This window comes from Brevibacillus sp. HB2.2, assembly GCF_013284275.1.
Lineage (GTDB): Bacteria > Bacillota > Bacilli > Brevibacillales > Brevibacillaceae > Brevibacillus > Brevibacillus brevis_D.
Genome location: NZ_JABSUV010000016.1, coordinates 1 through 57,671 on the forward strand (window position 1 = coordinate 1; position 57,671 = coordinate 57,671).

General features: G+C 46.3%; 56 protein-coding genes and 1 pseudogene (1 of these 57 running past the window's edge). 37 read left to right on the plus strand and 20 right to left on the minus strand.

Annotated features, from left to right (window positions below; all coding sequences use genetic code 11):
* On the plus strand, positions 1-1,344 hold a 1,344-nt coding region (locus tag HP401_RS13470), incomplete at its 5' end, for a HAMP domain-containing sensor histidine kinase (RefSeq protein WP_254457075.1).
* Between the two features lie 172 nt (positions 1,345-1,516).
* On the opposite strand, the gene HP401_RS13475 is transcribed toward HP401_RS13470, so the two are convergent.
* Positions 1,517-2,290, minus strand: a complete 774-nt coding sequence (locus HP401_RS13475; protein ID WP_173605346.1) for an S-layer homology domain-containing protein — start codon at positions 2,288-2,290, stop codon at positions 1,517-1,519.
* 206 nt (positions 2,291-2,496) lie between these two features.
* Between HP401_RS13475 and catA the strand changes: the two genes are divergently transcribed.
* The 3 genes from catA (at position 2,497) to htpG (ending at position 6,520) form a co-directional block, all read left to right on the plus strand.
* A complete protein-coding gene (gene catA, locus HP401_RS13480) occupies positions 2,497-3,156 on the plus strand; it encodes a type A chloramphenicol O-acetyltransferase (RefSeq protein ID WP_173605347.1) in 660 nt (219 codons plus the stop codon).
* A gap of 81 nt (positions 3,157-3,237) precedes the next feature.
* Complete coding sequence (locus tag HP401_RS13485; protein ID WP_173605348.1) at positions 3,238-4,401, plus strand: PstS family phosphate ABC transporter substrate-binding protein; 1,164 nt, start codon at positions 3,238-3,240, stop codon at positions 4,399-4,401.
* A gap of 238 nt (positions 4,402-4,639) precedes the next feature.
* Positions 4,640-6,520, plus strand: coding sequence for a molecular chaperone HtpG (gene htpG, locus HP401_RS13490; protein WP_173605349.1), 1,881 nt, complete (start codon positions 4,640-4,642; stop codon positions 6,518-6,520).
* A gap of 68 nt (positions 6,521-6,588) precedes the next feature.
* Here the strand turns inward: htpG and HP401_RS13495 are convergent, their stop codons facing one another.
* A complete protein-coding gene (locus tag HP401_RS13495; RefSeq protein ID WP_173605350.1) occupies positions 6,589-7,350 on the minus strand; it encodes an SDR family NAD(P)-dependent oxidoreductase in 762 nt (253 codons plus the stop codon).
* 114 nt (positions 7,351-7,464) lie between these two features.
* Between HP401_RS13495 and HP401_RS13500 the strand changes: the two genes are divergently transcribed.
* The 4 genes from HP401_RS13500 (at position 7,465) to HP401_RS13515 (ending at position 12,165) form a co-directional block, all read left to right on the plus strand.
* Positions 7,465-7,827 (plus strand): MerR family transcriptional regulator, encoded by a 363-nt coding sequence (locus tag HP401_RS13500; RefSeq protein WP_173605351.1) that lies wholly within the window; start codon positions 7,465-7,467, stop codon positions 7,825-7,827.
* A gap of 151 nt (positions 7,828-7,978) precedes the next feature.
* Positions 7,979-8,719: a LytR/AlgR family response regulator transcription factor gene (locus tag HP401_RS13505; RefSeq protein WP_173605352.1), complete on the plus strand. Its 741-nt coding sequence runs from the start codon at positions 7,979-7,981 to the stop codon at positions 8,717-8,719.
* A 1-nt stretch (position 8,720) separates the two neighbouring features.
* Positions 8,721-9,989, plus strand: coding sequence for an ATP-binding protein (locus tag HP401_RS13510; protein ID WP_173605353.1), 1,269 nt, complete (start codon positions 8,721-8,723; stop codon positions 9,987-9,989).
* 121 nt (positions 9,990-10,110) lie between these two features.
* A complete protein-coding gene (locus HP401_RS13515; protein ID WP_173605354.1) occupies positions 10,111-12,165 on the plus strand; it encodes a serine hydrolase domain-containing protein in 2,055 nt (684 codons plus the stop codon).
* 131 nt (positions 12,166-12,296) lie between these two features.
* Here the strand turns inward: HP401_RS13515 and HP401_RS13520 are convergent, their stop codons facing one another.
* Positions 12,297-12,932, minus strand: a complete 636-nt coding sequence (locus HP401_RS13520) for a DUF5701 family protein (RefSeq protein WP_173605355.1) — start codon at positions 12,930-12,932, stop codon at positions 12,297-12,299.
* Between the two features lie 162 nt (positions 12,933-13,094).
* Between HP401_RS13520 and HP401_RS13525 the strand changes: the two genes are divergently transcribed.
* On the plus strand, positions 13,095-13,802 hold the full coding sequence (locus tag HP401_RS13525) for a MerR family DNA-binding transcriptional regulator (protein WP_173605445.1): 708 nt from the start codon (positions 13,095-13,097) through the stop codon (positions 13,800-13,802).
* Between the two features lie 56 nt (positions 13,803-13,858).
* Here HP401_RS13525 and HP401_RS13530 read toward each other — a convergent pair whose 3' ends face one another.
* The gene (locus tag HP401_RS13530) at positions 13,859-15,688 is read right to left on the minus strand and encodes an adenine deaminase (RefSeq protein ID WP_173605356.1); all 1,830 of its coding nucleotides are present in this window, start codon (positions 15,686-15,688) and stop codon (positions 13,859-13,861) included.
* A gap of 108 nt (positions 15,689-15,796) precedes the next feature.
* Here HP401_RS13530 and HP401_RS13535 point away from each other — a divergent pair, with 108 nt between their 5' ends.
* A complete protein-coding gene (locus HP401_RS13535; protein WP_173605357.1) occupies positions 15,797-16,138 on the plus strand; it encodes a hypothetical protein in 342 nt (113 codons plus the stop codon).
* A 49-nt stretch (positions 16,139-16,187) separates the two neighbouring features.
* Here HP401_RS13535 and HP401_RS13540 read toward each other — a convergent pair whose 3' ends face one another.
* Positions 16,188-17,558 (minus strand): amino acid permease, encoded by a 1,371-nt coding sequence (locus tag HP401_RS13540; protein WP_041749305.1) that lies wholly within the window; start codon positions 17,556-17,558, stop codon positions 16,188-16,190.
* A 414-nt stretch (positions 17,559-17,972) separates the two neighbouring features.
* Between HP401_RS13540 and HP401_RS13545 the strand changes: the two genes are divergently transcribed.
* The 4 genes from HP401_RS13545 (at position 17,973) to HP401_RS13560 (ending at position 21,416) form a co-directional block, all read left to right on the plus strand.
* Positions 17,973-18,716 carry a metal ABC transporter ATP-binding protein gene (locus tag HP401_RS13545; RefSeq protein WP_012685204.1) on the plus strand — a complete coding sequence of 248 codons (744 nt, stop codon included), beginning with the start codon at positions 17,973-17,975 and terminating at the stop codon, positions 18,714-18,716.
* Entirely contained in the window at positions 18,716-19,576 is an 861-nt protein-coding gene (locus tag HP401_RS13550; RefSeq protein ID WP_012685205.1) for a metal ABC transporter permease, read from the plus strand. The genes HP401_RS13545 and HP401_RS13550 overlap by 1 nt, the downstream gene beginning before the upstream one ends.
* A gap of 15 nt (positions 19,577-19,591) precedes the next feature.
* Positions 19,592-20,536, plus strand: coding sequence for a metal ABC transporter substrate-binding protein (locus HP401_RS13555; RefSeq protein WP_173605358.1), 945 nt, complete (start codon positions 19,592-19,594; stop codon positions 20,534-20,536).
* 160 nt (positions 20,537-20,696) lie between these two features.
* Positions 20,697-21,416: a YebC/PmpR family DNA-binding transcriptional regulator gene (locus HP401_RS13560; RefSeq protein WP_087344937.1), complete on the plus strand. Its 720-nt coding sequence runs from the start codon at positions 20,697-20,699 to the stop codon at positions 21,414-21,416.
* Positions 21,417-22,243: 827 nt separating this feature from the next.
* On the opposite strand, the gene HP401_RS13565 is transcribed toward HP401_RS13560, so the two are convergent.
* Entirely contained in the window at positions 22,244-23,182 is a 939-nt protein-coding gene (locus tag HP401_RS13565) for an ABC transporter substrate-binding protein (protein WP_173605359.1), read from the minus strand.
* Positions 23,183-23,400: 218 nt separating this feature from the next.
* Between HP401_RS13565 and HP401_RS13570 the strand changes: the two genes are divergently transcribed.
* Together HP401_RS13570 and HP401_RS13575 are read left to right on the plus strand one after the other, a co-directional pair.
* Entirely contained in the window at positions 23,401-23,943 is a 543-nt protein-coding gene (locus HP401_RS13570) for an RNA polymerase sigma factor (protein WP_173605360.1), read from the plus strand.
* Entirely contained in the window at positions 23,927-25,309 is a 1,383-nt protein-coding gene (locus tag HP401_RS13575; RefSeq protein WP_173605361.1) for a hypothetical protein, read from the plus strand. Before HP401_RS13570 ends, HP401_RS13575 begins: the two co-directional genes overlap by 17 nt.
* A gap of 58 nt (positions 25,310-25,367) precedes the next feature.
* Here the strand turns inward: HP401_RS13575 and HP401_RS13580 are convergent, their stop codons facing one another.
* On the minus strand, positions 25,368-25,850 hold the full coding sequence (locus HP401_RS13580; protein ID WP_173605362.1) for a GyrI-like domain-containing protein: 483 nt from the start codon (positions 25,848-25,850) through the stop codon (positions 25,368-25,370).
* A gap of 51 nt (positions 25,851-25,901) precedes the next feature.
* Positions 25,902-27,161 carry a hypothetical protein gene (locus tag HP401_RS13585; RefSeq protein ID WP_173605363.1) on the minus strand — a complete coding sequence of 420 codons (1,260 nt, stop codon included), beginning with the start codon at positions 27,159-27,161 and terminating at the stop codon, positions 25,902-25,904.
* Between the two features lie 166 nt (positions 27,162-27,327).
* Between HP401_RS13585 and HP401_RS13590 the strand changes: the two genes are divergently transcribed.
* The 4 genes from HP401_RS13590 (at position 27,328) to HP401_RS13600 (ending at position 29,461) form a co-directional block, all read left to right on the plus strand.
* Positions 27,328-27,660: a PadR family transcriptional regulator gene (locus HP401_RS13590; protein ID WP_173605364.1), complete on the plus strand. Its 333-nt coding sequence runs from the start codon at positions 27,328-27,330 to the stop codon at positions 27,658-27,660.
* A complete protein-coding gene (locus tag HP401_RS29890) occupies positions 27,657-27,968 on the plus strand; it encodes a permease prefix domain 1-containing protein (protein ID WP_254457077.1) in 312 nt (103 codons plus the stop codon). Before HP401_RS13590 ends, HP401_RS29890 begins: the two co-directional genes overlap by 4 nt.
* Before the next feature lie 48 nt (positions 27,969-28,016).
* A complete protein-coding gene (locus tag HP401_RS13595; RefSeq protein ID WP_256435371.1) occupies positions 28,017-28,964 on the plus strand; it encodes an FtsW/RodA/SpoVE family cell cycle protein in 948 nt (315 codons plus the stop codon).
* A gap of 80 nt (positions 28,965-29,044) precedes the next feature.
* The gene (locus tag HP401_RS13600; protein WP_173605365.1) at positions 29,045-29,461 is read left to right on the plus strand and encodes a VOC family protein; all 417 of its coding nucleotides are present in this window, start codon (positions 29,045-29,047) and stop codon (positions 29,459-29,461) included.
* A gap of 115 nt (positions 29,462-29,576) precedes the next feature.
* On the opposite strand, the pseudogene HP401_RS13605 reads toward HP401_RS13600, so the two are convergent.
* Positions 29,577-29,684 (minus strand): annotated as a pseudogene (locus tag HP401_RS13605) (VOC family protein); the annotation flags it as partial.
* Between the two features lie 158 nt (positions 29,685-29,842).
* Between HP401_RS13605 and HP401_RS13610 the strand changes: the two are divergent.
* Positions 29,843-31,573 carry an ABC transporter ATP-binding protein gene (locus HP401_RS13610; protein WP_173605366.1) on the plus strand — a complete coding sequence of 577 codons (1,731 nt, stop codon included), beginning with the start codon at positions 29,843-29,845 and terminating at the stop codon, positions 31,571-31,573.
* A gap of 1 nt (position 31,574) precedes the next feature.
* The gene (locus HP401_RS13615; protein WP_173605367.1) at positions 31,575-33,419 is read left to right on the plus strand and encodes an ABC transporter ATP-binding protein; all 1,845 of its coding nucleotides are present in this window, start codon (positions 31,575-31,577) and stop codon (positions 33,417-33,419) included.
* Positions 33,420-33,476: 57 nt separating this feature from the next.
* On the opposite strand, the gene HP401_RS13620 is transcribed toward HP401_RS13615, so the two are convergent.
* From HP401_RS13620 to HP401_RS13630, 3 genes are all read right to left on the minus strand, one after another.
* The gene (locus HP401_RS13620; RefSeq protein WP_173605368.1) at positions 33,477-34,214 is read right to left on the minus strand and encodes a class I SAM-dependent methyltransferase; all 738 of its coding nucleotides are present in this window, start codon (positions 34,212-34,214) and stop codon (positions 33,477-33,479) included.
* A complete protein-coding gene (locus HP401_RS13625) occupies positions 34,211-34,969 on the minus strand; it encodes an MBL fold metallo-hydrolase (protein ID WP_173605369.1) in 759 nt (252 codons plus the stop codon). Before HP401_RS13625 ends, HP401_RS13620 begins: the two co-directional genes overlap by 4 nt.
* A gap of 83 nt (positions 34,970-35,052) precedes the next feature.
* Positions 35,053-35,319: a CD3324 family protein gene (locus HP401_RS13630; protein ID WP_173605370.1), complete on the minus strand. Its 267-nt coding sequence runs from the start codon at positions 35,317-35,319 to the stop codon at positions 35,053-35,055.
* A 284-nt stretch (positions 35,320-35,603) separates the two neighbouring features.
* Between HP401_RS13630 and HP401_RS13635 the strand changes: the two genes are divergently transcribed.
* Both HP401_RS13635 and HP401_RS13640 read left to right on the plus strand, forming a co-directional pair.
* Complete coding sequence (locus HP401_RS13635) at positions 35,604-35,819, plus strand: hypothetical protein (RefSeq protein WP_173605371.1); 216 nt, start codon at positions 35,604-35,606, stop codon at positions 35,817-35,819.
* Positions 35,820-35,905: 86 nt separating this feature from the next.
* A complete protein-coding gene (locus tag HP401_RS13640) occupies positions 35,906-36,736 on the plus strand; it encodes a prohibitin family protein (protein ID WP_012685219.1) in 831 nt (276 codons plus the stop codon).
* Positions 36,737-36,784: 48 nt separating this feature from the next.
* On the opposite strand, the gene ahpF is transcribed toward HP401_RS13640, so the two are convergent.
* Positions 36,785-38,314: an alkyl hydroperoxide reductase subunit F gene (gene ahpF, locus HP401_RS13645; RefSeq protein WP_012685220.1), complete on the minus strand. Its 1,530-nt coding sequence runs from the start codon at positions 38,312-38,314 to the stop codon at positions 36,785-36,787.
* 13 nt (positions 38,315-38,327) lie between these two features.
* Positions 38,328-38,891 carry an alkyl hydroperoxide reductase subunit C gene (gene ahpC, locus HP401_RS13650; protein WP_016741021.1) on the minus strand — a complete coding sequence of 188 codons (564 nt, stop codon included), beginning with the start codon at positions 38,889-38,891 and terminating at the stop codon, positions 38,328-38,330.
* Between the two features lie 308 nt (positions 38,892-39,199).
* Between ahpC and HP401_RS13655 the strand changes: the two genes are divergently transcribed.
* Both HP401_RS13655 and HP401_RS13660 read left to right on the plus strand, forming a co-directional pair.
* The gene (locus HP401_RS13655) at positions 39,200-39,691 is read left to right on the plus strand and encodes a PH domain-containing protein (RefSeq protein WP_173605372.1); all 492 of its coding nucleotides are present in this window, start codon (positions 39,200-39,202) and stop codon (positions 39,689-39,691) included.
* On the plus strand, positions 39,691-41,202 hold the full coding sequence (locus HP401_RS13660) for a PH domain-containing protein (RefSeq protein ID WP_173605373.1): 1,512 nt from the start codon (positions 39,691-39,693) through the stop codon (positions 41,200-41,202). Before HP401_RS13655 ends, HP401_RS13660 begins: the two co-directional genes overlap by 1 nt.
* 38 nt (positions 41,203-41,240) lie before the next feature.
* Here the strand turns inward: HP401_RS13660 and HP401_RS13665 are convergent, their stop codons facing one another.
* The gene (locus tag HP401_RS13665) at positions 41,241-41,633 is read right to left on the minus strand and encodes a VOC family protein (RefSeq protein ID WP_173605374.1); all 393 of its coding nucleotides are present in this window, start codon (positions 41,631-41,633) and stop codon (positions 41,241-41,243) included.
* 156 nt (positions 41,634-41,789) lie between these two features.
* Here HP401_RS13665 and HP401_RS13670 point away from each other — a divergent pair, with 156 nt between their 5' ends.
* A complete protein-coding gene (locus tag HP401_RS13670; protein ID WP_064201249.1) occupies positions 41,790-42,500 on the plus strand; it encodes a DUF421 domain-containing protein in 711 nt (236 codons plus the stop codon).
* Positions 42,501-42,534: 34 nt separating this feature from the next.
* Here HP401_RS13670 and HP401_RS13675 read toward each other — a convergent pair whose 3' ends face one another.
* Positions 42,535-43,395 (minus strand): S-layer homology domain-containing protein, encoded by an 861-nt coding sequence (locus HP401_RS13675; protein ID WP_173605375.1) that lies wholly within the window; start codon positions 43,393-43,395, stop codon positions 42,535-42,537.
* 35 nt (positions 43,396-43,430) lie between these two features.
* Positions 43,431-44,261: an MBL fold metallo-hydrolase gene (locus HP401_RS13680; RefSeq protein WP_173605376.1), complete on the minus strand. Its 831-nt coding sequence runs from the start codon at positions 44,259-44,261 to the stop codon at positions 43,431-43,433.
* A 138-nt stretch (positions 44,262-44,399) separates the two neighbouring features.
* Here HP401_RS13680 and hrpB point away from each other — a divergent pair, with 138 nt between their 5' ends.
* Positions 44,400-46,904, plus strand: coding sequence for an ATP-dependent helicase HrpB (hrpB, locus tag HP401_RS13685; protein ID WP_173605377.1), 2,505 nt, complete (start codon positions 44,400-44,402; stop codon positions 46,902-46,904).
* A gap of 252 nt (positions 46,905-47,156) precedes the next feature.
* Here hrpB and bluB read toward each other — a convergent pair whose 3' ends face one another.
* A complete protein-coding gene (gene bluB, locus HP401_RS13690; RefSeq protein WP_173605378.1) occupies positions 47,157-47,810 on the minus strand; it encodes a 5,6-dimethylbenzimidazole synthase in 654 nt (217 codons plus the stop codon).
* Positions 47,811-47,945: 135 nt separating this feature from the next.
* Here bluB and HP401_RS13695 point away from each other — a divergent pair, with 135 nt between their 5' ends.
* The 6 genes from HP401_RS13695 to HP401_RS13720 all read left to right on the plus strand — a co-directional run bounded on the left by HP401_RS13695 (position 47,946) and on the right by HP401_RS13720 (position 53,974).
* Entirely contained in the window at positions 47,946-48,629 is a 684-nt protein-coding gene (locus tag HP401_RS13695) for a response regulator transcription factor (RefSeq protein ID WP_064201245.1), read from the plus strand.
* On the plus strand, positions 48,595-50,028 hold the full coding sequence (locus HP401_RS13700) for a HAMP domain-containing sensor histidine kinase (RefSeq protein WP_173605379.1): 1,434 nt from the start codon (positions 48,595-48,597) through the stop codon (positions 50,026-50,028). Before HP401_RS13695 ends, HP401_RS13700 begins: the two co-directional genes overlap by 35 nt.
* A gap of 147 nt (positions 50,029-50,175) precedes the next feature.
* On the plus strand, positions 50,176-51,771 hold the full coding sequence (locus tag HP401_RS13705) for an efflux RND transporter periplasmic adaptor subunit (protein ID WP_173605380.1): 1,596 nt from the start codon (positions 50,176-50,178) through the stop codon (positions 51,769-51,771).
* A 4-nt stretch (positions 51,772-51,775) separates the two neighbouring features.
* A complete protein-coding gene (locus HP401_RS13710; protein WP_016741035.1) occupies positions 51,776-52,507 on the plus strand; it encodes an ABC transporter ATP-binding protein in 732 nt (243 codons plus the stop codon).
* Entirely contained in the window at positions 52,494-53,705 is a 1,212-nt protein-coding gene (locus tag HP401_RS13715) for an ABC transporter permease (RefSeq protein ID WP_173605381.1), read from the plus strand. The genes HP401_RS13710 and HP401_RS13715 overlap by 14 nt, the downstream gene beginning before the upstream one ends.
* A gap of 53 nt (positions 53,706-53,758) precedes the next feature.
* Positions 53,759-53,974 carry a hypothetical protein gene (locus HP401_RS13720; RefSeq protein WP_012685235.1) on the plus strand — a complete coding sequence of 72 codons (216 nt, stop codon included), beginning with the start codon at positions 53,759-53,761 and terminating at the stop codon, positions 53,972-53,974.
* A gap of 336 nt (positions 53,975-54,310) precedes the next feature.
* Here HP401_RS13720 and HP401_RS13725 read toward each other — a convergent pair whose 3' ends face one another.
* Complete coding sequence (locus tag HP401_RS13725; protein WP_173605382.1) at positions 54,311-54,652, minus strand: hypothetical protein; 342 nt, start codon at positions 54,650-54,652, stop codon at positions 54,311-54,313.
* A 216-nt stretch (positions 54,653-54,868) separates the two neighbouring features.
* Here HP401_RS13725 and HP401_RS13730 point away from each other — a divergent pair, with 216 nt between their 5' ends.
* The 3 genes from HP401_RS13730 to mscL are packed head-to-tail and all read left to right on the plus strand — an operon-like array spanning position 54,869 to position 57,132.
* Positions 54,869-55,717 (plus strand): nucleoside hydrolase, encoded by an 849-nt coding sequence (locus tag HP401_RS13730; RefSeq protein ID WP_173605383.1) that lies wholly within the window; start codon positions 54,869-54,871, stop codon positions 55,715-55,717.
* Between the two features lie 4 nt (positions 55,718-55,721).
* The gene (locus HP401_RS13735) at positions 55,722-56,654 is read left to right on the plus strand and encodes a nucleoside hydrolase (protein ID WP_173605384.1); all 933 of its coding nucleotides are present in this window, start codon (positions 55,722-55,724) and stop codon (positions 56,652-56,654) included.
* A 13-nt stretch (positions 56,655-56,667) separates the two neighbouring features.
* Positions 56,668-57,132 (plus strand): large conductance mechanosensitive channel protein MscL, encoded by a 465-nt coding sequence (mscL, locus tag HP401_RS13740; protein WP_064201238.1) that lies wholly within the window; start codon positions 56,668-56,670, stop codon positions 57,130-57,132.
* A gap of 36 nt (positions 57,133-57,168) precedes the next feature.
* Here mscL and HP401_RS13745 read toward each other — a convergent pair whose 3' ends face one another.
* Positions 57,169-57,671: the 3' portion of a YheC/YheD family protein gene (locus HP401_RS13745; RefSeq protein WP_309145126.1), read on the minus strand. It continues 280 nt past the right edge of the window; only the last 503 of its 783 coding nucleotides appear in the window; its start codon lies beyond the right edge, outside the window; the stop codon is at positions 57,169-57,171.

A 57,671-nucleotide genomic window follows, 5' to 3' on the forward strand; every position in this document is an offset into this window, starting at 1 on the left:
TTAAAACAACTGTTTTTTCGGCATTATGTTGTGATAAGCGGTTTGTTCTCATGTGTGATTATGGTTGCTCTTTTGGGGACAGACCTGTTGATGGACAACTTTTTTAATAAAACGCCCGATTTGACCCAAGTGGATGTCAGTAAAATATACCAGTACCCTTTTGAAAAGATTGATGGTCGGTTGTTAGACGAGTACGGCGGCTGGTTCGAGATCGTGGATGAATCGGGGACAGTCATCTATGTAAAAGGCAACAAGGAAGACAATATCATGACATATAGCGATGGAATGCTGTACGCTAAAGTGGACATACTGCGAAATGATGATTCAATTTTCTACCATGCCTTTCAAGTGCAAGGGCCAGAGGGTGAGACCTATGTTCTGTTATGGAAATTTCCTGAGCGGTCGGAAATTATATCATTGACGTTTGTAATCTTAATAGCGCTGTTTGTCGTTCTGTTGTTCATCGCCCTTTATTTCTACACCCGGTACTCCGTCTTGAAGATGAAGAAGCCTCTCCGGCAAATTGTAGAGGGCATTAAAGAGATGGAAGGCTTCAATTATCAGAAGAGGCTTACATTTTCGGCTGAAATGGAATTTGCAGAAATCCGAGAAGCATTTAACGGAATGGCAGAACGACTACAACAGACCTCTGCAGAGAAAGAAGCGGTAGCGAACAACAAAAGAAACATGCTGTTGCATTTGTCTCATGATCTGAAAACACCGATTACCTCTGTATTCGGGTATTCTCAGTTGTTGCTGGATAGGCCGGAGCTAGAAGAAGAGCAAAGGCGTCAGTATGTTCAATATATTAACGACAAATCGTCTTATATGGCCCATTTGATTCAAAATTTGTTCGAACTGGCAAAGTTAGAAGACCAGCACGTGAGACTGGATCAAGAAAAGGTCAATATTAGTAAGTGGTTTATGCAGCTTGTTGCGGAATTTTATCCGGAAATAGAAGATAGGGGATTTCAGTTGGAAGTGAAAATTCCAGAGGAGCCGCTGTTTGTCATGTTCGACAAAATGCATATGAACCGCGTTATTACGAATTTGATCGGTAACTCGCTAAAACATAATCCGCCGGGAACGCAGCTATTCGTTTCATGCGAGAAAATAGAGACCGGCGTTGTTCTGTGGTTGGGTGATAACGGTACAGGTGTTCAAAAGGATGTTAGGGAACACATTTTTGAAGAGTTCATAAAAGGGAGCAATCCTGTGAAAGATAGCACCGGACTCGGTCTAGCCATTTGTAAAAAAATTATAACGTTACATCAGGGGACCATTCATTTGGAAAGAAATCAACGGTATACGACTCTATTTAAAATAACTTTGCCTCTTGAATGAGCGGTACTGTCCGGGAATGTATGGAGTGGGTTCGCTGATTTGGATGGTCTTCGCTGAAATCTGCTTGTATATGGATATGAGCAAAATGCAGATGGAGTAAAAGTGCAATTGCTGAAAAAGGAGCCTTCCAAATAGGAGGACTCCTTTTTCAAAATGAGAGTGTGGGCGCAGATTATTTACTCGTATAAGTTGAGAGAGAACCGTTCGCTACTAAGACGTTGTAAGTACGGTGCAGCATCACCACTGCCTCCGCACGTGTGAGTGGATCGTGTATTTCCAATTGGTTTTCCCACGTACTCATAATGTCGTTGCCCACCAACCATGCAAGCGAATGAGCTTTTATTCCGTCGATGTTGCCATCGGGAAAAGTTATTTCACCAGTGTCCTGGTGACCATAGTAAATCGAGTAATCATCATAATCATCTGCTTCAAAAGGTTGTACGGTAATGTCGTCAATTTTAGTTAGTGTTAAAAAGATTTGATCGTCAGACATTTTATTCATTTCTTGTTCGAAAAATGTATAAAAGATGTATATCACTTCCCAACGTGTTACCTTTTTTTCGGGATAGATGAATAATATATCCTCTTTCTCTTGTACAACCCCATAGGAGTCTCTATCGTACATTTCCATCAATGGTTGATAGGCCCAATGGTTTTCTGGGACATCTTTAAACCTGAGTACTTTCAGTTCTGGGTTAAGATTCGGACGAAGCTTATTAAACAGCTTATGAACCATAACAGTGAGCTCAGCTCTATCAATCGCCTCATTCGGCCTGAAGGCCCCATTGGAATAACCACTTAATACACCTTTTTTCACCATAAAATCAACTGATTCCCGAGCCCAATGTCCATTCGGGATATCGCTGAACTGACTGGCTTGTACAGGAGCGAGAGTTGAAAAAAGAATAGAAACGAAAAGAGCTACGCATAAAATCATATTTTTCATCATGTTCCTCCTTTACCATCCCTTTCCTTTTCCCTACCCTATTTCTACATAAACATTTCGGCTATACACAGGCTGATGTCAGGAAGAGATACAAATGGTATGCTGGAAGGGTAAGGCAGGATTGGAGAAGGGGATGGTGTTATGAAAAGGACACGCAAAATCACCTCCTAAAATCATAATGTTTTCGATTTTAGGAGGGATATCCAATGAAGTTTCAGCGAATCGATCTAGATAATTGGAGCAGAAGGTCTTATTTCGAGCATTATCTAAACCGAGTGAATTGCACCTTCAGCATGACTGCCAACATGGATATAACGGAATTGCTGCCCGCTCTACGGCAAAAGGGGATGAAGCTGTACCCGGCTTTTCTGTATATGGTCACAAACGTTGTCAATGCACACCGTGAATTTCGGACTTCCTTTCATGCGGATGGCGAGTTGGGCTATTGGGAGAGCATGATACCCAGCTATACTTTTTTTCACCAGGACGATCAAACTTTTTCTACGATGTGGACGGAATTCGCAGACGAGTTCCCTGTGTTTTATCAAAATTATGTAGCGGATATGAAACAGTACGGGGACAACAAAGGTCTTGTGGCAAAAGAGTTGGAACCGCCTTATACGTTCCCTGTCTCGTGTATTCCCTGGGTTAGCTTTAGTGGGTTTAATCTGAATATTTCGGGAGATGGGCGATATTTGCTGCCGATCATTACGAGCGGAAAGTATTTCGAGCAAGAAGGCAAAACGTTATTGCCTGTTTCTTTGCAGGTCCATCATGCAGTTTGTGATGGCTATCACGCCAGTCTGTTCATTAATGATTTGCAAAAATGGGCAACAAACTATAAGGAATGGTTAGGTGTCGAGTGAATTGGCTCGTTTGGTATGCTTCTCCTTCCTAATCTCTTCCAATCATTTATAATAACGGTAGGAGAACTGGGAGGAGAAGGAATGAATAAAGAAATGGTAGGAAAAGTCTTCGGCTGTATCGTTTTGGGTGCGATCATTACTGTGATCGGAGTCGTGGCGATGGTAATGACTGCCTTGAACGCACAGGGAAGAGTTTATTCCCTACTTGTCGCTGTCACGACAGTCGTTTTTATCATTTACATCATCGGGCAAATGTTCGCCCCGCAAAAGAGTCGGTTATGGAACAGAGCCCTCTTTGTCTATTTTCTCTTTTGTACGCTGCCAGTTGCAGGATATGAGATCAGCAGCTATTACCATAATAGCATTCCTATTGTCAGTGAGGCCGAGGTCGATCTGGAACAATATAAACCGTTTCGTACAGGCTCCAAAATTAAAAAGCTTGATCAACCTGCGACACTGTCATTACAGTCTGATTTGCCCAAAATAGATGGGGCGACCGCCTTGTATCCTCTTTACGCTTCCTTTGTGCAGGCTGTTTATCCCAAGAAGGATTACGACCTTGCCGACAGCGAAGTCATGGTAAGCAAAACGCCAAAAGCGTACGAAAATTTACTGGATGGCAAAGTCGATGTCATCTTTGCGGCAGCTCCTTCCGAGGAACAGCTCCTAGCAGCCAAAGAAAAAGGCGTAGAGCTTAAGCTGACTCCGATTGGAAAGGAAGCTTTTGTCTTTTTTGTCCATGCAGAGAATTCTGTTCAGGGACTCACTACCCAGCAGATTCAGGACATTTATGCGGGAGACATCAATTCCTGGGATCAAGTCGGGGGCGGGTATGAGTTTATTCGATCCTTTCAGCGTCCTGAAAATAGCGGAAGTCAGACGATGCTCAAGAAGATCATGGGGGGTAAAGAGCTCATGAAAGCACCACAAGAAGACGTGGTAACAGGAATGGGTGAAATCATCGAGCAAACAGCCAACTACAAAAATTATTCGAATGCCATCGGTTACTCGTTCTTGTTTTATGCCACGGAGATGGTGCAAAACGGAAACATTCGTCTACTCGCAATTGATGGGGTTAAGCCTAATAAGGAAACGATAAAAAACAGAGCGTATCCGTTTGCGGCGGAGTTTTACGCAGTGACAGCAGGGACGGACAATCCGAATGCAGAGAAACTGATCGAATGGATTTTGTCTCCGCAGGGACAAGAATTAGTAGAAAAAACGGGCTATATTCCAGTGAAATAACTAAGTAGCAAGTAAAGGAGACCCTTGGGCAATTGACCCGAGGGTTTCTTCTTCGCTTTTGTGGTTCGTAACGGTAGGAGGGGCGGCACCTCGTCACAGATGGACGCACAGACTGGCAGGTTCATATTGACAGAAAAATCTAAGGCTGTTATAAAAATAGTAAATAGCACTCACGAGGTGAGAGTGCTAATATTGAAAAAGGAATACATAAGAAGTCCGGAAGGGTGGGTATTTTTTCATGGAAAAAAAGCAGTTTCAAGCAGAATCTACACGTCTGTTGGAAATGATGATCCATTCAATTTACACACAAAAGGAAATCTTTTTGCGCGAATTGATCTCTAATTCCAGTGACGCGATTGACAAAATTTACTACAAATCGCTCGTCGATGATCAATTGGTGTTTGATAAAGAGAACTATTTTATCAAAATAGCGGTTAACAAAGATACCAGAACGTTGACCCTGACAGATACCGGGATCGGCATGACGCAGGATGAACTGGAAAATAATCTGGGTGTCATTGCGAAGAGCGGTTCGTTGGCGTTCAAAAAAGAAAACGACGCAAAGGATGGCTACAACATTATCGGTCAATTCGGCGTAGGCTTCTACTCGGCCTTCATGGTTGCCGACAAGGTTACGGTCATCAGTAAAGCACTGGGCAGCGACACGGGGTACAAATGGGAGTCCAGCGGTGCGGATGGCTACACGATCGAGCCTTATCACAAAGATTTGGTCGGGACCGAAATCATTCTCGAAATCAAGGAGAATACAGAAGAAGAGAACTACGACGAGTTTTTGGAAGAGTACCGTTTAAAAGCGATTATCAAAAAGTACTCCGACTTCATTCGTTACCCGATCAAAATGGACATTACCCAGCATAAGCCAAAAGAGGGCAGCGAAAACGAGTACGAACAAGTGACGGAAGAACAAATCGTGAACAGCATGGTTCCGATTTGGCGCAAAAATAAAAGCGAGCTGACGACAGAGGATTACGAGCAATTCTATGCGAGCAAGCATTACGGCTTCGACAAGCCGCTAGGACACATCCACATTAATGCAGATGGAGCCGTTGTTTATCAGGCGATTTTGTACATCCCGGAGAGCATGCCATTTGATTACTACTCGAAGGAGTACGAAAAAGGTTTGGAGCTGTATGCGAACGGCGTACTGATCATGAACAAATGCGCGGACCTGCTTCCAGACTACTTCAGCTTTGTTAAAGGGATGGTTGACTCCGAAAGCCTGTCTCTCAACATTTCTCGTGAGATGCTCCAGCATGACCGTCAATTGAAGCTGATTGCGAAAAACATCACGAGCAAAATCAAAAGCCAGCTCCAAAGCTTGCTGAAAACAGAGCGGGAAAAATACGAGCTGTTCTACAAGTCATTTGGCAGACAGTTGAAGTACGGCATGTACAGCGACTACGGAACGCATAAAGAAACATTGCAAGACCTGCTGATGTTCTACTCTTCCAAAGAGAAAAAGCTGGTGACGCTACAAGAGTATGTAGAGAGAATGCCAGAAGATCAAAAGTACATCTACTACGCGTCCGGCGAGTCGATCGAGCGAATCGAGAAACTGCCGCAAACAGAGCTCGTATCCGAGAAAGGCTACGAAATCCTGTACTTCACAGATGACGTCGATGAGTTCGCAATCAAAATGATGATGAACTACAAGGAAAAGGAATTCAAATCCGTATCGAGCGGGGATTTGGGAATCGAACCGGGCGAAGAAGAAAAAGCAGCCGAAGCCGAAAACGAGAACAACAAAGAGCTGTTCGACTATATGGCATCGCTGCTCGAAGGAAAAGTCAAAGCTGTAAAAGCTTCCAAGCGCTTGAAGTCACACCCTGTCTGCTTGTCGACAGAGGGTGAAGTGACGATTGAAATGGAAAAAATCCTGAATGCGATGCCAAACAATCCGAGTGTGAAGGCAGATAAGGTACTGGAGATTAATGTGAACCATGCGGTGTTCCAGTCATTGAAGGGTGCATTTGACACAGACAAGGAAAAGGTCAATTTGTATACGGCACTTCTGTACAATCAGGCTCTCTTGATCGAAGGCTTGCCGATTCAAGACCCGGTTGAGTTTACGAACGATATTTGCAAAGTGATGGTGTAATCACAAAAAAGAGGATGAGACTTGCTCATCCTCTTTTTTATGCAAAAAACGTCTCGGAGTGACAAAAACTAATTGCTTGGCCTCGGTACATACGTGAAGATTGGATCTCTTAGCTCGAACTCATATGTTGCTCCATTCACGATTCCAACGACCTTCTCACTGTCATATAAATCGAGCAAGAAACCGGCCATTTGTTTAGCTGTATGGAACTTAGGAACTACACCAGCATATTCAAAGTGATCCATATCAAGGGAACGCTTCGCAAACTCGGTCTCTGTTGCAGCAGGTGCCAATACTTTTGCTTGCATGGCTGCTCCGTTCTCCCTCAATTCTTGTGCCAGACCTTCCGTAAAGGCACTAACATAGAACTTCGTCGCGCAATAGGTCACGGCGTTAGCGATGATTCTGTAACCTCCGCCTGAAGAAATATTGATGATTTGCGTTCCATTCACATGTGCATAGTCACGAGCATAACGAGAAGATAGAATCGTTAGTGCTTCAATATTCAAGTGAAGCATGGACTCAATTTTATTCAAATCTTGTTCCCCGACAGAAGCAAAGTTTCCAAACCCTGCATTGTTAATCCAGGTCTCAATCTCATAATCCTTTAGACTGTCGTAAAAGTCATGAACATTTGCGCGCACACTTAAGTCAACTGTCCGAATGATTACATCCAATTTTGCGTTGATTTCAGCCACTTTTGATTGGAGCTTTTCTAATTCCTCCGTTCGACGAGCTGCTAAAATTAAGTTTTTTCCACGAGCAGCAAATGCCAGAGCGGTTTCAAAACCAATTCCTGAACTTGCTCCCGTAATGACCGTATAATTCATGTATATCCCTCCTGAATTTATTCAATAGCTTCCATTGAGATGGAATGTTTCATTGAGTATACAGATTAGAGTAAACTCTAAGTCAAGGGTGTAAAAACTATTCGGAGGTTTCTCATGCGCAAGATTGGTGAAGTGGCACATCTATTAGGGATAAGCACACATACGCTGCGGTATTATGAAAAGGAAAAAATAATGATTCCGGATCGCGATGAAAGCGGTGACAGGCGATATAGCGATTCGCATATTCAATGGCTGCAATTTGTGATCAAGTTAAAAGAAACGCAAATGCCTATCTCGAAAATCAAGAAGTACGCTTCCCTATTTTTAGAGGGAGAACATACTGCCTCAGCTCGATTGAGTCTTTTAGAAGATCATAAACACTATATTGAGCAACAAATAAAAACTTTAATCGATGTGGATGGTATGCTAGAACGTAAAATTGTTGGTTACAAAGACTACATCAGCAACAGACATTGATTTTCCATTCACAAGTGCCATGTGCGTAATTGTGATTTAAGGGATTCAAATTTGCGTTTCATCCAAAAGCTATCTAGATAAAGTCCAAAGGTTGTATCATGTTTATGAGAGAACTTTAAAATAAAGGTAATGGAACGAGGGTACAACATTTATGTATAGAGTGGCTATTTGCGATGATGAGGAGAAACACAGAGAGTTTGTTAAAAGCATTCTACTAACATTGTCGATAAAGACAAATATTGAATTTGTAATCGAATCATTCGTCTCGGGAGAGCAGTTGGTATCTTATTATGAGCGCCAAGAAACTCCATTCCATATTTTAATTTTGGACATTGAAATGGGTGGAATGAACGGAATTCAAACAGCCCGAACAATAAGAGGGTTAAATAACCTGGATGAACAAATTATTTTTCTGACAAGTTACCCAAAATATATGGTGGAAAGTTTTGACGTCATGACATATCAGTACTTGATAAAACCCATTTCACCTTCGATCTTGGAGGAGAAAATCATCAAGCTACACCAATACTTTCAAGCACTTGATAAAAAGTATATGGTCATCAAGTCAGGCTATGAAGAAGTCGTATTAAAATACGATGAACTTATTAGTATTGAAGCTGCCAAAAGCTTAACCATAAAAAGCAAGCTGCATTTTACGACCACGAATCAAACCTATGAAAGCAAAGGCATCATTTCTGATTATGCTCTGGCCTTAAAGGACTGTAACTTCATACAAATCCATCGTTCCATTATTATTAATCTGCTTCATGTGAAGAAATTTGCTAGCGGAGTGGTTCTCATGTCCAATGGGAAGGAATTGCCTATAGGGCGTTCTAAAATGAAAGAGGTCAAAGATACTTACACCAAATTTATGATTATGAAGGTCGATTGATATGATTCAAAATAATTTGATTGTCTTTTGCATTATACTTCTGATGGGTGTGCAAGTTAATTTTTTCTTCAATTCGGTATTTGATAAATCAGCTAAAAAACGAAACCGATTTATTTACTTCATTATCTTTGGGTTGCTCGATTACCTATATCTAGTTATACCAACCTCTCTTATTTTATCTTCGATGCTATCTCTTCTTGTGATATTTAGTTTTGCGCAATCTTATACAGTAGAATTTAAAACGAAGTTTACTTTTTCTATACTTTACTGTGTTTTAGTATCTCTCTCTAATTTTATATCGCTATATTTATTTTATTCCCTAGATTCAGTAGACTTTAGCGTTAACTCTATAAATGAACAAGATCAAATAGCCAATACGAAAGTTATTTTACTCAGTTCCATGATCATGTTTGCGATCATTCAGATCATACGACTATTTGCAAAACGTAGAAGTTTCTCTTTGGATAATCGTTACTACGCATTATTCTTGGTTATTCCTGTCGTAAGTATATACCAGCTGAGTATTCTAACTTATAAGGACGTTTATTCTTTCATTTCCGTCATTGGATTTCTTCTCTTAAACGTTATTCTTTTCTATATTTTTGATAATATCGTTGATAAATTTCAATTTATGCATGAGAATTCGCAATTGCAACACCAAATGGACTATCAAGATGCGAATTACGAAAAAACAGTTCACAGCTTCAAATCGATTAAACGAATCATTCATGATACGAACCAACAGCTTTTGTACATCGAAGAATGTATTAAGCGAAATGAGTTAGAAGCGGCAATGGAACATATCAAGACTACATTAAATAAAGTCGAAGGAGCCTATCATCGCGTTAATACGGGGAATTTGGTTATAGATGCCCTTGTCACAAACACGCTTAATATTGGACAAGCCAATGGCATAAGAATAGATACGAAGATCAACTTATATTCACAGGAAGTTAATATTGACCGTTATGACTTATGTGTAGCTCTAGGAAATATGCTAGATAACGCAATGGAAGCTTCTAAACGAGTAAAAATCGCAGAAGATAGGTACATTCTAATCAAAATATATTCTACCGAGTCTACCCTTCTCATTCACATCTTGAATCATATGGAGAATGAAGTTGCCTATTTGCACAGCCAAAAATCAAACGCGGAATTTCATGGTATCGGATTAACAAACATAACTAGAATCTGTGAAAAGTACGGTGGTCATATGACCATTGAAACGAAACATAAAGAATTTAATAATATGGTCGTACTTCCATATTAAATCAACAATCCTTAGACAACATGTTGTTTAGGGATTGTTTTTTTCGTTTCAGGGTCATTTTTATTCTAGCAGACTTTTTCCTTGTATGATCATTTCAGCCAATCACGAGGAGGAATTAACAATGAAGAAGGTGGTTTCTGTATTCATGACCGCTATTCTTATTGCAATACCGGTCACCCCTGCTTTTGCTCTAACGAATCCTGATACTGTTAAAGAAAAGGCACAGGAGCAGGCTTCGAAGATCGTATCCGAATATGGTGCTAGTGGATTGCAGTATGCAATTAGGGATCATGGATCCATTGTTTTATCAGGCAGTGCTGGTGTATACGATAAAGAGACCAAGAGTCCGATCACCGAAGACACAATGTTTGGAATCGGCTCGGTAAGTAAAATGTACGTGACTGCTGCAACGATGATGCTGGCTGATTCTAAAAAAATTGATATTGATAAGCCGCTAACCACGTATATCAAGGACTTCAAAATGGCAGATAAACGATATAAAGAGATTACGCCACGTATGTTGATGAATCATTCTTCAGGAATTTACGGTAGTCAATATGGGAATAGTTTCTTATTTGAAGATAATGATACGAAAAATCATGATGAATTATTGGTAAGATTACAATCAGAAAGCTTAAAGTCAACCCCCGGCGAGTTTTCGGTATATTGCAATGATGGTTTTCAGCTGCTTGAAATATTGATTGAACGAGTGAGCGGTTTACGTTATAGCGAATTTCTTGAAACCTATATTTCTGATCCTCTTCAATTGACCTCTACCAAAACACCACTTGATTCATTTGATAGAGATAGGCTCGCAAAAACTTATTTTTCTGGGTTGGATCGAGCTTTACCCGTTGAGAATACCAATCTCTTAGGGACAGGAGGCCTTTACTCCACGGCTGAAGAAGTAACTGAATTCGTTGAAGTATTAATCGGGAATCGAACGGATATTTTATCTGAGAAGTCAGTAAAGGCTATGCAAAGTCATGAGTATAGAAAAGGCGTGTGGGTTCCTGAAGAGACAAACTCGATTAACTATGGTCTTGGTTGGGATGCTGTCCGTTTAGCACCATTTAGTGATTACGGAATAACAGCATTATTTAAAGGTGGAGATACGATTATGTATCACGCTGCTTTGGTGACCTTACCCGAACATGATATTACGATTGCTGTGCTTTCATCGGGAGGCAGTAGTAACTATAATAGTTTAGCTGCATCAAATATTTTATTGGAATATCTAAGAGCCAAAGGCACCATTAAAGAAATTCTACCTGAAAGAACATTTGAACCTCCAGTGAAAGTGGACATGCCATCCGATATGCTTGCATACTCTGGGTTATACGGTAGTGTAGGTAAAACGGTAAAACTGGAGATAAAGAACGGGGAGATTCATTCACCTGATCTAGCATTTGAAGGGTTACCGCCGCAAAAATATGTATATACCGGCAATGGACAGTTCATAAACAACGATGGAAATGCAACGATAAGCTTTGACCGAGCGAAGAATGGAAAAACCTATTTAAAACTTAACGCTTATATCAATAATCCAGGATTAAGTCAATCGTTTTCGGTATCCTATGAATTTCAAAAGTTAGCTTCCAATCCACTAAAACAGTCAATGAAAACGGTATGGGAAAATAGGGATGGAAAAAAATACTACGCTTTAGATGAAAAGATCACTTCAGTGATGTATCTAAACAATGCGCTTGTGACCAAAACGATATCCGTTGATATCAGCCATGGATACGCTTCAGGCACTAAAATTGTTGACAAGAATAATGCAGTAAATGTAATTCAGATTCCTGCTTTTGCCGGAAGAGACGCTTTTGATTTGAATTTCTATCATAAGAATCAAAAAGAGTATGTAAAGATCAATGGATTATCCTATATCAGTGAAGATGCTATTCCAACCTTTAATGATGGGAAAGATTCATTATGCATCATACCATCGGATGGTCAGGCTAGATGGTATAAAATCGATGCAAAATCAGCCAACCGAGTCATGAACGTTGAGACTCCGGAAAGCGGCGGATTCGCCGTTTATGACAAGAATGGAATGACTGTGAACTTTTCAAAGGCAAGTAACAAGCATTCGGTAGTACTGCCTGAAAGCGGGATGATGGTTTTTGGTGGGAATGCGGGTGATGTATTTAAAATTAATTTGAAGAATAAATAGATGTAAGCATAAAAGCTCGCATTACTGATAGTATCCTCTTTGAGTAGAAAGTGTAAAAAGCCCGCCCACCTAATGGTGGGGGGTACACTTTACTTGGAGGGGATTTTTCCATGGCTAAAAAAGGCCAAGCTTCAAGGTTTTTTTTCGTCCAAACGAGCTAGGCAGGAAGCTGAACCGAGCCACGTATGTGGATTGCCGGCCCAACACCAGCCTAGCTTCGGTTTATTTTCGCTGATCCACATGGCTGTTACACGTCGGTCGCCACAACGAGAGCCGAGCAGAGAAAAGCCGTTGTTTTTCTTTACCTGATCCGGGAAGTGAGTGATCAGGGCAATCCCTTCCTCCAGCGTGAGTGGAGAACGCTGCTGCTCCAAGAGGATGGGCATTGCGTCATTCGGATTGACGTTCAGCGTTTCTTTTCCAGTATCAATTCCGGTCATTAAGTAAGCCATCCCTGTAGGAATCTCAATGCCCTCGATGGGTGTAAACCGCCGGATTTCTTCTGCATCCATGACACTGAAGCCAGCTTTCTTTTTCCGCTCGATGGCTTGCATCGCTTTTTCTCCGTCGAACCAATCCCCTTTTACCACGAGAACAAAGGGTACAAGGCCCTCCTGCTGTTCGTCTTCTTGAATGGGAAGAGCTTCTGCCAGTGGTTGCAGCGGGTCCAGACTTTTCCTGAACGCTTCTGCTGTCATGCCCGCCATTTCAGGATAGCCCTTTTGAATGAGTGTTGTTACTTGCCGTTCGAATTCTGCTCTGTGCATGGGTTAATGAGCCTCCCTCCACTTTTCACATTCATCTTACAACATTCGTGCTAATTCGAAGGTTTCACCAAAATAAAAGGAATAAAGCAGATTTGGGTTGAAGTAACTTTATAACTAAGCTTTAATCTTTGTGGAAGAAAATCGGGAAGGGGGCTGTCTGCCATACGCCCTATTGATATTGCACGTAAGCTGAAGCTGAGCACGAGCGCCTTGCGAAATTATGAAGCACATGGGCTGGTTCCGCCTGTAGAGCGGTCAGCGAGCGGCTACCGGAAGTATACGGAGGAACACGTCGCTTATTTTACTTGTATTCAAGCCATGTCTCCTGGCTTTGGGATGGATGTGACGGCGCAGGTGATGCGGTTGATCCAGGATAGACAGTTGCAGGCTGCTCTGTGGCGTGTGAATGAGGTACAGGCTAATTTGCAGAGGGATAAGCAGTTAGCGGAACGAAATTTGGCGATGCTTGAAGACGGCCGAGCAGGTAAGGTGGAGGAAGCTGGAATCAGCGAATGGATGACGATTGGAGAAGTAGCAACCATGACTTCTTTGCCTAGCTCAACCATCCGCCACTGGGAAAAGGTTGGACTCATTACAACTTCCCGCGATGAGAAAAATGGCTATCGTCTTTTCAATCGCTCGCAAATCCGCAAAATCATGCTGCTTCGTACGCTGCGACCTGCTGTTTATTCTTTATCGGTTGTGGAGTTAAAGGAAGCCATTGCGAGTATGAATGAAGGGGATGTAAAAGAGGCGCGAAACATCGCTTTGGAAACGCTGTGCTATCTGGATCAGATGAATCTCGTACAAATGCGTGGGGTTTTCTATTTCTATCAATTATGCAAAGTGGTTCAGTTGGTCGAAGAATAGGGTAGCGAAAAGAGAAAACCCTCTCCTGCACATTTGCAAAAGAGGGGATGTCATCGTTATTCCACAAACAGTGATACTCGCTCAAATCCCGCATCTGAAATGCGAATCAAGCCTGTATCCGATATGTGCAACGTCGGTATGACGACCAGAGCAAGCAAAGACAATGTCATAAAGGCGTAGTTCATCGTGCAGCCCGCCTTCACCAAGGCTTGGCTAATCTCCATGGACTGCTGCACAACTGTTTCATAAGGCTCGGTCGACATCAGTCCAGCTAAACGCAGCGGAAGCTCCACCATTTCGCCGTCTCCAGTCACGACAGCGATACCACCTCGCATGCTGATCACAGCATTGGCTGCTTGTGCCATCCGCTCATCGTCGTTTCCGATGACAAGCACGTTATGGCAGTCATGGGCGACAGTCATGGCAATCGCTGCTGGTTGGTTAAATCCGACATTGCCGACAATCCCGATGCCGGAGCCGCCTGTTTTCCCATGGCGTTCGAAAACAGCCATTTTGCACAGCGTGCTCTCAGGCGTAATCTGTAGCTCGCCATTTGCGACAGCCACATCGACAAACACTTCGTCCGTCTCTACGTGATTTTCCCGGACAACTGCGACGCGCGTCTTGATCGTCCCGGACGGAACGGGGGTCTTGATGATGAAGTCAGAGGGAGTGAGCTCAGCCTTGATTTTCACAGAGTTGATGGCAAACTCAGGGTAAGGGAACGGAGAAAGTTTGAGCGTTATTTCACCGTTTTCCGCTACTACTTCACCACGCGCGATCGTCATCACGACATTCACATCAGCCAGATTCCCATCGAGCAAAATGATATCGGCGATGATACCCGGTGCGATCGAGCCTACATCTCGTGCGACACCGAATCGTTCTGCTGTATTAATGGTCGCCATCTGAAAGGCAGTCACAGGCTTGACTCCTTGCGAGATCGCATGTCTGACGATGAAGTTCATATGTCCTTCTTCTTTCAACGAATCACAGATGCGGTCATCGGACACGAGCATCATCCGGCGGGAGTCAATGCCCTGTTCGGTGTGTGCCTTGATCGTTGCTGCAACATCGTGCCAGGCTGAGCCGCGGCGCATTTTGGCATACATGCCAAGGCGTACCCGCTGTGCGACATCTTCGCTGGTCACACACTCATGGTCGCCGGTTACACCCGCAGCTGCATAAGCAGCCAGACGTGGATCACTTGACGGCCATGTATAGTGACCATCCACTACTTTTCCTGCCCGCAGTGTCGCTTGAATCTCTCCAATCATTTTCGGGTCTCCGTACACGACCCCAGGGAAATTCATGACTTCGCCGAGCGCGATCATATCGGGTCCCCAGCTCAATGCTTCCGCGACCTCCGCTGGTCCGAATTCTGCCCCAGCCGTTTCAAAAGAAGCATCCGTTGAAGGGACGCAGGAAGCAACCTGCATGTAAGCAGCCATCGGGGTTTGTCTCGCCTCATCCAGCATGATCCGCAAACCAGGTAGACCGAGAACATTCGAGATCTCATGTGCGTCGAAAAAGCCGCCTGTCGTTCCGAGGGGCAGTACCGCATTGGCGAATTGCGTCACGGATAGCATGCTGCTTTCGATATGACAGTGCCCGTCCAACAGTCCTGGTGCCATATACTTTCCTTTTGCATCGATGATCCTGGTGGATTCATCCGTCATCCCTTCTACAAAAGGACCGACATAGGCGATACGGGTACCAACAACAGCGATGGACATATTCGGCAAGATTTCACCGGAGAGAACATTGACGAGAGTGCCGTTATGGATGAAGAGGGTCGCTTTTTTCTCCCCTCTGGAAAAGGCAACGAGATCAGGAATGCAATCTGCGAGTGGAGGTCTTGCAAAGGACGGATTCTGCTGTGTCATGTTTACTATCACCTCATGCTGGATTTGGTTTTTTACATATAGTACACATCGAAGAGGAAGGAAGCTAGTTTTCTTTTAGAAAAAATTTTAAAAAAGAGGGTGTAGTGGATGACGAGAGTAAAAGTCAAATACCTCAAAATATCGTCCTACCTAAAGCTGTGCGTGGGCGCTGGGGTTTCGATCGGGGTTTTGGATGGGGTCATCCGTTTTCTATTATTGCTCGTAATGGGACAGTTTAGCGCTTCGGAAGCTTTGATTTTTAGTATGCAGGTGAAGGGATGGACAGCGGGAATCTTGCACGTGTTTTCCGTACCGCTGCTGTATGGCTTGGGTGCATTACTGTTTGGTTTTGTCTCCTATTTTCCGTTTATGTACTATCTCAAATGCAAAAAGGGGCTTGTGATCGAAGGGGTATTTGAAGGGGAGCATCACGAGGACATACCAAAATAAAGCACCTCCCATTTTCACCGTTGTTTAAAGTGAAAACAGGAGGCGCTGCTTAGTGTTCTGCTACCTCTATTTCATTTGTCTTTGTTTTCCGCAGTTTGTAAATCGCGACGAGTAAAATAAACCACACAGGTGTGATGAATAAGGCGACTCGTGTATCTTCCGCGAGTGCCAGCACGACCAGAATGAAGGCCAGGAATGCCAGGATCAGGTAGTTGGCGAACGGATAGAGCGGCATTTTAAACGAATTCGCTTTTGCTAAATCTGGTCTCGTTTTGCGATATTTCAAATGACAGATGACGGTAATTCCCCAAATAAAGATAAAGCAAACGGTCGAAACGCTAGTGATCAGTGTAAATACGCCTTCTGGCATGACGTAATTCAAGACAACGGCGATAAGGATAACAATCGTCGAAAAGAGGAGTGCATTTGCCGGAACCTTGTTGGCTGTCAGCTTGGTAAGGGGCACAGGTGCATTCTTTTCTTTGGCAAGGGAGTAGACCATACGGCTTGTACTGAAAATGGCGCTATTACATGCGGAAGCGGCAGATGTCAGTACGACAAAGTTGACGATACCGGCAGCGGCTGCAATGCCAATCGCTGCGAAGACCTGCACAAACGGACTCTCCAACGGGTTGATCGCGTTCCAAGGATAAATGCTCATGATGACGATGAGTGCGCCAACGTAGAAAATCAAAATCCGAATCGGGATTTGGTTAATCGCTTTTGGTATGACTCGTTTTGGGTCTTCTGTTTCACCGGCTGTCAGACCGACGAGCTCGATTCCAACAAATGCGAACACGACCATCTGGAAGGAGAGAAGGAACCCATTGAAGCCGTTCGGGAACATACCGCCATGACTCCAGAGATTCGTGAAGCTGGACGCACCAGCATTCGTAGAAAAGCCCTTGATGATCATGAAAATGCCGACAAAAATCAAGGCGAGAATCGCAATGACCTTAACCAGCGCGAACCAAAATTCCATTTCTCCAAAAAGCTTCACGGTCGCCAAGTTCATGATTAACAAAATCACGAGGGCGATTAAGCCTGGCATCCACTGCGGTATTTCTGGAAACCAAAATTGCGTATAAAGACCAACAGCTGTCAGGTCGGCCATGGCGATGGAAATCCAGCAAAACCAGTAAGTCCAGCCCGTGACAAATGCGGCCATATTCCCCAAATAGTCTTTGACGAAATCCACAAAAGAATGGTAGTTCAAATTGCTCAACAGGAGCTCCCCAAGTGAGCGCATGATTAAAAAGCAGATGATGCCTGTAATCAAGTAAGCAAATAAGATGGATGGGCCGGCCAAATGAATCGATTTTCCTGCGCCCAAAAATAATCCTGTTCCGATTGCTCCGCCGATCGCGATAAGTTGTACGTGTCTGTTTTTCAGACCTCTCTCCAATTTTTGATCCTGCATACGATCCACCTCTCTATTTTTAGTTAGTTTTTAATTTTTAGATTTTTACCAAACAGATAATTTTCATATTAACATAACTATTGTTGTTTCACATATGTTTATTTATTTTTATAGAAAAAAAGCTTTTAATTATGAACGAAATAGGAACGTTTTGGAAGTGTTGGCTCTTTTAAACAAAGGCCGCACTTTTTTTGTATTTCAGAAAAAAGAAGATATTGACATGAGAATGGAAATCATTTAATTTTGCATTAGGGAAACTTTTTTATACACAACCACATTAGTTTTCTTGAGCGAATATTATTGGTACAAGACTACATTGTTGTGTGTAGGCATATATGCATAGAGGAATTACCCGTACCACCATCGTTTTTTGGACGGGATCATACAACGGGCTATGATTTGGAGGGAAGAAGCATGGAATCGGCTATCGCGGTAAGGGACTTGCATGTCTCCTACTTTGGGAACGAAGTTGTTCGGGATGTCTCGTTTGACGTTGAGCTAGGGAGTATGGTTGGAATCATCGGTCCAAACGGGGCAGGGAAGTCAACCCTGATCAAAGCGCTCTTGGACCTCATTCCAAGAGACAAGGGGAATGTGCGGATTTTTGGGAAAGAGACAAATGAATTCCGGAAGAAAATCGCCTATGTACCACAGCGGAGCATGATTGATTGGACGTTTCCGATCACCGTCATGGATACCGTACTGATCGGAACCTATCCAAGTGTCGGACTGTTCAAATTTCCGAAAAAAAAGGAAAAAGCGTGGGCGTTGGAATGCTTGAGAAGAGTAGGGCTGGAGGATTTTCGCGACAGGCAGATTGGGGAGCTCTCCGGCGGACAGCAACAGCGTGTCTTCCTGGCAAGGGCACTTGCACAAAAACCGGAGCTACTGCTTCTGGACGAGCCGTTTGTGGGGATTGATGTAGCGAGTGAGGACACCATCATCCGTATTTTGAAAGAGCTGCAATTTCAGGATAAAACAATCGTGGTCGTCCATCATGACTTGTCCAAAGCATATGCGTATTTTGATCAGCTTCTTCTCATGAACAAAGAATTGATCAAGTTCGGTACGGTCGATGAAGTGCTGAATCGAGAAGTCATGTCGAGAGCATATTCCTATCAACTCCCATTTCTCGAAAAGACCGAGGTGCTTGCATAATGGATTTCTTGATGGCAATTGGACAGTATGAGTTTTTGCAAAAAGCATTGTTTACATCTGTTGTGGTTGGGTTAATCTGCGGCGTCATCGGTAGCTTTATCATCTTGCGCGGAATGTCCTTGATGGGGGATGCCATCTCACACGCTGTTTTGCCTGGGGTGGCCCTCTCCTATGCTTTTGGGATCAATTTCTTCGTGGGCGCTGTTTTAACGGGTGTACTCACCGCAGTTGGAATTGGCTACGTGAGCCAAAATAGCCGCATCAAGAACGACACGGCGATTGGAATTTTGTTCACATCCGCCTTTGCAATCGGAATCATCATGGTTACGATGCTGAAAAGCAGTACCGATTTGTATCACATTTTGTTCGGGAATGTATTGGCTGTGCGCTCGTCAGACATGTGGGTGACAGTGGGTATCGGGGTTATCGTCATCGTGACAGTCTACGCTTTTTTCAAAGAACTGTTACTGACTTCGTTCGATCCGACCATTGCTGCTGCCTACGGCTTGCGTAACAACCTCATTCATTACTTGCTGATGACCTTGCTGACGATGGTAACTGTCGCTTCCTTGCAAACCGTAGGAATCGTGCTCGTCGTCGCCATGTTGATTACACCGGCTGCTACCGCTTATCTTTTGACGGACCGTTTGTCGATCATGATCTTCTTGGCTGGCGGTTTTGGGATGCTGTCTTCGGTTATCGGCCTTTATTTTAGCTTTACCTATAATTTGGCCTCTGGTGCCACGATTGTCGTGGTTGCAACTGTGCTCTTCTTCCTGGCCTTTCTCTTCTCCCGAAAACACGGGGTGGTATGGAAATCAATCCGAGCTCGGCAAAAACGAATCGAGCTCTTAAAGTAAAGGAGAATTATCGTCATGAAGAAGTGGAATCTGCTTTTCGTTTTCCTACTAGCAACCGTATTAATGGCAGCGTGTGGTGCTCCGCAAAGTGCGAACGAGCCCACGAAATCAGAGAGTGACAAGCTACAGGTCGTAACCACGTATTCGATTCTGTATGACATCGTGAAAAATGTTGGGGGAGATCGAGTAGAGATCCATAGTCTCGCTCCGATTGGCTCCAATCCGCATGAATATGACCCACTACCTGCTGACGTGCAAAAAACGACGGATGCGGACGCGGTTTTCTACAACGGACTGAATTTGGAAGCAGGTAACTCCTGGTTCGATAAGCTAATGACCACAGCAGGCAAAACAGGTCCGGATGCACCCGTGTTCCGTCTCAGTGAGGGCGTAGCAGCCAAGCACTTGACGACCAAAGGCAAGGAGAGCGAAGAAGACCCCCACGCTTGGCTAGATGTACGCAATGGCATCAAGTATGCGGAGAATGCAAAAAATGCCTTGATCAAGGTGGACCCAGCGCACAAGGAAACGTATGAGCAAAACGCCAAGAAGTACATCGAACAGCTGACTGCGCTGCACGAGGAAGCCGAGAAGCAGTACAACCAGATTCCGAAAGAACAGCGTTTGCTTGTGACGAGCGAGGGAGCGTTCAAATATTTCAGCGAAGCGTACGATTTTGAAGCGGCATACATTTGGGAAATCAATTCAGAGAACCAAGGAACACCAGAGCAGGTCACACAGGTGGTCGATACAATCCGTGCGAAGAAAATCCCGGCTCTGTTCGTAGAGACAAGTATCGATCCGCGCAGCATGGAGATGGTATCGAATGAAACAGGTGTACCGATTGTGGGGAAAGTATTTACGGATTCGCTCGGAAAGCCGGGAGAAGATGGCGATACGTACATCAAAATGATGGAATGGAATATCAAGACGATTTACGAAGGATTGACCAAGAATTAAGCTTCGTAAAAGCAAAGCACAGCTCTCCTAATCAGGGGCTGTGCTTTTAAATTCTTCCACTGCTTAACATCCTTCATCAGATTGAGGTATAATAGGCTAGTGTGCAAAAGGAATCCGGAGTATTCATATTTAATCTGTCATATTGAAAGAGAGTGGGATTATGGGTCGTAAGTGGAACAATATTAAAGAGAAGAAAGCTTCTAAAGACGCGAGCACCAGTCGGATTTACGCGAAGTTCGGGAAGGAAATTTACGTGGCGGCAAAGCAAGGCGAGCCGGACCCAGAGTCCAACCGTGCTCTGAAGGTCGTCCTGGAGCGTGCTAAAACGTACAGCGTACCGAAAGCGATTATCGACCGCGCGATTGATAAAGCAAAGGGCGGCTCTGATGAAACGTTTAGCGATCTGCGCTATGAAGGCTTTGGGCCAAACGGTTCCATGATCATCGTGGATGCACTGACCAACAACGTAAACCGCACAGCTCCTGAAGTGCGTGCCGCTTTCAACAAAAACGGCGGTAACATGGGCGTATCCGGTTCGGTAGCTTATATGTTTGACCCAACAGCGGTATTTGGTTTGGAAGGCAAATCTTCTGATGAAGTGCTGGAAATCTTGATGGAAGCGGATGTAGACGTGCGCGACATTTTGGAAGAAGACGGTGCTGTCATCGTTTACGCAGATGCAGAACAGTTCCACGCTGTACAAGAAGCCCTCAAAAACGGTGGCGTTTCAGAGTTTACCGTAGCTGAACTGACTATGCTGCCACAAAACGAAGTAACGCTGACAGAAGACGTACAAGCTCAATTCGAAAAGCTGATCGATGCTTTGGAAGACTTGGACGATGTGCAGCAGGTGTACCATAACGTTGATTTAGGTGAATAATGTTTTTAATGGAGAAGACCTTTGTTTTAGAACAAGGGTCTTTTTTATGTGCTGTGTATTGGCTGCGGGGGAGAGAAGAATATTTCCAGACTAGGCTCCAGGCTCCGTCCTGCTGAGGGTCGAGACTGTCCGCTCCGAAGGGATTTGCGGGGAAACGCAAAAGTGGTAGCCGCTTCGAAGCACTGGCACGGTTGCGTTTCTGTTGCCCGCAAATCCCTTCTCCGCTTGGTTGGACTCCACAAGTCGCTACGTCTGGAAATATTCTTCTCTATCGGAACAGATGTGATTCTTCATTCTTTTAGGGATTTAATAAATCGGATCACAAGGAAAGCTCGTAGAGGAAACAGGAGAAAAAAGCGAAGATCTTTGGCACACCGACCGAGGCGCAATGAAAAAAAGAGAAACAAGCTTTTAGCGTTCACCTCTGAGACACCTCCTGAATGGACGACTTTGGACGCGGGTTTCGCTTTTTTTCATGGAGCCGGGCAGCTTACGCTACCCTGGGGGTGGGACAAGAAGCTGAGCGTTTTCTCCTGTTTCCTCCCCACCACTACCGCCCGACAAACGGATTTTAAAAGAAATAAAAACCGCCTCCATAAAGGAGACGGCATATATCGAGCTCGTTAGTTTTGAGGTGCTACCGATCATCACGTGCGACGCATCTACCTCCAGTATGAAGTTAGAAGCTTAAAGCAGTGTACGGTTTCCCTTACTCACTAGGTGATCGTGTAAATCATCCATGGCACATCGCCTCCGTAAAGGTCTACAGCCTGATTGAAAACACACCACCGAGCTCGATGAGTATAGTATGAGCAAAACCCATCTTTTTATTCACTCATCTTTAGCATCTGTTTTCGAATAGCATTTAAAAACTGTTGGTTGCTGTAGGCCGTGCCACCAGCTAATCCTGGTTCAACTGCATTCACGTACATTTGATCAGCTTTGACTGCACGTAGATTTTTCCATGCAGGCTGCTCTTGTAACTGCTTGAAAGCGGGCTGGTCTTCTTTTGTGACCATCACAAACAAGTAGGTGGGATCTTCTTTTGCCAAAACATCCATAGAGAGAGCGGTACGCTCCTTCATATTCGCGACGACATCTGGGACAGGCAGGGTCAAGTCCGTATATAACAGGTTATTATACCGTTCATCCTTTGGATAGGCGTAAAAGGAGCCTTCTTGGAACCACAGCGTCAGCACTTTCTTTTCCGGGAGTGGAGCGAGCTTGTCGCGGAGTTCCTGTGCATTTTGCTTCACTTTACCTATAAAGGTATCCAAATTGTCATCTCTTCCACGAACATCTGCGAGCAGACGCAAGTTTTCTTGCCAATGAGCTCCGTTCGTAGAGACGGGAATGACGGATGCAGCGGTTTGTAATTTGGCCAAGTCTTCCTTGGAGGTCTTGTCAGTTGTCATGATGACGTCAGGTTCAAGGGCAACCAGCTCACTTAGGTTATCTGTTATATGATAAGGGAGCTGCTTGGCATTTCTGATCATGGCTTGATATTCCGCCGGAAACTTTCCGTTTTTATCCACCGTAGCTGCGACGGGCGGGATTCCCAGCAAGAAAGAATCTTCATACGAAGCAGGGAAGCCTACGAAAACAATAGCCTTGGTTCTGGCCGGAATTGTATAAGTGTTGCCTAGGTAATTGATCGATCTGGTTGGTTTCGCTGCCGCTGAATCGCCCGTTTGTCCACCATTTCCGCAGGCTGCCAGGACGAGGAGCAAAGCAGCAATCGGGATAGCTAGTAGCCGTTTATACATACAGGTCACTCCGTTCTTACTTCTTGTGTTATCAGGAAAGTAGCAGGACTCATGTAAATTATAGGCTACCCGATCCATCCGTCGCTGTTGCATTCCTGAACATTTTCAAACATTCTGCTGTAACCTTTTTCCTGCTAAAGACACTAATGGGTATCCAAGAAAATTTTCACATAGGAAAGTAGTCGATCAGCCGACATCAAGAGAATGGAGGAGCTTCTTTGTATGAAGAAATGAAACATCAGGTCATGGCCATCTATGAGCGGCATTATCATGATGTATATCAATTTTTGCTGTACTTTGCCGGCAGTCAGAATGATGCAGAAGATTTGACGCAGGAGGTTTTTTTGCGAGTGATTCGCTCGCTTGAACGATTTGAAGAGCGATCTGACGTGAAGACATGGCTGTTTGCGATCGCGAAGCATACAGCAATGAATTCCTATCGAAAACGCAAGTGGCAAAAGCTGTTGTCAGGGGACTGGCTGTCTGTTGTGATGCCAGCCTCGGAAGGGAATCCGGCACAGGAAGTAGAAAGCCGGGAGGACGAACAGGAATTGATCGATGCGATCAAGGGACTACCACCGCATCACCGCATGGTTGTCATTCTGCGAGGCATTAAAGAGTACAGCGTCAAAGAGACTGCTGAAATACTGGGTTGTTCTGAATCAAACGTGAAAACGACGATGCACCGGGCACTAAAGCTGCTGCATGGCAAACTTTCGCATACGAAGAAGGGGGAATTGTACAGTGGATTGGCAAAATGAACGAGATATGCTGGAACGGTTAGTGACTCTGCAAAAAAGTACACCCCCACGTAAGGAGTTTGTAGAGAGTTTACGTACAGTGCTGGAACAAGAAGTAATTCGGGTCGGCAAGGGGAGACGGCTGTTCATGAATCCGTTGACAGTAGGGTTGACAGCAGTGGTGATCGCTTCTGGATTCGGCCTGTATATCATGGCTGGGATGGGGCAAAACGAACGCGTGAACCCTCAAGTGACGGCAACCAGTAGTCCGCAGCTTCCCGCCCATCCTGTATACGAGCAGGCGAAGAAGCTGCTGCAAGAATTGGCAGGGCGAGATGCAAGCCAATATGCGGTAAACGGCATGCTGTCCAATACTGAAACAGGTCATGTCGTGATGAACAAGACGGTTAACAACATTCCGGTTCTCGACGACCAATACACATTTACAATAGACAAGGCAGGCAGGCAGCATAAAAAAGTGGTACAGACAAACGATACGACAGGCATGGTCTTTCCAGATCCCAATAAGGCAATGCCAGTAAAAAAGGCAGAACAAATTTTTGGGCAAAGCGCCCGGCTGCTCTATTCAGAGTGGGAATGGCGATTGCAATATGAGTTTCCTTTTTCAGGTGACATTGATGCCATTACAGGAGAAATTTACCCAACAGAACGCTATCATCCCGATTACAGTCTAGTAGATATGCCACCAATTCCTGTGAAACCGGGAGGCATAAAGCTGGTAGCTCCCAACATCGAAGAAGCAGATAGACTTTTTCGGGAGTGGGGATTCGAGCCTCCGTTTTCCTTCGTTATTCAAGAAGGCTCAGGCGTACATACGTACAAAATGGAAACGCGAACCAAACAGAAAATAGAACTGGACGTAGTAACAGATACAGGAAAAATTCTGAACTATCGGTATGAAAATAACCATGAGAAAAAGGAAAAGCTCCCTCATCCGAAGCTGGAAAACGTGCAAGAAGCAGCAGAGCAATTTCAGAAATACCTTCCGTTAGATACCAAAGAACTGCTACTTGGTTCTGCCACTAGAAAAGGCAACATTGAAACCTATCAATTCTTTAAGTCCCATCAGGGAGTCCCGATTATGGGGGGGTATACGGTTTATTTTGATGTGGACAGGAAACAGGTGATCGGAGTCGATCCTACGTATACCATGGAGTCTAAGCCGCTTCCTGACAAAAGTAAGGCAATGTCACGGGAAGACGCGACTAGCATATACGTCACCCATCGTCCACTCCGATTGGTCTATAAGCTGATGGAGAACCCAACTACAGGAAGGGTAGAGCCGCGTCTCGTCTATCATATTTATTATCACGACACACCGCTCTATATGGTGGATGCGCTGACAGGGGAGTGGGTGCGTAGTTAATAACATCGAAACAACAGAAAAACCAGGGAGGAGATTCCCTGGTTTTTCGCTATGTCGCTTATTTGAAGAGCGGAACATAAATATCAATCTCGTTGTCTTCCTGCTCTGGCTTGTAGCGCTCGTCCCAATACTCAAAATCAAATCCGGCATACTCATATCCCGATTCAGAAAGCCAAGACCCGTAAAGAAAACCATACGTCTCACCCAAGTTTGTCTCAGGTCCATTGTGGGTTACTTTTGCAAATGTCCCCGGGGGAATCGTGTGACTGACCATCCCTTCAGGAATATCGGCGAGGCTGGAAACTTCGACGCCAATTAGGGTGGTAAAGGGATCTATCGTTGCATCGAAGTCAGCTTTGTCAGGATAGATTTGGATCAGATATTCGCCCTCACCAACCTGATGGTGAATCTCGCTTTTTCTAGCTCGCAAAGCTTCAGTGGTAGTAGCGGAGAGCTTTTTGCCCAAGTCTTCTGTCACATTCGCCGTAAAAGTGATACCAATGACATGTGTTTCCTCGCGGGTGAGAATAGTTGGCTTCACGAAATAACGTCCCTTCGTCTAGTAGAATCGGGAACAGAGCTAATCCAGCAGCTATTTCAGTTCTCTGGCATATATCTTCGTTCCATCATGCGTAAACGTACCGATATATTTCTTGCCACCTACTATATATTCCATAGAAACGGTTTCCTTTCTAGGAGGCATAAGCAGCTTGTGCGGAAACGGGAATGGCTGTTTGTTCGCCACGTGTGCAATGATCTGCGTGTCTGTATGAAAAAGCTTGCCTGTCTGTTTCAATTGCTTGAGCTGCTCTGGTTTATCCAGCTTGTAAGGGAGAGTCGTGGTCGGTTTGTCCATCGCATTGATTTTCTGGAAGAAATAACCGTCCTTTGTTTTCGACACAGCAATAAACTGTCCGTCACTCGTCTCTTTCAGAAAGGCATACTTTTTCGAAGCGAATGTCCCTTTTTTATTCATCAATAAGAAAAATTCTTCATTGTCAATTTTGCCTGACACGATAAAAACACCGGAATGGAAGTTGGATTCCACCTTGTAATTTCGAGATGGCTTCAACACGACTTTTCCTTCGTGCGTAATAAAATGGGTCATGCCATTTATTTTCACGCGATGCAATCCTTCGCTGTACCCCATGTACTCATCAAAGAAAGGCTTTGCGTGTATTTTGCCATTCATATCTTTTAAACCAAATTTGTAGGATAAAACCATGCCATCCTTTATGTTACGTTTGACAAAAGGATAGTGAAGAATATCGAAAGTGGTAGCTCCCGTATATTCACTTGGGATCGTGAAAAGTTCCTCATCTGTGATCTGCTTGGATGTTTTCGTACGAGCATTATACAGATAAGACGTATAGCTCGTAGGGGAGTACAAAAACCATTCTCCGTCAATTTGCGTAAAATAATTGTTGTAAGCACCTAATTCCTGTGTGTTGCCTTGTTGATCGAAAATAATAAATGAGCTGTTACCAAAGTGGGTAATAATTTGAAAAAAGCCATACCCGTTTTGCAATGGACTGATGAAGCCAGGATATAATAACGATTCCTGCTGATCGATTACTTTCCCGGTAGGAGAAACAAGGGCAAAATGAGGGAACCATTTCTGCTTGAACTCTTTGTAATAGGGATCATTCGGACTCGATCCTGCAAATGGTACGAAAAATGGTTCCGTTAGACCAGGTGGTACCTGAATCTCTTTATCTGTCGGAACGTACTTGAGTACTGTCGTTTCCGGTCTGTCTGAACGGATGGCATTTTCGGAATGTGCGACAGAAGGAACGATTGATAGAGTAAGGCTTAGAGCTAGCAGAATGTTGACGTATTTGGTCTTTTTCATAGGTAGAATCACTTTCTCTTTCCATTTTGTATGTAGAAGGTAGGCGTTTCGCGAAAGATGAATGTCACGCATGTGTTGATCTTACAAGATTTGGATGATAGAATTATATACATAGATTTATGATGTATTGTTTATCTAGGTATTTGCGGTTAAATCGGGAGGCACTATGAAAATCAATAAGGAGCTTTTAAAAGGCAGCACCGTGATCCTGATCTTGACGATGCTGGTTCGAAAGGAAATGTACGGGTACCAGATCGCGAAAGCCATCGAGAAGGAGTCAAATGGTCTGTTTACGCTAAAAGAAGGGACGCTGTATCCGATCCTGCATGCGCTGGAAGCGGAGCGTTATGTGGAAGCGTATTGGGATGAGAAGGATGGCAGAAAGCGTAAATATTACCGGATTACGGCAGAAGGGCGCGGGCAATTGAAGGAGAAAAAGCACGAGTGGCATACGTTCCGCGATGGGATTGATCGGGTGCTGGGAGAGGGAAGAGCATGAAGCAGACGAATACACATCCATTGATTGCAGACTATCTCGATCAAGTATGTCGCCATGTGCGGGCAACAGAAATGCATCGCAAAATTCGGGATGAGCTGGAAAGTCACTTGCTAGATTTGATGGATGAGCAGATGGACGAGGGGTTGGGAGAGGAAGAAGCGGTAAGGCAAGCCATTTTGCAAATGGGGGATTCTGCTGCGGTTGGGAAGCAGCTGCATCGGATTTATAAGCCGAAAGTGGAGTGGAAGCTTCTTGCGTATGTGATGGCTTTCCTGGCTGTTGGTCTGTTTACGATGCATGGAATGTAGGTCAGTTTTATCGAGTTTAAACTGGACAGTTACTGGTTCTATGCCATATTGGGTATCGGGGTGATGCTCGCTGTTACCTTCACGGATTATCGCAAGCTTTTGCCGTACTCGTTGCATTTGTACATGCTAACTGTGGGCGTGTTTTTTCTCATTCTTGCGTACGACTATACAATGAATGGAAAAACATATATGTACCTTGGTGGCTCGATTAGGATCGATTTTGTGGCAATGTCCATGTATTTGTTTCTCATAAGCGTTGCGGGTATGCTTCTTACAAGGACGTGGCGATTTCGGAGCACGGCTTCCAAGCTGACCGTATTTGTTTTGCTGCCAGCTTGCCTCTTTGTTATGGCTGGATCGATTATGGAACTCATGCTGTACCTATTTGGATTCATGATACTCATGATGTATACGAAAACCGTCCGGAAAGAAAAACTCTATCTAGTGATTGTGTCTGCTATTGTTTGGACAGCTGCCTGTTTATTGGATAGATACACGCTAGGAAGGGTGCAGGGCTGGGTACAACCGACCCAAGATCCGCTCGGAAAGGGATATGAATATCTAGAGGCGATGGAAGCAATTCGCTCGGCAGGTTTTTGGGGAAGGGGCTCCAATGCTCCATTACCGAGAATGCCTTATTTAGACTCCGATTTCAAATTTACGTACTTAATCCATAGTTATGGCTGGATTGCTGGCATTTTGATCTTGTTAGCCATTGCTCTGTTTATAATGAGACTGGCTCGGATCGTCAAGGAAGTGGACGAGCCGTATGGGAAGCATCTCATTGTCAGTATCGTTCCTTTATTCTCTCTGTTCTTCGTTTGGCCACTGCTGATGTCAATCGGCATGCTGCCAATCGTGAATCTTGAGATTCCTTTTCTCAGCTATGGCAACATAGGGACTGCTTTGGCTCATTTCGCTGTCCTTGGTCTCGTTCTGAGTGTCCATCGGCATAGAAGCTCAATTGGAAAGCCACATACCTACATGGCAAAATAGCAATCCATAAGAAGCCTCGGGTAATCGGAAATGCTAGGATATTGACATCAAGGAAAAACACCCCCGAGGAGGAATCACACATGGCATTGCAATCCAAACAAATTTTCGTTAATTTACCGGTGAAGGACCTCAACAAATCAATCGACTTCTTTACGGCGATCGGGTATGAATTTAACCCGCAATTTACGGATCAAAATGCAGCATGCATGGTGATCGGCGAAAATATTTTTGCCATGCTGCTCGTCGAAGAGTTTTTCCAAACGTTTACGAAAAAAGAGCTGACGGATGCAACCAGAAGCACCGAGGTCATTGTCGCGTTGTCAGCTGAAAGCAGAGCGCAGGTCGATGAGATCGTAAACAAAGCACTTGCTGCGGGTGCAACTCCATCGAAAGACCCGGTTGACCATGGCTTCATGTACGGCTGGAGCTTTCAAGATTTGGACGGCCATCTGTGGGAGTTCTTGCATATGGATCAAGGCGCTGTTCCACAGGAATAATAGACCAAGAAAACGAACTGAGGGCAAAAAGCACGGGATCGAAAAAAGATTCCAGCTTTTTGCCCTTTTTGTCCATTCAATACTGGCACATCCCAAGTGGATTCCCGTCCGGGTCAAACAAAGGTCTGCACCCAAGCTTTTCTTCATACCATTTTGCAGAGGCACCGGGGTCCTTCACAGGAATAAAAACCCCTTCCATGGCTTTTAACAGTGATTGAGCCATCCTTTCATCTCCCATTCGACCAAAAATCTATCACCTATCATTTCGACGACAATGATAGGAAAAACCTGTAAGTCCCACACTTCTATTTTGACAATCTCTCGTGACATTTTTCTAGCTAAGGTTTATCTTGGACGTAAGAACACAGATGGGGTGAACGGATGCGCTTCTACAATAAATACATAAAAAAATACGGCGTAGTCGCCGGGATTTCCATGTTTTTCCTAGGTTTGGAGGCGGTATGTGATCTATTGCAGCCGACGATTCTGTCTCACATTATCGATACGGGTATCGGAAACCGGGATATGGACTACGTGCTCAAAACAGGCGGGCTTATGCTGCTCGTTACGGCATTGGGGGCAGTCGCGGCATCGATCCGCAATGTGCTGGCGACATACGTGTCGCAAAACTTTGGTGCGCAGCTGCGCGCAGATTTGTTTTCCAAAGTGCAATCCTTACCCTTTGAAAACCTGAACAAGTTCGATAGAGCCTCACTCGTGACACGTCTGACTAATGACGTCAATCAAGTGCAGATGTTTGTGAACGGTATGATGCGAATATTCGTCAAAGCGCCGTTGATGTGCATTGGCGGGTTGTTTATGGCAACCCAATTGAACGTGGATCTGGCTGTGATTCTCGCCGTTGTCGTGCCCATTGTGGGTCTGTTTATTTTCTTGAATATGAAAATCGGTTTTCCGTTCTTCCTGAAGGTACAGCAAGCACTCGACCGAGTGAACGGTGCGATGCGTGAGTATTTATCTGGGGTACGAGTCGTTAAGGCATTTAATCGCTTTGATTTTGAGCGTGGCAAGTTTACACGGGCAAACGAAGAGCTGCAGTCCAAATCGGTCTCGGCTACGCGGGTGATGTCCATTTTCAGTCCAGCGATTATGCTGACGATGAATCTCGGAATTGTCGCGGTCCTCTGGCTTGGGGGGCTTGGCGTAGAACAAGGAAGCATCGAGGTCGGTCATATCATCGCGTTTACGAACTACATGACGCAAATCCTGTTTTCACTCATGATGATTTCCTTGGTATTTAACATGTTTGTGCGGGCCAAAGCATCGGCAGGACGCATCGGAGAAGTATTTGCGGAGGAAAACCAAATGAGCTGGAAGGAGGAGCAACCTCACGAGCTTCCAGGTAAAAAGGGACGCATCGACTTCGAAGAGGTTAGCTTCTCGTATGATGGAGAAGGCGGTCAGCCAGTACTCAAGCAGATTTCGTTTACTTGTCTGCCGGGGGAGACAGTCGGGATTATTGGGTCGACAGGCTCTGGAAAAAGCAGTTTGGTTGGTTTGATTCCACGGTTTTATGATGTAACGGAAGGCACGATTCGAGTAGATGGCATCGATGTACGCGATATCGAACCGAAGCGATTGCGCGAAAAAATGGCGATTGTGCCGCAAAAAACCATGCTGTTCACAGGTACGGTGATGGAAAACATTCGTTGGGGCAAGGCAGAGGCGACCCACGAGGAGGTCGAGCAAGCGGCACGTATGGCGCAGGCTCACAAGTTCATCTCCGCCACTCCTGAAGGCTATGAGACACGCGTAGGACAAGGGGGAGTCAATTTCTCTGGAGGACAGAAGCAGCGTATTTCCATAGCCAGGGCCTTGGTGAAAAAGCCGGAAATCCTCATTCTCGATGACAGTACAAGTGCGGTAGATGTGGCAACAGAAGGGAAGATTAAGGATGCGCTCCGAGCCTATGCGGCTGGTCTTACCTGCATTTTGATTGCACAGAGAATAACCTCTGTCATGGATGCGGACAAAATCATCGTGCTCGACAATGGTGAAGTTGCGGGCATCGGTACGCATGACGAATTGATGACCTCTTGTCAGGTCTATCAGGAAATCTTTCAGTCACAAATCGGCCGGGAGGTGAAGTAAGGTGAGTCAACAGAAGCAACAACAACCTGTCTTTTCACCGAGACCTGGCCGAGGCTTTGGACATGGTGCTGCCAGAGGACCAGTCAGTAAGCCTAAAAATTTTTCGGGTACGCTAAAAAGACTCTGGTTAGCTTTTGGCAAAGAAAAGAAGCTGCTGCCGATCGTATTCGCCATTGTATTTGTCGATGCTCTACTCATGCTGTCTGCCCCTTATTTGATCGGAAAGTCGATTGATGCGATGACAGGTGGCGAGGAAGCTCTTAGCTTTTTGTCTATCCTCATTCTTGCCTTGCTCGGCTCGTACATCTTCGATGGGGCACTGACGTTTTTACAAAGCTGGTTGATGGCAGGCATCTCGCAACGGATCGTCACGAATCTGAGGCAATCCCTTTTTGACAAGCTACAAAAGCTGCCAATTGCTTATTTCGATTCGCGGACGCACGGGGAGTTGATGAGCAGGCTTACGAATGATATCGACAACGTCAGCAGCTCCATTTCCCAATCTACAACGCAATTGATGTCAGGGGGGATCGTGATCCTCGGTTCGCTGGTGATGATGCTCGTCTTGTCTCCGATCTTGACACTCGCATGCCTGATCACAGTGCCACTCGTGTTTCTACTCACACGAACGATTGCCAAACGAACGAGCGTACTGTTCAAAAATCAGCAGATGGAGCTGGGCAAGCTGAACGGGCACATTGAAGAGACGATTTCAGGCATTCAGGTGGTGCAGGCCTTCAATTATGAGCAAAAAGCCATTGAGGACTTTACGACGATCAATGACCGGCTCAGCAAGATCGGGATGAAGGCACAAGTCTGGACGGGCTTTCTCATGCCGATCATGAACGTGATTAACAACCTCGGCTTTGCCATGGTGGCGATTGTCGGAGGTGTTCTCGCTGTCAAAGGATTGATCACAGTCGGTGTGATTGCGAGCTTTCTCAGTTATTCCCGCCAGTTTGTCCGTCCGCTGAACGACCTCGCGAACATTTTCAATGTGCTTCAATCCGGTGTTGCTGGGGCGGAGCGGGTGTTTGAGGTATTGGATGAACAAGAGGAGCCAGTGGATTCTCCGGGTGCCACTGTGCTCGCACAGCCGAAGGGTCACGTTGTTTTCGATCAGGTCAGCTTTGGCTATCGTCCAGATCAACTGATTTTGAAAAACATCAGCTTCGAGGCACAGGCAGGGAGTACCATCGCGTTAGTCGGACCGACGGGTGCAGGCAAGACCACCATTGTGAATTTACTGACGCGGTTTTATGATGTGACCTCGGGTACGATTTATTTGGACGGAAGAGACATTCGAGAGTATTCGCGGGACAGCTTGCGGCGCAGCTTTGGCTTTGTTTTGCAGGATACGTACTTGTTCTCGGGTACGATCAAGGAAAATATTATGTACGGCAAGCCAGATGCGACAGATACGGAGGTAGTAGCCGCTGCGAAAATGGCAAATGCAGATGTGTTCATCAATCGGCTTCCGATGCGTTATGACACGATGCTGACGGAAAATGGGGGTAACCTGAGTCAGGGACAACGCCAGCTTTTGGCGATTGCCCGCGTCATACTCGCCAAGCCCTCGCTGCTCATACTCGATGAGGCGACAAGCAGCATCGACACACGAACAGAGCTGAATATCCAGGATGCGCTCCTCACCATTATGGATGGGCGTACGAGCTTTGTGATTGCACACAGGCTTAATACCATTCGGGATGCCGACACGATTATGGTCGTGGATCGGGGAGAGATCGTGGAAAAAGGCAGTCACGATGAACTTATTGAGCAAAAAGGTACCTACTATCAATTGTTTTACAATCAGTTTAAAAATCTGGAGGCTGCTGGGGAATAACAGAGCACCCCGTCCAAACACGGAAATGACGTGGAGGACGGGGTCCTTTTTGAATAGTTAGGATGCTGGTTTGTTGGCGGCGATCAACAAGAAGATCGGCCGACGGATTTCGTCTCGCATCCCAGGGATATCCAGCATTTCTTCAGGAGGACCAGGTTCAGCGACTTTTGTAAGGTGGAATCCGGCAGCAAGGAGATCGTTCATATAGCTTGAAAACGTTCGGTGATACTTGACGACTTCATGATCCAGAAAGTTGGTTTGCCGGATGCCTTCCTGCTGATAGTTGTCCACAGGCCAGTGCAAGCGTTCGCCCCTGGGTCCGTAATGCCAGTCTTGTTCAGCCAGAGCAGTGAAGACGGGATGCTCCACGGAGAAAACGAAGGAACCTCCAGGAGCAAGACAGTGATAAACACGGTGGCAAAGCAAATCAAAGCGCTCCACATAATGGATGGCCAAGGAACTGATAACGACATCGAATTCCTCTTGGGCAAAGTCAATGTCTTCAATCGGAAGACGCAGATACTCGATGGCGGGATCTGTTGTCGTCTCTTTGGCACGCGCCAGCATTTTTTCGGAAAGGTCCACACCCACAACGGAGCGGGCCTGCTGCTCACGCGCATATCGGCAATGCCAGCCGAAGCCACAGCCTAGGTCGAGCACTTTTTTCTCGCGAAGGGAAGGCAGTAGCTCTCGAAACGCGTGCCATTCTCCTGCGGCGTTCAGTCCCTCAACCGAACGGGCCATTTGACTGTAAGTGGTGAAAAAACCTGGCTCATCGTATTTGTTCTGTTTCATCCGTGCAAATCCTCCTGGGTCGGGTCGTAGGCTTGGAGTAGTTCCCGCAGCGCTTTCTTGACGTCCCCCTGAAACGATCCACCGTGATAGCAAATCAACTGCTCGATATCATAATCGAGCAAGCTGCGAACAGAGCGAATCGCTTCCTGCATATCCAGCGTATAGGACGGATTGGCGATTTCGAGTCTACCGTTTTCGATGACAACAGCATCACCGGCAATCAGTGTTTTACTTGCGATCAAATACAATGAAATATGTCCCGGCATATGTCCAGGTGTATGAATGATCTCGATGCCGCCGCACAAAGGCAGGTGTTCGTGATTCGTTACGGTTCGATCAACCGCAGAGGGCTCGATGGACCGCAAAAAGCGAATAAATTCCTTAGCATGCTGTTTTTCACCTGACGCCAGATGGTCCAGTGTTGCTTGCGCCTGTTCCAATCGCAAAGATGTCTTTTGTCCAGCGATGTACGGTGCTTCGGATTCGTAGGCGATGATTTCGAGGTGGGGATAGGTTCTTTTTAACGCTGCCAAAGAACCGATGTGATCCATATCGTGATGCGTCACAATGACCTTCGTAAGGTCGTCGAGCGTAAGCTGTTGCTTGTGTGCGGCCTCCTGAAGCAGTGGCAAAAAGTCCGGATAACCACAGTCCACAAGAATCAGTTCATGCTCATCTTGCAGCAGCACAGGGGTAATGACCTGTGCAGATCCATTGTACATAAACGAAATGGCGAGAAAGTGAATCTGGTTCATACGTTGTCCCTCCTGACTGACTCATCTTAAAAAGGAGTGTAACGCAAGAGTAGAGCAGACACACGGTCGACCTTTTCTCTGTCTCATTTATGTCCACGAATAATGCGCCGAATACTGTGTTCGGTCAAGTAATGTTTCTGGGCGAGCATTTTAACAGAGGCCCCTTCGCGATAGGCTTGCCAAATCGCTTGATTACGCTCGCTTAGCCATTGCTTTGTGTCTGTGGACGCGCCCCATTGTCGTTTGTTTTCGTGGTGGATCGGGATGTACAAGTAACTTCCTTGTACGTAATGCTGAATTTGCCGCAGTAGATCGTCTGGCAATAGTTCTTGTGCATTTTTGTATTTCATGTGCTTTGCTCCTGTCTATATAGCGTGATATGCGTATATAGATGAGCAAAGAGATCCTCAACTCAATATGGGAAAGGCTCTGAACCAAGAGAAAGAAGAACTCTTTGCTCAGAGCCGCATTCGGCTCTTCGTACATAAGGGTCTCGCATTTGAATCATCTCCCTTCTAGTCTCTATAGTAGTGAGAAAGGGAAATTCCTTCAATAAACATCTTTTCCTCGATTGCAAAAGAAAGGGTAAGATGAGAGCGATGCATAATTGTTTTTGGAATGGAGATGAGAAAAAATGAGTCTTGGCGGCTTTCAAAGCGGCTTTTCCGCTCGCAAGGTATCACGTTCGGAAGTGCGGTGGGGACAGTTTTTAATATGCAATCACGGGTGTGAGGAAGTCATCCAATTGATTTCGCATGTATCTGGTGAAGTCGAATTTGAGCTATGCAAAATCGAGGCAGAGCGCATGGCGCATGTTCTGTTAGAAGCTTCGAAGATAGAGCGCTTATGACATGTACTTTTCATAAATTTCTTGAAACTTATAGCCCACTCTCTCGTATACATGAATGAGCATGTATAGATAGAGGGAGGACGAGTATGAGCGACAAAAATGTTGTAAAAATGAGTCCCTTTCAAGCAGGAGGAAAGCTGATCGCAACGATTGTGATACTGGTTGCGTTGGTCTTGCTTGGCACGCAATCTTTTACGATTATTTCCGCAGGGCATAGTGGGGTTGTGCTGCAACTGGGAGCGGTACAGCCAAAAGTGTTACAAGAAGGCATGCATTTTAAAATTCCGTTCATTCAAACGGTGGTGCCGATGGAAGTGCGGGTGCAAAAATCAGAAATGAGCCAGACTTCTGCTTCACGTGACCTGCAAACCGTCTCTACGACAATTGCTGTTAACCATCATTTGGATGCAGAAAATGTCAATAAACTGTATCAGCAAGTGGGATTGGAGTACAATAGCCGAATTGTTGATCCTGCCATTGCCGAATCATTTAAAGCCGTGACTGCTCAATACACAGCAGAAGAACTGGTATCCAAGCGTTCCGAGGTCAGCCAAAAGGTAAAAGAAGTCTTGCATAAAAAGCTATCGAATTATAACATCATCCTCGACGAAATCAATATTCGCGAGTTTACTTTCAGTGATGAATTCAACCGCGCCATTGAATCCAAGCAGGTGGCCGAGCAGCAAGCGCTCAAATCGAAGCTGGATTTGGAGCGGATCAAGATCGAGAAAGAGCAAGAAATCACAAGAGCAGAAGCACAGGCACAAGCACTGCGTCTGCAAAAGCAAGAGGTTACGCCAGAGTTGATTCAGCTCAGACAGATTGAGGCGCAACTCGAAGCGATACGCAAATGGGATGGAAAGCTGCCAAGCGTAACGGGTGGAGCTACTCCGTTTATCAACGTGGGTACTAAGTAACCAAATAAATAAACAAAGCCACTCCCTTGAAGAGGAGTGGCTTTGTTATTAGTTGCGGATGAGATAATCGAAAGCTCCCAAAGCCGCAGTAGCTCCAGATCCCATCGAAATGATGATCTGTTTATAAGCACTGTTCGTGCAATCACCGGCAGCAAAAACACCAGGGATGTTTGTAGAACCATGGCTGTCTACTACGATTTCACCAAAGCGAGTGCGCTCAATCGTTTCGCCCAACCAATCTGTATTCGGTACCAGACCGATCTGTACAAACACACCTTGCAATTCAATGTGCTTGGTTTCACCTGTCTCACGCTCGATGTAAGAAATGCCGTTTACTTTATCCGTACCCGTAATTTCTTTGGTTTGAACGTTTTTGAGTACAGTGACATTTGGCAGACTGTAAAGACGATCTTGCAATACTGCGTCAGCTTTTAGTTCTGGCGAGAATTCCAGAACGGTTACATGTTTCACAATACCTGCGAGATCAATCGCTGCTTCCACACCTGAATTACCGCCGCCAACAACTGCGACATCTTTGCCTATGAACAAAGGACCATCGCAGTGAGGGCAATAAGCTACACCCTTGTTCTTGAACTCTGCTTCACCTGGTACACCCAGATTCCGCCAACGAGCACCTGTCGACAAGATGACTGTCTTACTCTTCAGAACAGCGCCGTTTTCGAGTTCAACTTCGATCAGATCCTTCTTCTCCAAACGCTTGGCACGTTGCAGCTTCATGACATCAATGCCATACTCTTTTACTTGCTTTTCCAAGTTGGCTGCGAGCTGAGGACCTTCAATGTATTTCACACTAATGAAGTTCTCAATGCCCAATGTGTCATTGACTTGACCGCCAAGGCGTTCAGCAACGAGGCCAGTACGAATCCCTTTGCGAGCTGCATAAATCGCCGCACTAGCACCTGCTGGGCCACCGCCCACAACAAGTACATCATAAGGGTCTTTATTGTCAAACTCGGATGCGTCCGGAGCAGAACCCAGCTTGGCAAGAATTTCTTCCACGGTCATACGGCCGCTTTCGAAAAATTCACCATTGAGGAAAACGCTTGGCACAGCCATCACGTTTTTGCTCTCTACCTCGTCCTTGAATACGGCACCGTCAATCATTGTATGAGTAATACCAGGATTGAAGATACTCATCAAGTTCAGAGCTTGGACAACATCTGGACAATTGTGGCAACTCAAGCTGATGTAAGATTCGAACTTATATTCACCACGAAGGTCTTTGATTTGATCAATGACACTTTGCTCGACCTTTGGAGCTCTTCCGCTAACTTGCAAGAGAGCCAATACCAAGGAAGTAAATTCGTGACCCAGCGGAGTACCGGCAAAAACAACGCCAGTATCTTCGCCGACACGGTTTACGCTAAAGCTAGGTGTGCGAGTGAGTTCTGCTTTCTCCACACTGATCTTCAAAGACATGCTGGCTAGCTCATCAATCAGTGCAAGCATCTCAGAGGATGCCTCATCCGTGCCTGCACTGACTTTGAGTACAATATCGCCTTCCAAGAGCTCGAGATATTGTTCTAGTTGCGCTTTGATTTCTTGGTCAAGGGCCATTTTATATCACACCTTAAATTTTGCCTACGAGATCAAGGCTTGGTTTCAGTGTTTTGCCACCTTCTTGCCATTTAGCTGGGCAAACTTCACCTGGATTGTTGCGAACATATTGTGCTGCTTTGATTTTGTTGATCAGAGCACTTGCATCACGGCCAATGCCACCTGCAGTAATCTCAACAGCTTGGATGACACCGTCTGGGTCGATGATGAATGTACCGCGATCTGCCAAACCTTCAGCTTCGATCAATACGTCGAAGTTGCGGGAGATCACATGGGAAGGGTCACCGATCATGATGTATTCTACTTTGCTGATTGCTTCAGAGCTGGAATGCCATGCTTTATGAGTGAAGTGAGTATCTGTAGAAACGGAGTATACTTCAACACCGAGTTCTTTCAAAGTTGCGTATTGGTTTTGCAGATCTTCGAGTTCAGTAGGGCAAACGAAAGTGAAGTCTGCTGGGTAGAAGCAAACTACGCTCCATTGACCTTTGAAGTTTGCTTCAGTTACTTCGAGGAATTTACCTTTTTGGAATGCTTGTGCTTTAAAAGGCAATACTTCAGTTCCGATGAGTGACATAGTGTTAGCTCCTTTATATGTTTTTTGTATAGTACATATTCAGGACATGCGTAACGAGGCATGCTTGAATATAATTTACAATGATTATTATTTAATAAATGATTCAGTAAGTCAAGTTTTTTATAATGATTATAATGTGATAATTTTTACAAGCCGTTTTCTCCATTATTTAGTATGATTCGAACGGCATTAGAGTATTCGTTTGCTGCATGAAAAATTGACGATTCATTCTTAGAAACCAGACGGAATGTTTTACGTATGAAATAAAGGGAGCATGGACAGCGGAATAAACATACAGGAGTGATGATATGCCTTCTCGAATTAGCGCACCACAGAAGAGCTTGTCCAAGGATGCGTTCAAGGTAGAGCTTATTACTGCGGGAATTACGGTTGTAATCGGGCTTGTAATTTTGGGCGTTCTTTATTATCTAGATAATCGTTTTCCCTGGAAGGAATGGATTGGATGGTGTTTGCACGGATTGCTCGTTATTGGTGTGATCGCGACGATCTGGTCTTTTGTCGAGCCGTATTTTTTATATAAAAGCTGGCGGTATGATATCGATGAAGATTTCCTGCAAATGAAATTCGGGGTGATCACAGAGAAACATTTCCTTGTTCCCATGACGAAAATTCAAGCAGTCTCAACGAAACAAGGACCAATTTTGCGAAAGTACGGGCTGTACACCATCTCGATTAAAACAATGGGCTCCTCACACGAAATTCCAGGGTTGCCGGGGGATGTCGCTTCTCAATTGAGAGAACAGATTGCACACTACGCCAAATTAAAGGAAGTGGAGTAGTGATGGAAGCAAAACGATACTATCCACTAACGATCCTTTTTGATCTCATCATCCAAGCTAAGCATCTGTTTTTTCCTGCGTTGATTCTGTTTGTGTTCAACCATGACTCGACAAACGCATTCATTACATACGGGAGAATTGTTCTTTACATCTATGTAGGAGGGATGCTGGCCTATCTGCTTATGAAATGGGTTTCGTATAAGTATAGGCTGGATGATACGGCTTTCCATCTTTACGAAGGGATTCTTACGAAGAAAAAGCAAACGATCCCCTTTAGCAAAATCCAAAACATCAATCGACATACGACGTTGCTGCACCGGATTTTTAAAGTGACTTCTATCCGGTTTGAGACAGGGATGGTTGGCGATGATTCTAGAGTGGAATTCGCGGTGATTTCTGTAAACGAAGCAGATCGACTGGAGGCCTACACGAAACAGGCAGTGCGATTAGAGAAAGAGCCTGAGGCTGAAGGGAAAGCAGGAGATTCCACGGAGGAAATCGGTACGCCGTATATCACTCCTGAGCGAGTCATACACTTTACACCAACGAAAAAAGAGATTATCAAGGCTTCCTTCACTTCTCTAAGCTTCCTCGGGATGATTACGCTACTGATATGGGCGTACTTCAAACTCACCGAATATATCGACGTGGAGGAGCAAGTAGTAGGTATTTATTCGCTGATTATGAGCTCGTGGATATGGATCACGCTGACAGCCGTTGGACTACTCGTCCTGTCCATCGTATTCGGCATGGTTACGACTTATATTCGTTACGGAAAATACGAGATTTCTTCGGATCACGACCGGATTTACATTGCCAAAGGAGTCATTGAAGAAACGACTTTTTCGATCGCAAAAGAGAGAGTGCAAGCGATTAAAATCAAACAATCCTTGCTAAAGCGCATGTTGGGTCTCGCCGAAGTCAAGCTGACGGTTGTTGGCGGGGATAGTGATTCGGATAAGGATAAACAGGATGTCAGCTCCCTCTATCCATTTCTACCAATAAAACGTGCGTATGAGATGATCGCAGAAATATTGCCTGCGTATGAAGTGACGGAAAAAATGACGAGTCTTCCCAGAAAATCGTTATGGGTTCGCTTGGTCAGATCGAGCTGGATTTGGCTTATAGGCACAGGTGCGCTTTTCTATTTCAAGCCGAATATTTGGGGGTGGGAGCAGGCCTGGTGGGTTATATCCATTGCGTTGGCACTGATCATCCTAGCCTTCGAAGTCATTGAATTCTACAACACGCGATACACCTTGAATGATCATTTTATTCAGTTCCAAACAGGGAGCCTAACTACGACCTTATATATATCCAAACGAGAAAAGATTATTGAGGTCAACGTCAAAAGAGGCCTCCTGCAAAAGCAGCTAGGGCTTGCTTCGATCAAAACAGTCAATCGTGCCAAACCAGTGAGTCATAAAGGGGTAACAGATGTGCCGATAGAGTTGGCGGAAGGATTTCATCAGTGGTATATGGGACGTAGAAAAGAAATCAAAGTAAAATAGAAGAGGGGACGTAGAAGGAAAAGGCGAATCTTTTCCCTCTACGTTCTTGTGCTTTCAAACAGCTCCAGCCACTCCCCATCCGGACCTTTGAAGAACATATAACGCGAGCCGTTCGGCAAGGTGGTTATTTCCTGATCGATAAAGGTTACATGTCGTTGCTTCAAACGGTCGATTTCAGCTTCGAGGTTGTCCACAGCAAACGCCAGGTGGTGGACTTTGCCCTCTACCGGAAGGGAATCGCTGTATCCATGAATGAGCTCCAGCTCTGTCTCAGTGCTTCCCGGAAATCCAAGAAAAGCAAGCGTAATATCTCCGTTGGAATGAGCGAGCTTTCCTTTTAGCTCCATCCCAATTACTTCGGTGTAAAAGGCAACTGAGGCGTTCAAGTCTTTTACCATCAAGCCCACATGCTCCAGCTTTTTGATCGCCATATCATTTTCATTCCTTTCCATGGGTATGATTTTTTTCTATTGTAGAAGAATTTGTAGGAAATGTCTGTATGCGAAACGGTCAGGATAGGTTTTCCATTGATAAACATGGCTATAATTGGGGTATGGTGCAAAATTTCGTCATCCCCGGGGTGGAGCATGGAATCTATTGTGGAAGTAATTGCGAGAGCACTGCTGGCTTTTGCCATCATGATGATCATTACTCGGATCTTGGGCAAGCAGACGATTGCGCAAATGACGTATCACGATTTTGTCGCGGCGATCACCTTGGGGGCGCTGACAGCAAATCTTGCCTTTAACAACATGGCCAAAATATCGCACATGCTCGTGACATTACTCACTTTTGGTGGTATCGCCTATTTGTTGATGATTCTCTCCCTGAAAAACCGGAAAATGCGAAAATGGTTTTCGGGCCAGCCGACGGTGGTCATCCAGGATGGAAGAATTCTCGAAGATAACATGCGTAAGCAAAAGCTGTCTTTGGATACGCTGAATCAAGAGCTGCGGGAAAGAAACATTTTTAATATCGAAGAAGTTCAATATGCTGTGCTGGAGTTGAATGGAGAGATATCCGTCCTGAGAAAACCGCAATTTTTACCTGTTACTCGCGGGGACTTGAAACTGAAAATGGGGAAGAGACAGATATTCCCGATTGAATTGATCATGGATGGTCAAATCATCCAGAGCAATTTACGCCAACATAGCTTAACCATCGAGTGGCTACTTTCACAGGTGGGCAAAAAAGGCTTGAGTGTCGAGGAAGTGAATTACGCCGTGATTAGCTCCAATGGACAAATTTATTTCGACCCGTATGAGGACCGTATGAGTAATCCGATCGACAAAGAATAAAGTGTCGCAAAAAAACCTCCGGGATGGAGGTTTTTTACTTGCTAGAGTATTGGCGGAGTGTCCCTGTTTGCTTCAAATGGTTATAAAATCTGTGCAAAATAGTGACAGCTTCGGCGCGAGTCAGCATTTCTCCACCCTCGAACTTGCCGTTCCATGCAGTCATGATCCCTGTTCTTTGCAAAAGGGCGAGGTTGGTTCCGAGGATTCCGCTGTAGTCATCCGTAAACAATATTTCATCGCCATCTTGGCCAAAGAGAAGCGGATACAGGATGTTCGTTTGGTCTCTCCCATCTTCGTTGTACCGACCATCCTCTTGGAAAAGGTTTCCAGGTGAGTTTGGGTCAAGCGAATACTGACTCAAGATGATGGGAATATCTCGCATGCCAGAAAGGATTTGTAAGACCTCTGCCGCTGGAATGTCTTGGTTTTCCAACATAAAGACGGGCAGGACGTTTGCCGCACCAATTCGATTTAGTTTCGTGTCTGGGAAAAAAAAGTAGCCATTGGACGAATATCGGACAGCGTTCCACCAGTCTCTTGTGACGATCGAGCTGATCTCTGTGTACGCCCAGTGACTTTTAGGCACGTCAGCAAATTTCTCGATGTGATAGTTGCTGTAATCTGTTTTTTTGTTAGCTTTGTACGGTCTGTATTGATCAAACAGGCGATAGATCATGACGGTCATTTCCGCTTTGTCTACCAATCTTTCGGGTTGGAAGCGACCGTCAGGATAACCGCTAACAACCCCCTTATCAACCATGAAGGAGATCGAATTCATGGCCCAGCCGTATTTCTTCGGATCGACATCATGAAATTTTGGTGCAGCATGTGTAACCGCAGGATAAATACCAGATAAACCCAGAATGAGTGCAAGGAATACAGTGATGACTTTCATATACGCTCCTCTTTTTTTAAATAGAATTGTAAGGATTATCCTTCTAGTATACTATTCGGCGTTGGAAAAGGAAGGTGTTCTGCAAGAACAGATGTGACGATATAGAGCGAGTCAAACTCGCCAGAAGAAGCCGCGATGATCAGCGGTTTAGAAGGAAACAGTTGCTTGTTTATTTCGCGGGAAGAAAGCCCTTGGCTATGCAAACGCAGGATTTCCCCAGACAGATTCTCCAAATGCTCCAGTTTTTGCTGCAAGCGTGTTTTCCCGTCTGGATGATAGCCGGAATGGGCGCAAAAGATTGTTTGGAAGTCACAAGCCAGCACGGTTCGAAGGGACTTCATCGAGGTGGGGATTGATTCATCTCGTAAAATAACCTTCGTTTTCACACCCATAAAAAGATCGCCGCAGAACAAGCGACCGTTCATTTCGTCCAGCAAAACTACATGATCATGGGCATGGCCGGGGGTATCAATCACTTTCCATTCGAGGGAACGAGAGTGATGGACGTCACCCAAAGGGTGGGCCACAAACGGATCGCGAATCCCCCAAGTCAACTGTCGGTAGAATGGGTACAGTGCTTTTTGGGAGCAAATGTTCACGCCTTTTTCATGAATGAAAAGAGGGACATGCTTGTGCTGGGCAATCCACGAGGTGGTACCGACAAGGTCTTCATGACTGTGCGTCAATACGACCGAATCAAACGAGGCTTCCAGAAGCCTGTGAATGAGAGCTTGCTCGAGTACTTTCGGGCCCGTATCAACCAGCATGCCATCGGTCATATAAACATAGATTGCCGATTCCCAATCCCCTACGCGAACAATCCCTTCCAGACATGCCACGTCTTCATGGTGATGAATGTGAATCATACCGCACACCTCCCATAGTAATGGCTTCATTATACTATTGAATGATTATTCAGTCATTTTCGTCTGCGATCCACACTCATCCTATATTCCTATATCGTGTATGATGAAAAGGGATGATTGCTCGTATGAGGTGAAAACATGAATGCATTGCCGATAAATGAAGTATTGCCCGAGCTGGTAAACACGCTGCGTGAAGAGACAAACGCAGTGTTGGTTGCTGCTCCGGGTGCGGGGAAGACGACGCGGGTACCACTGGCCTTGCGTGAAGAAGCTTGGTTACATAATCGCCGAATTGTGATGCTGGTCCCACGCCGACTGGCCGCACGTCAAGCCGCTGCCTACATGGCTACCTTGCTGGGGGAAGAAGTTGGACAAACAGTCGGATATCGGGTCAAGCGTGAATCAAGAGTAGGTCCAGGCACACGAATTGAAGTGATGACAGAAGGAATTTTAACGAGAATGCTACAGGATGATCCGGAGCTATCTGATGTTGGTCTTGTTATTTTCGATGAGTTCCATGAACGAAATTTGCACGCGGATTTAGGGCTGGCCCTTAGTCTTCAGGCACAAAGCTTGTTTCGAGAGGACCTGCGAATTCTCGTGATGTCCGCTACACTCGATGCAGAGCCCGTGTCAGCCTTGCTTGGGAATGCTCCCATTGTCAGTAGTAAAGGCAGGATGTTCCCGGTGGAGACGCGCTTTTTGACATCCCCGATGCAGGGGCGTCTGGAAGAAGCGATTGTCCAGATGATCCTCCAGGCGTTGAGACAAGAACAGGGAGATACGCTCGTCTTTTTACCGGGAGCCAAAGAGATTCACCGAGTGCAAGAGTTGCTTGAACAAAGCGGTGTGGGCACGAACATACGGATTGCGCCTCTTTACGGAAATTTGTCGCAGGAGGAACAAGATAAGGCGATCCAGCCTGGGAAAACAGGAGAACGCAAAATTGTTCTCGCTACCACGATTGCCGAGACAAGCTTGACTGTCGAGGGTGTGCGCATCGTGATTGATAGTGGATTAAAACGAGTCCCGCGCTTTTCTCCGCGAACAGGGATGACGAGACTGGAGACTGCAAAGGTATCGAGAGCATCTGCTGACCAACGCCGAGGAAGGGCTGGACGTCTTGCACCCGGGGTCTGCTTTCGACTGTGGACAGAGCAAGAAGATCGTATGCTCATACCACAGCAGGCACCTGAAATCATGGAAGCGGATCTGGCTGTGCTGGCATTGGAGCTGGCCTTGTGGGGAGTCGGGTCGTCGGACGAGCTGGATTGGCTGAATCCCCCGCCGAAGCCAGCGATGGCACAGGCTCAAGAGCTGCTGTTCCAACTGGGCGCATTAGATGAGCGGAAGCAGATCACAGCACATGGACGAGCGCTTGCTGGTATGGGTGTGCATCCGAGAGTGGGTCACATGATTCAGAAAGCGAATGATCTGGGGGAAGGTGAGCTGGCTTGCGAGCTTGCTGTTCTCTTGGAAGAACGAGATATTGTGAGGGGGCGCCAAGCGTCAACAGATGCGGATATGCGTACGCGTGTTGAACTACTTCGTCGGGTAGGAAATAAACAGAGTGGTGGAACAGAGCTCCCGATTGATGTAGGAGCATGCCAAAGACTTTGGAAGGAGGCAGCTCATTTCAAACGGGTATGGGCAAACAACCAGTCTGCTGGCACTTCCACTCGTACAGAAGCGACGGGAAGACTGCTGGCGTTTGCCTACCCGGACCGGATTGCCCAGCGAAGGGCGGATGGACGTTATTTGCTTCGCAATGGGCGTGGGGCGGCTTTTTCCGTGCAGCAACCACTGGCGGCTTCGCCGTATATTGTGGCAGCAGAACTCGATGATCAAGGTGCAGATAGTCGGATATTACTGGCGGCTAGCGTGGAAGAAAGCGAGCTGTTGAAGGATTGTGCGTTGCAGATTACGGAACGAATGAACGTATGGTGGGAGCATACAGCAGGGGCAGTTCGCAGCCGCAAGCAAAAGCGGTTGGGAGCGATCCTGTTGGCGGATATGCCTGCGGAGTCTTCTCCAGATGAGGTGTTAACAGCGTTTTTGGACGGAATAAAAGGAGAAGGCCTGGAGATTTTGCCGTGGAATCGGCAGGCGAGACAGTATAAGGAGCGCTTGATTTTTATGCATCGTTTGGAGGAAGGCTGGCCGAATGGGGAAGATGAGGCACTGCTTGCTTCCTTGGAGGAATGGCTCGCTCCCCATGTGTATGGTTTCAAAAGAAAGGAAGACCTACAGTCGCTGTCGGTGACGACGTTGCTAGAGAGTATGCTCTCATGGGAGCAGCGCAGACAGCTAGACGAGCACGCTCCGACTCATGTGATCGTCCCGAGCGGTTCCAAAATTCCTGTCGATTACAGCGATCCAGCGGCACCGGTGCTCTCCGTCCGGCTACAGGAGTTGTTTGGTTGGCAAGACTCCCCGAGAATAGGCAGAGGCAGAGTGCCACTGACATTGCACCTGCTTTCGCCAGCACATCGTCCGGTACAAGTGACACAGGACTTGGCGAGCTTTTGGGCGCATGCGTATTTTGAGGTGAAAAAAGATTTAAAGGGACGTTATCCCAAGCACTACTGGCCGGATGATCCGCTTGCGGCCATTCCGACAAACCGGACGCGTCCACGCATATAAATCGATTCGCTAGGTATATTCGGGCAGAGAGGAAGGGCTCCGTGTCAGGTGAAATTTCCCATTTTGCTAGTTCGATGTTCGTGAGTCACGTCAATTGTGAAACCTTCCTCGTGCCTGGGCACGTCAGGAAGATACCGTGAATCACGTACTACCCCCTCTATTTCTCTTGACTGCCTGTTTATCAGGCGGTCTTTTTTTTGTAAAAAAGGGTGCCGCAGTTGCAGCGCCCTTTCTTTCGTATAGGGTCAAGGCTTAAGCCTTATTTCCCCACTGCTCCCGATAAATCAACTGTTGCAGATCCTCGCGTTGTCTCCATTGGTGCAGCTCCAAGAGTGGACGTTCGGGATAATGATCTGTGTAGCCAATCGATAGCAATGCGACAGGATCGATATGCGGCGGTATGTTCAGGATACGACGCACGTCGGCCTTCTTGTAAAAACTGACCCAGCCCATCGCCAAATCTTCTGCGTAGGCAGCCAGCCACATGTTTTGGATTGCACAGCTGACCGACATAATATCTGTTTCCGGGATGGAATTGCGTCCGAGTACATGGTCTCCGCCACGTGTAGGATCACAAGTGACACAGATGGTGACAGGCGCTTCCTTGATCCCTTGAATTTTCAACTCCAAAAAGGTCGACTCTCGTCCTGTTCCTTCGTAGTGGATGGCAAGCGCCCGGCGTTCTTTATCCGCACATTCTGCCAGAGCTTGCTTGGTTGCGTCATCTTCCACCAGGACAAAATTCCAAGGCTGCATGAATCCGACAGAAGGAGCATGGTGGGCAGCGGCCAAGATCATGGCGAGCTTATCCGGGGAGACAGGGTCTTGGCGAAAGGTACGAATATCGCGACGATTGCTGATGGCTTTATACAAACCGTTTTTTTCTTCCGTACTTAAGCGTTTCATGAGAAAAACCTCCCTATTTGCATTCACGTCTCTTTATTTTACTTACAAAGTATGCTTCCTTCCAGACATCTGCTTGACATATTCATGTCCTACGCTAAAGAGAGGATGAGTCCGAGCAGAGGGGAGAGTACGAGCATGCATAATATCTTAATCGTGGAAGACGAACTACCCATCTCTCGGGTATTGAAGGCGTACTTGGAAAAAAATAACTTTCGGGTTGAACAGGCATTTAACGGCGAGGAAGCAGAACGGAAGTTTGATTCACACAGTCCTGCGCTCGTTTTGCTGGATGTGATGCTGCCTGGACGAAGCGGATGGAGTATTCTCGAATATATTCGGGCGAAAAGCTCGTGTCCTGTCATCATGCTGACAGCGTTGGGACAAATCGATAACAAGCTGGCGGGCTTGAACAAAGGCGCCGATGACTATATCACCAAGCCCTTTATTGCCGACGAAGTGGTCGCTCGCGTACATGCAGTATTACGTCGCTCGAAACAATTGATAGAAGGCAATCATGTGAAGCAGTTTGGCAGTCTGAAAGTCGACTTCAAGGCATATTCTGTGATGCTGCACGGCATTGAACTTGCGTTTACGCCAAAGGACTTGTGCCTGTTTCTATTTTTGGCCCAGTACAAAAACCAGACGTTCACCAGAGAACAGCTCATCGAGCAGGTGTGGGGGATGGATTACGAAGGAAGTGATCGCGCAGTAGACCTCGCGATCAAGCGCATCCGGCGATCTTTGGAGAATTGGCCGACATCCGAAGGGGAAATCCGTACTTATCGTGGCTTGGGCTACAAGCTGTGCGTATATGAGTGAGAAAAAACGCACCTCTTTGTTTCGCTATTGGACGACGCGATACTTGATCATTTTGTGTATCGGCCTTTTCGTGATCGGGATTGCATCCAGCTACTGGATTTCTTATAGCGAGACTCAAAAACGCCTTGATTTTATGAGACTGATGGCAGCAGAAGTAGCGGATCGGGTCGTTGATATGGAAGGCAAGGTTAAAATGGCTCCGTTCTTGTTTCGTATTGTGGACAGTCGCCAGGAGTCACTCGGAGTCAATTACAAACCAATGATGATGATCCTGGATGAGCACAAACAACCAGTATTTGGCGTACCCGGTCCTTTTTCTGGTGAACTGAAGCGCCTCGCGCCTGATCTGGTGGAGGCGGATGACAGCCTGACACAGTTTGAGCTTGCGCGGGGAGACGAAGTGCTTTTCGTGAAGGAAAGCATTAAGGTTGATGAGAGAGTGGTCGGATGGGTCATGCTGTTCACCCCACAAAAACAGCTGATACGCAGTATGACCGAATTCCAGTTGCTTGTGTTCATGCTTCTAGGTCTCGGTTTGCTAGGCTGGCTCGTCATTTATTTGCTGACGAAAAAGCTGTCTCAGCCGATTAAGGATGTGGCAGACGCTGCCAAACAAATCGTAATGGGAAACTACGAGATTCAATTGGATAAAAACAAGCGCGAACAAGAAGTGTATGAACTGATCCATTCCTTTGAAGAAATGGCAGAGCGATTGAAGCAGCTGGAGATGATGCGTACCGAATTGTTGGCAGGGGTAACCCACGAACTCAAAACACCTATTACGTCCATCAGTGGGCTGGTGCAAGCCGTGAGGGAAGAGATTGTGAGCGGTGAGGAAGCCAAGGAGTTTTTGGATATTTGCACGAAGGAAACGACACGTCTGATAAAGATGGTAGAGGATTTGCTCGATTTTAACTCTTTTGCAGTCGGTGATATTCGCATTCGCAGGCAACCTCAAAACATGCAGGAGCTGATCCGGGAAATTACGCATCAATGGAGAATTTTGCAAGAAGAAGAGAAGCTCAGCCTGCATATCGAAAGTACCTCTGATCCGATCATGATAGATACCGACCCGCTGCGTGTACAGCAAATCATGTACAATCTCCTAAACAATGCAGCACAAGCGATGGAATCGGAGGGGCGGATCGTCGTGTCACTATCTGCATCAGCAGAGGAGATTCGCATTGACGTAAAGGACAATGGATGCGGGATACCAATAGAAGAACAGTCTTTAATTTTCGAGCGATTCTACCGAGGCGAGGACAAGAAGCACATCGTCCGTGGGCTGGGGCTTGGTTTGTCTTTTAGCAGAATGATTGCCCAAGCGTTAGGAGGTATGTTGATTCTGACGGAGAGTACGGCGTCAGGCAGCACCTTCACGTTGATTTTGCGCAAATAATTCATGCATGATGATCATAAAACGACCTGGTTATCTGGTCGTTTTTTTTGTGTTTTCATCTGACTTTTCCCTGACGTATTCGTTCCGTATAGTGGTCGCAACCATAAAGACAAGTCTTCAATCAAGCAGACAGTAGGAGGACTGAGCGTGACTCACAAGGAGAAAAAGAGAGAGTTGTTTTCGAAGGCAGGAAGCAACAAGAAAAGATGGATCGTTGGGGCTTTGGCTGTCGGGGCCGTGATTGTTTCAGGCGGTATCTTCAGCTATCAGTCGTTTTTTACCGCACAATCGGCGCAGGCCGCTTTTCAAGTGGAGACGGTAAAAAGGGGAGACATCTCAGAAGTCGTGCAGGCATCAGGCACTGTCCAGGCTTCCAAACGCTCGTCTCTCTCGTTTGCAGATGCAGAAGAAGCCAAGGATGCGATTTCTACTATTCAGGTAGGCGTTGGTGATGCGGTAAAGGCAGGGCAAGTTCTGGCGACGATGGACGATTCCGTAGCGAGAATCCAGGTGACGAATGCGGAAGCAAATCTTTTATCGGCGCAAGCCAAGCTAGAGGAGGCACAAAAGCGCAAGAGTCCCGCAGAAATCACTTCTTTGCAAGCCGCCGTCAATCAGACCAAGAACGAATGGGAGCTCGCAAAGCAAAACATTGACGGGAAAAAAGCGGCAAATGACGTAGAGAAGGCAAAGGCAAGCCTGGCGAGTGCCCAGAAGACGTACACTTCCCAGCAAACCTTGTTCGCGGCAGGTGCGATTGCCAAGAGTGAATTCGACAGTGCCCAGGCCTCGTTGGACCAAGCCCAGCGCGATTACAACTCAGCCGTATTGACAGCCGGACAGACGACAGGGTTGGCAGGTGTGAAGGTAGAGCAAGCACTGGCTGCGTATCAAACAGCGCAAGAAGCGTTACAGGAGGCGAATGAAGGCCCAGATGCTGCCACAGTGTTATCGGCCAAAGCAGCGGTAGAACAGGCAAAAGCGGGGCTGCAACAGGCACAAAAGGCATGGAGGGCAGTCACCTTGAAAGCGCCGATGGATGGAGTGATCGTCCAGGTAAACGGCAATGTAGGCGAAATACCCGGCAATGATTTCATTATCATGGATAATTCGAATAGCGGAGATTTAGAGGTAGTGGCACAAATTAGCCAGAGTGATATCGGAAAAGTGCAGGAAGGCTTGCCTGTGACGTTTACGACGAGTTCTTATGCGGACGAGACGTTTCGTGGAAAAGTAAAGCTGATCTATCCAGAAGCGAAAACGGACGCTGGAGTCACCACTTACGATGTGCTTTTGTCTGTGGCAAATCAGGATAACAAATTGAAGATCGGGATGACGATGAACGTCGCGATCGAACGAGGAACCCATAAAAATGTACTCGTGGTACCTGCGCAAGCGCTGCAAACGCAAAATGGCAAGGATGGCGTGTATGTGCTACGGGATGCTACTGCACAACAAGCTGAAGAAGGAGCGGAAGGGAATCAGGCAGAGGCGAAGCAAGCGAATAACCGCAGTGGAGGCAAAGTGGGCAGAGACAATATGCCGTATCGATTTGTTCCGATTAAAATGGGGTACTTCACTGCCGATCAGGTAGAGGTGACGGAGGGGCTTGTCGAAGGAGAGCGTGTCGTCATCCTCATGAATGCACAGACCTCGTCTGGAACGAGTCAAAATGGAAATCGAATGGGCGGCGGTATGCCAGGATTCGGCGGAATGGGCGGCGTCCAGATAAGGGGACGGTAGGCAGATGAAACCGGTCATTCAAATAGAAGAGCTGAGAAAACAGTACGTCATCGGGGACCAGGAGATTTATGCGCTCAGGGGTGTCAGCTTGTCGATTGAGGAAGGGGATTTCGTGGCAATCATGGGGCCGTCTGGTTCAGGCAAGTCTTCGATGATGAATGTGATTGGCTGCCTGGATAAGCCTACCTCGGGAGAATTTTTTTTAGACGGCTATCCTGTATCACTAGCACATGATGATGAATTAGCAGTCATCCGCAATCAGAAAATCGGATTTGTTTTTCAAAATTTCAACCTGTTGCCACGTACGACCGCAGTTGAAAATGTAGAGCTGCCCCTTTTATATGGAGGCGCGCCTGCACGGGAACGAAGAGAAAAAGCCATCCGGGCATTAACGAGTGTCGGACTGGCAGAGCGATTGAACAACAAGCCCAATGAGCTGTCAGGTGGACAACAGCAACGGGTGTCGATCGCGCGAGCTCTCGTCAATGATCCCGTCATTCTGCTGGCAGATGAGCCGACAGGAGCGCTTGACACAAAGACGAGTGAAGAGATCATGGGTATTTTTCAAAAGCTGAACGATGCGGGCAAAACGGTTATTTTGGTGACACATGAACCTGATATTGCGGAGTATGCCAAGAGGATCGTCCGGTTTCGTGATGGGCAAATCATCGCGGATGAAGTGGTGGAGGATCGCAGGAGGGCGTCGATGGAGGGTAGAGCAGATGAGCTTTCTTGAATGTGTACGCATTTCCTTTCGCAGCATCAGGGCAAATGGCTTGCGCTCCGTTCTCACGATGCTGGGAATTATCATCGGTGTGGCTGCTGTTATTGCGATGGTGGCGATCGGCGAAGGGACTTCCACGTCTGTTGCGTCGCAGATCAATGGTTTAGGGAGCAACCTGTTGATTGTCACACCTGGTCAGGCGACACAAGGCAGGGTAAGCCTTGGGGCTGGCTCTTTGAATACGTTGACGATGGCAGATGCAGAAACCCTGATGCAAAAAGAGTCCATTTCGGGTGTGGCTCCCAGCGTCAATGCACGGGGGCAGATTGTCTGGGGAAGCAATAACTATTCCAGTATGCTCGAGGGGACGTCAGCCGATTTCCCCCAGGTGAGAAATGTAGAGGTGGGACAAGGGCGCTTCTTTAGCAACTTTGAAGTGAAGATGCAATACAACGTGGCTGTAGTGGGGACAGAGGTGGTTAGCAACCTGTTTAAAGGAGCAAATCCAGTAGGGCAAACCGTTCAGATCAACCGGATTCCGTTTACGATCATCGGCGTATTGCAGAGCCAGGGAAGCTCAGGCATGACAAACAACGATGATCGGATCATCATTCCGATTACCACTGCGATGAACAGGTTGACCGGAGGCAAAAACGTGGGCTCGATCTACGTCTCGGCAGCGTCGTCGGACTTGATGGAGAAGGCGCAACAAGATATTCAGCAAGCCCTTCGTGCCAATCACAAACTACGGCCACAAGCTGCCGATGATTTCCGCATCACGTCCCAGTCAGACATTTTAAGTACAGCACAGTCCGTATCCAGCTCGATGACCGCGCTTTTATCTGGTATTGCCGCGATCTCGCTGATTGTTGGCGGGATCGGCGTGATGAACATCATGCTTGTATCTGTCACGGAGCGGACAAGGGAGATCGGAATTCGCAAGGCGATTGGAGCCAAGCGGGGTGATATTCTCCGCCAGTTTTTGATCGAAGCCGTTACGCTTAGTCTGATTGGCGGGGTAATTGGCATTGCCTTAGGGGTTGGGGCTGCGTTTTTGGTTAGCAAGCTCGGTCAGATGGCAACCTCGATTAGTCTGTCGCCGATCATGTATGCGTTTTTGAGCTCTACATTGGTTGGTGTCATTTTCGGTGTGTATCCGGCGCGAAAAGCAGCACAGCTCAAACCCATTGACGCACTACGGTATGAGTGAGTGTGTAATTTTACCAATCCGGGGCATACTAGCCGTGAGAGGTGTTGGGGCTGATGGAAAAAAGCGTTCAATTTTCCGTACCATGGCGAGAAGCGACACGCATTGTGCAAAGGATCAAAACAAGCAAATTGCGTTATTTTGTCAGACAACAAGAGGGCAAGACCAGTGTTGCGTTCGTCTTTCCTCGAGTTAGCGTCAGCCAATATGTCTATTTGTATATCATTTTTGGACCAAGAGCTGCTGATGTGCTCAATAACGATAGCAAATAGAATGATCCCTGATGGCCTTAAGCAGGCGTCAGGGGTTTGTAATAATTCACAGGAAAACAAAACCTGACACTTTTCGATAGGACTGTTTCATAGTACAATTCGAATATGAACGAACTTGGGGAAGTTCGGGATGGCGGCACCCAATCTGTGCAGAAGGGCCGCCTCTTTTTTTTACTCATAGGATATAATAGGTACAATTACCTGAATGTACAGCTGGAATGAGTGAGTAGTGGGATATAAAATAAGCTTATTCACGTGAATATAACGTACTACTCTCTCCCAAGAATTGATCTTGGGGCTTTTTTTTGTTCAAAATGCATCAAAAAAAGCCGTTTCTCATGACGGCTCTGTTATCGATAGGGTAGGTTGAAAGCTTCCTTTTAGCAAGGCATCAATCAGTTGCTCCTGTGTGAGTGAAATCGTAATGCCCATCCCAGGCAGATCGACAGAAAAAACATTCTCCAGGTACAAATACCAGAGGTGGCCTGTCGGCTCGATGGAATAGACGTGTATATTTTTCTGGGAATGCTGGCCAGCCTTTTGGATTTCCCGCAAAGCTGTAAACAGTTCTCCCCAAATAGGCAGATAGGGCTTCGTTCGGTGCTGCACAATCGCTTGGATCAGTTGGTTTTTCGTGAGAGAAATAGCATCCATGGTTGGGTGGTTCAACGAAAGCATGACCGTTATACTCCTTTTGCATGGCATGGGGCATTAGTCTTTCGTGATGGCGATTTCTGTCGAAGTTATGAATAAGTGTAAAATAGTTAACGGCTCGATGCAAGAGAAGAGAAGGTAGAGATGAGCATTTGGATATTTGACGGTTGCTCTTGATTTGGATAGCATAGGAAAAGCGGTTTTGACAAATGGAAATAGCGAGAAGCGGGAGATGAGATTGTGGCAAAAAAACACCGGTTGATTATTGAGTTTTGCGGTGGATTTGGTCAAGGGCTGGCCTTGCTGTATGCTTTGCGGTCGCCTGATGTTCAAGTGGCAGGAATCATTTGCAGTGACACGCAGTCAAGTTTGGCTAGCAAGCTGATTGATTTTGCACAGCCAGGCTATGAAATTCCAATTGTTACAGGTGCCAAGCAGCCCCTTTTCTCAGGAACGATAGAGACGACCACCTCGGAAGGGGTACGGCTCCTTGCAGAAGCGAAGCAGGATGAGGAAAGTGACTTGACGCTCGTGACGTTTGATCGTTTGACAACGCTAGCTTTGGCTGTCACGCGTGATCCACTGTTGGCGCGTAAATTTACGAGAATCGTTGTGCAGGGTGGAGCGATACGCGTACCAGGAGACGTAACGACTATTGCCGAAACAAACATGTATCGTGATCCAGAAGCAGCTGCGCTCGTTTTGTCAGCCCGCTTGCCACTTGTGCTTGTTCCATTAGATACAACCAGCTCGTTTCGTTTGAAGGAAGAGCAAGTACATACGCTGGGGAGTCTCGCACAAGCAGTTGGCCTGATCGATAGAACGACGATGTCTGACGTGCCATTCGCCGTTTCTGGTGGTGCGCTCCATGCATGGGTAGCGATGCTCGCGGCTCTCTCGCCTGATAAGATACGGACGGAGCAGATGAAGCTCTCAGTCGAGTGCAAAAGCGAATTATCACGCGGTGCCATTTTAGCGGATTTACGGGCAAAACCGAGTGTAGGAACCGATACGGTCGTATGTGTTGAGGTTGAGATGGCAGAGGCAGAGCGCTTTTTGCAAACCGTTTTGGATCAGGGAGGGGTATAAGCGCATGGAAAAAATCATTTTGGATGTAGATACCGGGATTGATGATGCGATGGCGATTGCTTATGCCGTTCACTCGCCTGCGCTTGAAGTGTGTGGAATTACCACGACTTTTGGCAATATCACGGTGGAGGAAGCAACACGCAATACCTTACAGGTGCTCGAGCTGCTGGGTGCGCCTGAGATTCCTGTCTATCAGGGGGCATCGAAGCCGATTGTTCGCGACCTTACTGGAAAAGCAAGGCTGTTCCACGGTGAAAACGGGCTAGGCAATGTCGTCCTTCCAGATCCATCGACAAAGGCTCAGCCACAGAGTGCCACACAATTTCTCATCTCTACGATAAAGGAAAATCCTCACGAAGTGACACTCGTGACCGTCGGGAGCATGGCCAATTTGGCGCGGGCGATTATGGCTGCTCCAGAAATCGTATCCCTTGTCAAACGCGTGGTCGTGATGGGAGGAGCTGTAACAGTGCCGGGGAATCGCACGCCAGTAGCGGAGGCGAATATTTGCGCCGATCCGGAAGCCGCAGCGTACATCTTCCAGTCTGGTATTCCTGTGACGCTCGTAGGCCTGGATGTGACGATGCAAACGCTGCTTACCCGCGAACACTTGCAGGAATGGAGGGCGAAGGATACACGCTTAAGTCATTTTTTCGCGGATATGTGTGAGGTGTACATGGATGCCTACGCAACAGTGGGCAATTTGCGCGGCTGCGGTCTGCATGATCCGTTGGCTGTCGGTGTCGTCATTGATCCAACGTTTGTGAAGTCAGTCCCGATGCATGTTGCGGTAGATACATCCGGGGGAGCCAGTGATGCCCGTACGATTGGAGACAGACGGGAACATCCAGCGCAGCCGCCGAATGTGGACGTATGCCTGGAGGTTGAGCATGAACGTTTTGTCAGCCATTTTTTACAAAATGTTTTAGGTGAGTAAGGAGGAAGTCATTATGTTAAAAGAGTTTAAAGAGTTTGCGTTAAAAGGAAATGTGATGGATCTCGCTGTCGGGGTCGTGATCGGTGGGGCTTTCGGGAAAATTGTAACCTCGCTTGTTAATGACATCATTACTCCCCTGATCGGATTGCTTCTGGGCAAGGTGGATTTCTCCGGCTTGTTCATCAATTTGAGCGGAGTTCCTTATAAGACATTCGCCGAAGCAAAAGCAGCACATGCTGCGACGCTGAACTACGGGTTGTTCCTCAATTCTGTGATTGATTTTGTCATTATTGCCTTTTCTATTTTTATCGTCATCAAGCAGCTCAACCGTTTCAAACGCAAGCAAGAAGTGGAGCAAGCGCCTGTAACGACCAAAGAGTGCCCGCATTGCATCTCCGCGATTCCGATCAAGGCTACGCGCTGCCCGAACTGCACCTCTATGCTGGAGACAAAAGGAACGGCATTGGCACACGAATAAGACATATTCAGGAATCAGACAAACAGAGGAGGGCGATTATGCCTTCCTCCGTTTTCGTTTCACGCGGTTTTTATACTGATAGTGAAGTCTTTTAATCGTATGATAATAGGTCTTGTCTTTGAGCTTGGCAAACAGCCCGTGGGATGGAAAGTCGTAATTGACCTCAATAATGGAGAGGTTTCCAGCTTTATCAATAGCAAAATCGACGCCGATTTGCGCACTGTGCCGATATTTATTAAAGTGGGCACATACACGGTGACTGACTTGGATCAACAAAGAGACGATCCCTTTTATCTTGTCGGGTGTGACAGCTCCAGACTTTTTCAAGGCATGCGGGACAGTGACGGCATATCCGCCGCCGCGAGCGACATTGGTAATAATACTGTCGGCACCGGCTACCTTGGCTAGCATGCCGGCATATTGCCATTTGCCCAAGCCATTGCGCATCATCATGACGCGAATATCAAAGGGACGAGCGTCGATTTCAGCTAAATCCAGCCCTTTTTGTATGACATAATTTTTTTCTGTGCACTGCGCGG

What these genes read in the sequence shown, in the direction of transcription:
- HP401_RS13475 (WP_173605346.1), bottom strand. Translation starts at nt 2,290, where the DNA reads ATGAAAAATATGATTTTATGCGTAGCTCTTTTCGTTTCTATTCTTTTT.
- catA (WP_173605347.1), top strand. Translation starts at nt 2,497, where the DNA reads ATGAAGTTTCAGCGAATCGATCTAGATAATTGGAGCAGAAGGTCTTAT.
- HP401_RS13485 (WP_173605348.1), top strand. Translation starts at nt 3,238, where the DNA reads ATGAATAAAGAAATGGTAGGAAAAGTCTTCGGCTGTATCGTTTTGGGT.
- htpG (WP_173605349.1), top strand. Translation starts at nt 4,640, where the DNA reads ATGGAAAAAAAGCAGTTTCAAGCAGAATCTACACGTCTGTTGGAAATG.
- HP401_RS13495 (WP_173605350.1), bottom strand. Translation starts at nt 7,350, where the DNA reads ATGAATTATACGGTCATTACGGGAGCAAGTTCAGGAATTGGTTTTGAA.
- HP401_RS13500 (WP_173605351.1), top strand. Translation starts at nt 7,465, where the DNA reads ATGCGCAAGATTGGTGAAGTGGCACATCTATTAGGGATAAGCACACAT.
- HP401_RS13505 (WP_173605352.1), top strand. Translation starts at nt 7,979, where the DNA reads ATGTATAGAGTGGCTATTTGCGATGATGAGGAGAAACACAGAGAGTTT.
- HP401_RS13510 (WP_173605353.1), top strand. Translation starts at nt 8,721, where the DNA reads ATGATTCAAAATAATTTGATTGTCTTTTGCATTATACTTCTGATGGGT.
- HP401_RS13515 (WP_173605354.1), top strand. Translation starts at nt 10,111, where the DNA reads ATGAAGAAGGTGGTTTCTGTATTCATGACCGCTATTCTTATTGCAATA.
- HP401_RS13520 (WP_173605355.1), bottom strand. Translation starts at nt 12,932, where the DNA reads ATGCACAGAGCAGAATTCGAACGGCAAGTAACAACACTCATTCAAAAG.
- HP401_RS13530 (WP_173605356.1), bottom strand. Translation starts at nt 15,688, where the DNA reads ATGACACAGCAGAATCCGTCCTTTGCAAGACCTCCACTCGCAGATTGC.
- HP401_RS13535 (WP_173605357.1), top strand. Translation starts at nt 15,797, where the DNA reads ATGACGAGAGTAAAAGTCAAATACCTCAAAATATCGTCCTACCTAAAG.
- HP401_RS13540 (WP_041749305.1), bottom strand. Translation starts at nt 17,558, where the DNA reads ATGCAGGATCAAAAATTGGAGAGAGGTCTGAAAAACAGACACGTACAA.
- HP401_RS13545 (WP_012685204.1), top strand. Translation starts at nt 17,973, where the DNA reads ATGGAATCGGCTATCGCGGTAAGGGACTTGCATGTCTCCTACTTTGGG.
- HP401_RS13550 (WP_012685205.1), top strand. Translation starts at nt 18,716, where the DNA reads ATGGATTTCTTGATGGCAATTGGACAGTATGAGTTTTTGCAAAAAGCA.
- HP401_RS13555 (WP_173605358.1), top strand. Translation starts at nt 19,592, where the DNA reads ATGAAGAAGTGGAATCTGCTTTTCGTTTTCCTACTAGCAACCGTATTA.
- HP401_RS13560 (WP_087344937.1), top strand. Translation starts at nt 20,697, where the DNA reads ATGGGTCGTAAGTGGAACAATATTAAAGAGAAGAAAGCTTCTAAAGAC.
- HP401_RS13565 (WP_173605359.1), bottom strand. Translation starts at nt 23,182, where the DNA reads ATGTATAAACGGCTACTAGCTATCCCGATTGCTGCTTTGCTCCTCGTC.
- HP401_RS13585 (WP_173605363.1), bottom strand. Translation starts at nt 27,161, where the DNA reads ATGAAAAAGACCAAATACGTCAACATTCTGCTAGCTCTAAGCCTTACT.
- HP401_RS13590 (WP_173605364.1), top strand. Translation starts at nt 27,328, where the DNA reads ATGAAAATCAATAAGGAGCTTTTAAAAGGCAGCACCGTGATCCTGATC.
- HP401_RS29890 (WP_254457077.1), top strand. Translation starts at nt 27,657, where the DNA reads ATGAAGCAGACGAATACACATCCATTGATTGCAGACTATCTCGATCAA.
- HP401_RS13600 (WP_173605365.1), top strand. Translation starts at nt 29,045, where the DNA reads ATGGCATTGCAATCCAAACAAATTTTCGTTAATTTACCGGTGAAGGAC.
- HP401_RS13610 (WP_173605366.1), top strand. Translation starts at nt 29,843, where the DNA reads ATGCGCTTCTACAATAAATACATAAAAAAATACGGCGTAGTCGCCGGG.
- HP401_RS13620 (WP_173605368.1), bottom strand. Translation starts at nt 34,214, where the DNA reads ATGAAACAGAACAAATACGATGAGCCAGGTTTTTTCACCACTTACAGT.
- HP401_RS13625 (WP_173605369.1), bottom strand. Translation starts at nt 34,969, where the DNA reads ATGAACCAGATTCACTTTCTCGCCATTTCGTTTATGTACAATGGATCT.
- HP401_RS13630 (WP_173605370.1), bottom strand. Translation starts at nt 35,319, where the DNA reads ATGAAATACAAAAATGCACAAGAACTATTGCCAGACGATCTACTGCGG.
- HP401_RS13635 (WP_173605371.1), top strand. Translation starts at nt 35,604, where the DNA reads ATGAGTCTTGGCGGCTTTCAAAGCGGCTTTTCCGCTCGCAAGGTATCA.
- HP401_RS13640 (WP_012685219.1), top strand. Translation starts at nt 35,906, where the DNA reads ATGAGCGACAAAAATGTTGTAAAAATGAGTCCCTTTCAAGCAGGAGGA.
- ahpF (WP_012685220.1), bottom strand. Translation starts at nt 38,314, where the DNA reads ATGGCCCTTGACCAAGAAATCAAAGCGCAACTAGAACAATATCTCGAG.
- ahpC (WP_016741021.1), bottom strand. Translation starts at nt 38,891, where the DNA reads ATGTCACTCATCGGAACTGAAGTATTGCCTTTTAAAGCACAAGCATTC.
- HP401_RS13655 (WP_173605372.1), top strand. Translation starts at nt 39,200, where the DNA reads ATGCCTTCTCGAATTAGCGCACCACAGAAGAGCTTGTCCAAGGATGCG.
- HP401_RS13665 (WP_173605374.1), bottom strand. Translation starts at nt 41,633, where the DNA reads ATGGCGATCAAAAAGCTGGAGCATGTGGGCTTGATGGTAAAAGACTTG.
- HP401_RS13670 (WP_064201249.1), top strand. Translation starts at nt 41,790, where the DNA reads ATGGAATCTATTGTGGAAGTAATTGCGAGAGCACTGCTGGCTTTTGCC.
- HP401_RS13675 (WP_173605375.1), bottom strand. Translation starts at nt 43,395, where the DNA reads ATGAAAGTCATCACTGTATTCCTTGCACTCATTCTGGGTTTATCTGGT.
- HP401_RS13680 (WP_173605376.1), bottom strand. Translation starts at nt 44,261, where the DNA reads ATGATTCACATTCATCACCATGAAGACGTGGCATGTCTGGAAGGGATT.
- hrpB (WP_173605377.1), top strand. Translation starts at nt 44,400, where the DNA reads ATGAATGCATTGCCGATAAATGAAGTATTGCCCGAGCTGGTAAACACG.
- bluB (WP_173605378.1), bottom strand. Translation starts at nt 47,810, where the DNA reads ATGAAACGCTTAAGTACGGAAGAAAAAAACGGTTTGTATAAAGCCATC.
- HP401_RS13695 (WP_064201245.1), top strand. Translation starts at nt 47,946, where the DNA reads ATGCATAATATCTTAATCGTGGAAGACGAACTACCCATCTCTCGGGTA.
- HP401_RS13710 (WP_016741035.1), top strand. Translation starts at nt 51,776, where the DNA reads ATGAAACCGGTCATTCAAATAGAAGAGCTGAGAAAACAGTACGTCATC.
- HP401_RS13715 (WP_173605381.1), top strand. Translation starts at nt 52,494, where the DNA reads ATGAGCTTTCTTGAATGTGTACGCATTTCCTTTCGCAGCATCAGGGCA.
- HP401_RS13720 (WP_012685235.1), top strand. Translation starts at nt 53,759, where the DNA reads ATGGAAAAAAGCGTTCAATTTTCCGTACCATGGCGAGAAGCGACACGC.
- HP401_RS13725 (WP_173605382.1), bottom strand. Translation starts at nt 54,652, where the DNA reads ATGCTTTCGTTGAACCACCCAACCATGGATGCTATTTCTCTCACGAAA.
- HP401_RS13735 (WP_173605384.1), top strand. Translation starts at nt 55,722, where the DNA reads ATGGAAAAAATCATTTTGGATGTAGATACCGGGATTGATGATGCGATG.
- mscL (WP_064201238.1), top strand. Translation starts at nt 56,668, where the DNA reads ATGTTAAAAGAGTTTAAAGAGTTTGCGTTAAAAGGAAATGTGATGGAT.